We start from the raw sequence: 46,507 nt of genomic DNA, 5'->3' as shown, positions 1-46,507 counted from the left end.
AACATTACCCCGGCTACCGCCGCCGACACTGTTTATGGGTGCAGCTTCTCCTGGTGTCTGGAAGCGAACATTACCCCGGCTACCGCCGCCGACACTGTTTATGGGTGCAGCTTCTCCTGGTATCCGGAAGCGAACATTACCCCGGGTACCACCGCCGACACTGTTGATGGGTGCAGCATCCCCTGGAGTGGCGAATTTCACCGTACCACGAGTACCGCCGCCTACAGAATTAATCGGTGCTGGATCTCCTGGCGCTTTAAATTGCAAGCTGATGAGGAAATTATTTGGCAAATCTGCCATCGGTTTTGGATTTGCTTGTACTTGCTGAGATAAGCTAGTTCCGACAAGGATTACTCCGCCTAGGGTTGCGGATAAAATGGTTGGAAATATTTCGGGATTTAATTTGTTCATAGTTAGTACCGGGTTAGGAGAAAATGCTATTTTTTTTTGATGACACCCCGATATCTTGATTCCAGCTAATCTGTCTTTTATCGGTAAGAAATGGGAAATTAAGCAAAGAATATGAGGATTGTGTATGGAAAAACTCAATCTCTCACCTACAGCCAGTTTCCTATTAATATAAACGATGCCCAAAAATAGGGATGATTATATTTAGGATTTTTCAACATAGTCAGTTGAGCTTGGCGGAGGGATTCGGCTTTGGTAATCGGACTTTTGGACTGAGTGAGCTGTCGGTAAAAGTCACTCATCAGAACAGATGTAGATTGGTCATTCACGGACCAGAGACTAGCCAGGGTACTGTAAGCACCTGAACGAAGAGCCAATCCTGCTAATCCTAATGTAGCTCGCTTATCTCCAGATGCCGTCTGACAGGCACTGAGTACTAGCAATTCAATTGGTTTGAGCAGTCCTACTCTCCTCTTTTGAAATAATACATCGAAATCTTGAATATTTAGCTGACCATCCCATGTAAGGAGAAAAGTTTCTTCTGGGTTAGAGCTGAATTGGCCGTGAGTAGCCAGGTGAACGACTCGAAATGATTCGCTATTAACCTCTGTTTGGAAAGCTTCGCGAGTAAATTTCCGATCCAATAATACTTCTGAATTCAAGTCCGCAGCAATTTGCTTCACTTCTGCCTCCACCCCCGGTAGAGCAGAAAATCCTGGACGTGCTTCTGTTAAACCTACCGCTAAAACGTTGAGTTGTTGTCGCTCCAAAGCCTGGGGAAATAATTGCAATCCAGAGCTAAGGGCAATACTATATTTTTCAATCAGATAATTCTCACCATCGTAGAGAGCCGCCATTGGTAAACTGCGCAGAAATCCATCGGGGACAAATACTACCGTGCTGATATTGTTCTTTTGCAGATCCGCTTGGGCTGGTCGGATTAACCAGTCATAAACTTCCTGAGAAAGTTTCAGGCGCTCTTCATTAGAATAACCTGGATAGAGAGAGGAATATAGTTTTTGCAGAATTTTTTCAACTTTCTGGGCTGAGAGTTGGGTACTGTAGTGGCGTAGGGGTTGTTTAGGTAAGGAGAACACAACTTCTAATCGATCGCTTAAAATAATTGGATAAATCACTGCTGCTTTAACATCAATATCATCAATTTGTACTGGTTTAGTATCTAAGCAAGCATCTTTAAAGAAATTATCTAATTCTGCTAGTTGTAAGGCTTCAATGGTTTGCCGCGCTTTGTTGAGGGCATCTTGATTCGCATCAGGTTGCAAGAGCAGACTTACAAATTCCCGATAAATTGGTTCCACGTTCTCTTTAAAGTTAAACTGAATTTCCGGATTAATGGCGACTAAATCGCTTCGGAGAGATTGCAAGTTATTAATAGAATTTCCATAAGCTGCAATCGCGCCGTTTATATCCCCCTGCTCTTTGAGAATGCGACCCAATTGCCAAGCTGCTCTTGCGGATATATCAGCCGCATTAAGTTGTTGAGCAATTTCTAGTGCTTCCTCGGTCAAATCTTTCGCATTATCCCATTGTTTAGTTTGTTTGTAAAGCTTCCCTAGTTGATTGAGGGAGTAAGCTTCAGCGCGTTTATCGTTGAGTTGTCTCGCCTGTTGCACTGCTGTTGCTAGTAACTCTGCTACTTTTTGGGGATTAATAATTGATAAATCTTCTTGCCCATTCCCCATCCTTATATCCCCTGTGCCATTACCCATTTTCATCATACTTTCTGCGAGATTCACTCTGGCGTAAATAGCGGATCTACTAGGGGATAAACTCGATAAAGCTGACTCAATATCGGGAACTAAATCCAGAGCTGCTTCCTCCTGGTTTGTTGCCGCCAACAGACTTAGTTGATTGAGATTTATTTGTATTTTTAATATGCCATCTTCAGCTCTTTTTGCTGCTTCTTGATAGTAAGCAAATGCCACATCATATTTCTGTAAGTCTCTGGCAATGTTACCAATGCTGAAAATAGTTGCACTGGTGTCAGTATTGGCATTTAATTCCTGGCTAATTGCCCAGCTTTGCTCTAAAATTTCTTTAGATTGATCTAAGTCACCAATTGTTTGGAGTGCCACACCTAAACTCCGCAATCCATCAACTTTAAGTAGAGAATCTGGTTGAGATTGCAGTTCACCTACAAGTTGTTCTAAGATAGTTTTTGATCGTCGGTACTGTCCCAAAGCTTGGAAGGCTTGAGCTTGATTAATTTTACTGCCCAGCTTTCCGATTTCATTCCCAGCGCGATTGTAAGTGGCTTCTGCTTGTTTCCAGGTTTCTAAGGCAGTTTCTGTTTCTCCCCTGGCAATTTCTAGGCTCCCTTTTGTATTCAAAGCTTGAGCTAATATTGCCATACCTCTGACTTCTAGTTTATCGAAACTTTGCAATAGTTTTAGGCTGGTTTCGATAGTCGTTTTTGCCTCCGACCACTGTCCTAATTCTTGATAAGCTAATGATAGATAGTTGAGCGCTTGGGCTTGATTGAGAATAGCTCCTTCTTCTCCATAAGATTGAGCTGCTTGTTGCCATAAATTTGCTGCGGCAAAAAATTGTCCTGTTTTGTATAACTCTTTTCCTTGTTGTAAAAGCTGTTCAGGAGCTGATGGCGGTTGAACTATTTCTTCTTGCTTTGGCTCTTGGTTTGGGGTGGGTGCAGGTGTTTGTTGATAGGCAATGGCTGGGACAACTTTTGTCACAAGTACCAGAGAGAGCATAAAGGAAATAGGTAACACTAACCATGAAGTAAGCAAACTTCTGTTTCTACTGCCTTTCCATCTTGTCCTTTTCACGACTACTAACCTTGCTTACTGCTCAATATACCCATTGTAGCAATAACTTATTGATTATGGAATATCTCTCAAGAAATCTTTATTCTAATCGCAATTAAAATTCACAAAAAATTCACCTAAATTAGGTATGCGGGAATCAATTCTGTCTGTTCCCCCTTCCCCATTCCCTGTGTCCTTTTCAAAGGCAATTAGGCGGTTTAGTTAGGTTTCCTGAAGTGCTTCCATTTGGCACAGGAGCAACCAGCGTTACTTTCCCCTCTTCATCAGTTACCCAGCCCGTTGCTTCTATTATGGAAGAAGTGCGATGCCTTTGGCGGGCGATGCGATCGCCCTCACTCAATCTGTTGTCCCCCTCCATATTACTCATCACTGTTTGGGGATTTTCAACAGTAGTATTCCTCCCTTTAATGGGTAATGAAAAATCTTGCAAATCTCGCCAAATAGTTTGTCCGCGAATTATTCCTGTGGGATCTTCTGGTAAGCCACCGCGCCCTGCAATTGTAAAAGAATTTCCTTTGGCTGCGGCACAACTGACAACCACCTGATTGCTAGCATCACTCAACTCTTCTGGTAATTTTACTAATCCCGAACTAGGATCTACTTCCGGGTTATTGATAGTTACAGTTCCCTGAATCCCGGTTTCGGAACTAGCGTTAATTTCACTAATCGAGTCATTGAGAGGACCCCTCGTTGGGACTAGTCCATAAATTCCGGTCGCAGTAATATTAATGTTGCCTCCTTTTCCGGCAAAGGCATTGGCGATAATGTCGCTATTTTCGTTTTCTAGGGCAATGATAAATGGTGGGTCAATGGTAATATTTCCCCCGTTACCCGTACCTTCAGCTTTGGCCGTGATTTGACTACCATTTCTTAGTAGTAGATAGTCTCGCACGTTGATAGAAATGTTGCCTCCTTCTCCAGAGTTTGTGGTCGCATTCATCCTCGCCCTATCTGACAATCGCACAGTGTTAGCCACTACTTCCAAGTCTCCTGCATTACCTGTCTTAGTACTGTTGACAGCAAGTTCACCTCCATTGCTAACAACTAATCGACCTGTATTCACCCTCACGTTACCCGCATTGCCTGCCCCAAAGGTGCTAGCACTTAAATTGCTGGGAAATTGACCATCACTGGTTGTGCCACCCACTTCCACGGACTCGGAGGCATTAATGAATATATTCCCTGCCTGACCATTGCTAAACGCAATCACTTGTACATTCGCACCATCTTGGACAATTAACCGTTTTGTATTCAAGGTTACATCTTTAGCGTCTCCATTGCCCGTAGAACTAGAAAATATACTGCTTTTCACTATCCCAGTTTCTGAAGTACCCAAAACTTCCACAGAGTCGATCGCATCGACGGTCAAAGTTCCCCCGTCTCCTCCAAAAAAAGGATTAGTAGCGACAATGCCACCCTCGCCCAGACTCAACCGTCTAGTTTCAATTCTCAGATTGCCAGCTAGCCCATCACCCACACTCGCAGAAGAGATAGAGCTGACAAATGCTATCCCTCTCCAGAAAGAAGCATCGAATCCGGGAACATCGAAGCCAAAGGGAAAGAACAATTCCGGCTTATAACCGATTAAGGTAGCCTCGCCTAATACTTGCACCGAATCGGAAGCCCTAATTAATATATCTCCTCCTCGACCTTTACCAAAGCTAAAAGCGACAATTTCTGCTCCATTGCTGACAAGCAACCTTTTCGTGTCAATTATCACGTTGCCTGCCGCACCTGCGGCATATGATGTTGTAGATAAATTTGTTTTTTGGGGGATAAAAATTCCTACTGCTGCCAAACGAGCTTCCACAGGCCCATTGGTAAGTGTATTTCCCAACATTTCCAAGGAGTCGGTTGCCTTCACCGCTAAACTTCCGCCGGGGTTTGCTCCCAAGGTATTAGAGTGAATTTGAGAGCCTTCGGTAAGGCTCACTCGTTTTCCGTCCACTTGGATATCGCCACCCCCGTCCCCACTGGCATCAATAACTGCTAGCTTAGACATTTGGATATCTTGGAAGTTGTCTACGCCTTCATAGTTCAAAACCAGAATGCTGGGATTATTCGCTTGTTGTTTAATTTGAACTCGACTATTGGCTCCCACTGCTCCCACTTCAATTCGTCCGCCAGAGGTTGGTTGTCCCTGAATGGGTTGACCATCACTGCCTATCAGTGTTGCTCCTACTTTTGATAGATCGATCGTACCGCCTGCGGAGGTGAGATAGCCACCTTCTAAACTAACATTGCCACCAATCAGTGCTAAAGTTCTTCCAGGTTGCACCTGAAGCCCTACAGTTACTTGAGTTCCATCATTATTCACTTGGGTTGCCTGGGAGCGATTGATGATAGTTCCTGGATTAGCGCCAAATTGCAAACCTACTGGTACATTAACTGTGAGTAGAGGTAGTCCACCCGGATTTGTCGCACTAAACTCGCTCCCATCTGCCCACTTGAGACTGGTAGCCGTAGTGGAGAGAAAGGAACCGCCGATATTGAGTTGGGCATGGGGACCAAAAATTATCCCATTAGGATTAAGCAGAAATAGATTGGCAGTACCATTGGCTTTAAGTAACCCATCAATACTAGAAACTGAACTGCCAGTAACACGAGTGATGATGTTTTGAATCTCTGGGGCATTCTTAAAGAAGGCAGTTGTCTCAGTCGGAACAGAGAACTCTTGAAAACTGTGGAATAAGTTGCTCCCTGCTTGAGTTCCTCCTTCAATGAGGTTGGTGTTGCCTTGTGGTGTAACCAGGGAATTAACGGGAAGCGTAGTGTCTGGAATAATTTGGGCTGAAACTGAGAGGGAACTAGCGATCCATCCTAAAGCCAGACTGGTGATGAGTTGAAAGGTTACTAAAAATGGTTTCATTAGATAGTTTTAGAAATCAGACTAAACAGATACTAGAGATTACATCTATTAACCAAAGCTGCTATTTATCTCGTTATGGCTACTAATTGGCTAATGGATATTAGCCATAGTTTCCATTTGGATATGAGTGTAATCATTATGTTCTCCTAGTTTTCAAAGTGAGGGTAAATATCATCATTGAATAATATCGCGATCGCTTCTGAACCTGTTTTCTTCACCAAGTCTTCATAATCTTTCCGCACACTGTAGTCTGTTCTGGGTGGGGGTGTTTCCAGTTTACTTAACCAGGTTGTATGGATAGTTACGCCCATATCTAATCTAGGATGGCTGAGGCGATAGCGAGGCCCATCACTCAAGTTTTGACCATCAAAAATCCACAGTTCACACTTTTTCTCAACCAGAGGATTATAGGGGGCATTTCCATCAGACGGAGCCTTGATATCGTAGAGAACCATGCACACAATATAACCATTGGTAGGATCATCAGTATTGGGGCGAGGGATAAACTGAGGAGAATTACCAAAATAACCTTGGGGAAAATGGTAATAATCTTCAATGGTTAGTTTTGGGGGCGTTGAGGTGCGATCCGCGTGGAGTCGTAGGAGATTAGCAGACTTACCCTCTTGAATGTTTTTGAGTATCTCTTTGACAGAGATTTTTCGATATTTGTAGTCTTTGTACATCTCAAAGATAAATTTACTCAAGAGTTCCGGCCAAGTTCCCCAGCAATTCCAGTATATATCAGTAAACTGATTAGGCTGGAATCCTGCCCAGGCATAGAGTGAAAGAGAAAAAAGGTATTCTTTTTCTTTTGATTCTTTAGATTTAAAATGGTCAATCATAAAGTGCTGACAAGCTTGGTTCTGTATAGTTTTCTGTTATCCCCATTTGATGCAAACTTTGCAAAATTCTTAACGGCTGATTGTTCTCATCTAGAACTTGCCATTGCTTAACATCAGTACCAGAACCATTCCAGCGAGTAAGACAGAGAAAATCTTCACCTTGAATTCCGAATAAAAATCGCACCAGGTAAAGTAAAATCTCAAGGATAATGCTTAAGCCCCAGGTAATAAAAAAGGCTACGATATTTTTAATAATCGGAATTTTCACGAAGCGATCGGTAAATTCCTTAGCATCAAACCTTGCTAAACGCAATATCCCCAAAATAGTGCCTAATGATTTACTACCATTGACTGTAAACATTTCATTTTTATCTCTATCAAATACAGGATGCGCTGCACTCAAAAGGGGGGTAAATACCCAATTTAATAGATCTTGTTTAATCAGGGGCTGCCATTGTTTATTCCATCCTATCGGTGCCACAAGTCCTAGAGTACAAGGATCGATTTCGTAAGGACGACCAACATCCCAAGTTACTAACAAACGTTCGCTACCATTAGAAAATTTCATAGGTAGAAATGCTGTATTCAGGTAATTACGAGCGCCTAGTAGTAAAGATACACGGGTTAAACCAAAATTCCTGAACTTGAGAAACCAATCTTCATAAGAGGAAAACTTTTCTTTATAAATGGGATTGGTTTCAAGTTTGGTCTCAAGTGCTGTGTCTGCATAGTAGTCTGGCGTTTTGACGATCCGAGTTGCCATCCATGCTTTGCCAGGTTCTTTTTTTAGTTCACCAGTACTAGCATTTTGAGTGGTTTGATGAAAGTCCAAGCGGTAAATCATACCCTCGCCATTAATCAGGGAAGTCCAACCTTCTCCATCGTTAGCAGGTTCAACAACAAAGGGGTAATTTTTTGGATCTGGTTTGTAAGAATTGATATAACCCACTGCACCGACAATAAATACATGACCCTGTAGATCATCTGGTAGTTGACACTGATTTTCTGTCAGTCCTTCTTTAATAATCAATTCTAAAGGGTTGTGTTCCAGATCTTGTCCATAAAATTCTTCTCGACTCGTGGATAAAACAGCTTTTGGGGAATGGGGCGGATTTTGGCGATCGCTATTCCCAGCGTGAGGTACTTCAGTATTAGCATTGGAGATGGCTGGTGTTTGATGGGGAGTAGGTTGATTCATGGCAGTGCTACCTTAGATGATGGATGCGAATCATTAAAAGATACTTTAGTCCATCTTGGCAAAAGTTGATCGCTACTGTCAAGGAAATAGGGTGGGAAAAGATCTCCTCTTACCCTAGAAAACGGCTGTACCTCAAGTTGGATAAAAAGTAAAAAATTGTTAAGCTGTGCCCATAATAAATCAGGAAAGTACTCTGACACGCCCAGTAATTGTAAAAGAATTACCCTGTGCTGCGGCACAACCAACTACAATTTGGTTGGTGGAATCACTCACCTCTTCTGGTAATTTCACTAAGCCAGAAGTGGGATCTAATTCCGGATTATTAATGGTGACAATTCCCTGAATTCCGGTTTGGGAACTAGCGTTAATTTCGCTGAGGGAATTCTTGAGAGTACCTTGAGTTGGTACTAACCCAAAAATCCCGGGCGAATCAGTAGATGACAGTTGGTGGCAATTGGGTAAACTGGCTTGGTAACCTGAAGGACTGCCATTAGTATCAGGAGCGACTAGGCGGATATTTCCTTGTTCATCTTTATCAAAACCTGTTGCTTCTACTATACCAGCTTTTGCATTTCCCTGCGCATCAAGAATCGAGGTTTGAGGATTTTGAGAATTGGTAATGGGAGACTGATTTCTGACAACTGAGGTATTTTCTCCTTCATTCGCTAAGGAAAAATCTTGCAAATCTCGCCAAATAGTTTGTCCGCGAATTATTCCTGTGGGATCTTCTGGTAAGCCACCTCGCCCTGCAATTGTAAAGGAATTTCCTTTGGCTGCGGCACAACCTGCAACCACTTGATCGCTGGGATCTGTTAATGTTTCTGGTAGTTGAACTAATCCATTATTGGGGTTAACATTGAGAGTGTTAATTTCGACAACGCCATCAACTCCTAATTCGGAACTAGCAGTAATGTCACTGAAAGGCGTTAGTTTATCTCTAGACTCTAATCCAATAATCGAGTTCGCGGTTATTTTTATGTTACCTCCATTTCCTTCAAAAGCATTGGCGGTTATATCGCTATTTTCACTAGGAATTGCCACAATAAATGGGGCATTAATCTCAATATTACCCCCATCTCCTCCTGCACCTATACCCGTTCCCGCTGTCGCTGTAATTTGGCTATTGCGACGTAGCAGTAACAAGTCATTTAGTTTGAGGTTAATATCCCCACCTTGCCCTGAAGCTGTAGCCGCTGTAATCGCAGATTGATTATCTAAAATTAAATCATCGGCTTTAATGCCAATATTGCCACCTCTACCTATTCCTTGAGAAGTTACGGCAGTAGAAATCTGGCTATTATTCAGGTAAACTAAATCATTCCCTTGGATCAAGATTTGACCTGCATCTCCTTTTCCGGCAGTGCTAGCAGTTACTTTAGATCCATTAGTTAAAGAAATATTGCTAGCATTAAAATTCAAAATTCCACCATTACCAATCGCTCCATTCTCAACGCTATTAGCGATTGTACTGCGATCGATAAAAATGTCTTTCGCATTAATAGCCGTGCTGCCCGCATTGCCAATTCCTTCTGTGCGGCTGAAGACTTGGGCACTGTTAGTCATCGAGAATATATTAGTGGTAATATTGATATCGCCAGCATCACCCCTACCCGTACCTCTGACTCGATTAAATAAACCAGATCCTCTGCCACTATTAGCCCTTCCATTTAATAAAACACTGTCTCTAGCATTAATTGTAATATCGCCCGCATTGCCTTTGCCGTAAGTTGTGGAATTGATTGAAGCACCATTGTTTAGGGACAATAAACCCGTATTAATTTCAATGCCTCCCGCATTTCCCACCGCTGATGGACTAGCAACAATATTAAAAATATTGGATGTACTTCCGTTGAATTCTCCATCTAATAAAACACTCTCTCTAGCATTAATAATAATCTTACCTGTGTCTCCATGAATATAAGTGTTGTTATCAAGTTGCGCACCTTGAAGAAGCCTTACGTTAGCAGCATTAAGTCTAATATCACCTGTATTTCCTTGTCCAAAACTGTTGATTTTTATGACAGTGGAATTGTTTAAATTCACATCTTCTGCATTAATTAAGATATTTCCGGTGTCACCACTACCACGAGTAGTATTAGAAATTATCCCATTATTAATATCGATATTCCTGGCATTAACTGTAATATCTGCTACTTTTCCTGTACCAGAAACAGTTGCCGCAATCTCTGAAGTAGATCCCATAGTTAATTGCGGAGTATTAATTGTTATTTTACCTGTATTGCCAGAATTAGTACTTCGAGATACTAAACCGCTACTTGTGCCATAATTGGGGTTAAAGTCATGGGAATTCGAGGGTAGTATAGTAGGTGGTATTTGTGTTATACCACCATGATTTTGTAAGGAAACATGTAAGGTATAGGTATCTCCTCGATCGATGCGATTGCCTTCTAGCAAGTTTAAACTAGAAGAAATTGCATTAAATTCACTTACGCCAATTACATAAGTTCCGGCTGATAATAGAGTAGAAATGTAAGAGTCTTGACTAACAAGACTTCCACTTCCTCCCGATGCGACACGGGAATCGTCACTAAAACCAATAACTTCGCCTGTAGTTGGCTTGAATAGAAAAAGCATGGTATCTAGACTTCCGGGCAGATTGCTATAACCATTTCCTCCATCAATATCGAAAATTGCTCTACTATTGGGCGCGTTGACTGTAAATGAGTAATAATCAAATCCATCTGTAGCTGTCCCTAAAACAGTTTTTCCGCTCGCAATTTGATCTGGGGTACGTTGCACGGAAACGTAAGGAATTCCTCCGGAACCAGATTTTTCAATATCTGGATTAAAATCAGTACGAAATGATAAATTATCGAGAGGCAAAACAGTAATATCATCGTTAACACTAAAAGGAGAAGAAATAAAGTCTTGACTGCTTCCATTAATATTAACAGTGCCTGTTCCATTAATTAAAATATCACCCGCACTGCCAGTATTCGTAGCCGAAGTGAGGATTTGTCCACCACTTTCTAAAATTATGTCTTTGCCATTTACCTCAATTGAACCACCATTACTACTACTATCAGTAGCAGTGGCAATAAATCCGCGATTAGCTAACCGAATAGTTCCCTGGGGATTATTATTTTGATTAATAAGAATATTGCCAGTTGCACCACTGTTAACTGTTTCAGAGTAACTGAGAATACCACTAAAGAGTCCATCAGATGTGAAACCAGAAATATCGAGATTATTAGTATTAATTTCAATATTTCCCGCCTTTCCTGTGGCTTGAGTAATCGTCTCAATTCTCCCTCCCGATGTTAAAGCAAGGGAATTAGCAGTAATCTGAATATTACCGCCATTTCCCAATGCGCTAGATGACACCGTATTGGCAATTAAACTCTTGTCACTTATGCTAATGTCTCCAGTCGCATTAATTAAAATATCTCCAGCAATAGCGCCTGATAAACCACTATTAGAAGCAATTCCGGCTAGGAGTTTAGAATCGCCAGCAATATTGAGGTTATCGCTGTAAACTGTAATATTACCGCCGCTAGTGGTTGTGGTGACATTTGCGATCGCACTATTCGTAAAAGTCACATTTCCTCGCTGGACAGATGCCGGAAAAGAAGGGATAATATTTTGGAGGCTAATCGTCCCTTCTCCCACTAAACCACCTAGGGAAATTTGACCCCCTGGTGCAAGTAATTTCCCCCCATTAATAGTAACGTTTCCACCTAATAAAGCTAATGTTTGATTAGGTGAAACAGCAAGATTAGATTGCTGGACTTCTATACCAGCAACATTACTCCCATACTGCAAACCAATGGGAACATTGATACTTAGTAATGGTGGGGTTTGGGTATCTTTAGCACTGAATAAATTGCCATCAGCAAACTCAATAGTATCGGCAGTACTGGCAATAAATGAACCACCGATATTTAGAGAAGCATTTGGACCAAAAACAATACCATTAGGATTGATTAAAAATAAGTTGGCACTACCGTTAGCATGGATAATTCCATTGATATCCGATATTTTATTACCAGTTACACGACTGATAATATGAGAAATATCTGTCACATTATAGTCAAAAAAAGCTTTGTTCCCACTGGCTATAGAAAACTCGGAAAAACTGTGAAATAAGTTCCCCCCTACAGATGTACCTCCGGTAATATTGAAAACATTTCCGGATTGGTTAACATTAGTATTTAGAGTATTATCGGGGATGATTTGAGCAAAAGCATTAACATGCAATTCTCCAATAATTAGGGCAATCCAGGTATTTACTAATCCCAATTTTAATAAGAAAGGAATTCGGTTAAAATTCATGTTAATTGGCCTCCAGATCAAAGGGATTAAAAAAGGTTGAAATTGTAGAAGGATAAGCTATCGTAGTTGACAGTTAAATACCTATTTCCTGTCAGCTATTCACTATCCAGTGTAAAAAGTTGAAAATTGACATTTATATAAGATCTGCATATCAAATATTAATTATCGATAATCCAATCTTATATATGTGTAGATGTAAACCGTTAGTTAACCCTGATTGAAACTTCTCTATTCTCTATTGCCTATTCACTGTTATTGCGGGACTCCAAAGGATGATAGTTGGTGGCAATTAGGTAAACTGGCTTGGTAACCTGAAGGATTGCCATTGGTATCAGGAGCAACTAGGCGGACATTTCCTTGTTCATCTCGATCAAAACCTGTTGCTTCTACTATACCAGCTTTTACACCTCCATGAGAATCGCCAATCGAGGTTTGAGGATTTTGAGAATTGGTAATGGGAGACTGATTTCTGACAACTGAGGTATTTTCCCCTTCATTCGCTAAGGAAAAATCTCGCAAATCTCGCCAAACCGTTTGCCCGCGAATTGTCGCTGTCGGATCTTCTGGTAATCCACCACGCCCAGTAATTGTAAAGGAATTACCTCGCGCCGCTGCACAGCCGACAATTACTTGGTCGTTTGTATCTGTTAATGTTCCTGGTAATTGCACTAATCCCGTACTAGGATTAACATTAAGGGTGTTAATTTCTACAACTCCAGCAACTCCTAATTCAGAACTAGCAGTAATATCGCTTAATTCTGTTAGTTTGTCTCTAAACTCTAATCCAAAAATCGAGTTTGCTGTTATTTGTATTTTCCCGCCATTCCCTTCAAAAGCATTGGCAGTAATATCACTATTTTCACCCGGAATTGCCACAATAAATGGGGCATTAATCTCAATATTCCCCCCATTTCCTCCTGCACCTGTAGTTCCAGCCGTAGCTGTAATTTGACTATTGTGTCGCAGTAATAATAAGTCATTTAGGTGCAAGCGAATATCACCCCCTTCTCCGGAGGCGGTGGCGGCGGTGAGAGAAGAGCGATTATCTAAAATCAGAGAAGGTGTTTTAATTTCAATATCTCCTCCTTTGCCAGTACCTTGATTATTTACGCCTGTAGAAATTTCGCTGTTATTAAGAGTAATAGATTGAGTTGCTTCCAGGAAAATTTGACCTGCATCTCCTATACCAGAAGTACTAGCATTAACTTTAGATCCGTTGGTGAGAGAAATTGTTCTAGCATTCAAGTTAAGTTGTCTTCCATTACCAATTGCCGTTGATTCTACACTACTGTAAATTGTACTATTATTGAGAATAATTTCATCAGCATTAATATTTAGATTACCTGGATCTCCTATCCCTTCGGTGCGGTTGATTAATTGAGCGCCATTTGACATAGAAAATAAGCGAGTGGTGACATTGATATCTCCAGCATTACCCCTACCTCTCGCTCTAACTCTATTCAATAAACTAGAAGTAAATCCATTATTCGAGCTGCCATCTAGAATAACGCGATCGCTAGCATTAATCGTAATATCACCACCATTCCCCTCTCCATAGGTATTACTAATGACTGCCCCACTATTTATCACTAAAAATGAGCGAGTATTTATTTCAATTCCCCCAGCATTTCCTACGGCTGAATCTCCAGCAACGATGTTGGCGATACCACCACGACTTCCATTAACTTGTCCATCTAAAGCAACCGTTTCACTAGCATTAATAATCACCCGCCCTGTATTTCCCTGCCCATAAGTATTATTCTGGATTATCGCACCAGTAGCTAAATTTACATTAATACTATTAACTCTAATATCACCTGTATTCCCCTTGCCAAAATTACTAATATTAAGCAAACCGAAATGGTTCATATTTAGATTATCTGTATTAATAATAATGCTGCCTGCATCACCCTTATCACGAGTTGTATTAAAGACAGACGAGTTATCGATATTTACAGTAGCTGCATTAACTGTAATACCACCCACGCTTCCTGCACCGGAACTTGTTGCTGTAATATTTGACCCAGATTCCATCACTAACTGTCCGGCATTAATAGTTAAACTACCAGTATTACCAGAGGTTTGAGTCACAGAAGCAAAACCACTTTTATTACCATAATTTGGGTTAAAATTGTTGGGATTAAAAGGATTGGGGGAAATCGGATTCGCATTGCCAGGGTTGGGCAAGGAAACCTGAAGGGTATAGGTATCTCCCCTATCTATACGATCTCCTTCTAACAGGTGTACGCTAGAAGGAACCACATCGAATTCACCTACACCAATAACATAATTCCCCGGTGACAAAGTGGTAGAAATATAAGAATCTTGATTAGTTATACTTCCCCCGCCACCTAATCTTGTATTATTATCATCATTATTGGCGACTGTTTCTCCTGTATCTTTATTGAATAAAACGATTTCTGTATCTAAACTTCCTGGTATATTCAAATAGCCATTACCGCCATCAATATCAATGATTACCCGACTATTCGGTTGATTAATTGTAAATGAATAATAGTCAAATCCCTGATTGGCTGTAGCTAATACAGTTTTACCGCTAATAATTTGATCCGGTGTCCGTTGTAAAGAAATGTGGGGAATCGTCTCTGACGATTCCACCTCTGAGTTAAACTGAGTAGTGAATGGTAAATTATCCAGATTAAATACAGTTAGTCCTGTAAAGGGAGAAGTGATAAAATCATTGCTACTCCCCATCATCTTGACACTGCCAGTTGCATTAATTATAATATCTCCCGCACTGCCACTATTAGTAGCAGAAGTAAGAATTTGTCCCCCACTTTCTAAAATTATGTCTTTCCCATTTACCTCAATTAAACCACCATTACTACTGCTATCTGTAGCTGTGGCAATAAATCCCCGATTTGCTAACCGAATAGTTCCCTGGGGATTATTATTTTGATTAATAATAATATTGCCAGTTGCACCACTGCTCATCGGTTGAGAATGACTGAGAATACCACTAAATAATCCATCAGATGTAAAGCCAGAAATATCGAGATTATTAGTATCGATTTCAATATTTCCCGCCTTTCCTGCGGCTTGAGTCACCGTCGCAATTCTTGCCCCTGATGTTAAAGTAAGAGAATTAGCAGTAATATTAATATTGCCCCCATTTCCCAATGTACCAGATGACACCGTATTATCAATTAAACTTCTATCACTTAGGCTAATGTCTCCCGTCGCATTAATTAAAATATCTCCAGCAGTAGCACCTGCTATACCACTATTAGTAGTAATTCCGGCTAGGAGTTGAGAACCACTAGAAATATTGAGATTATTGCTGTTAACTGCGATATTACCGCCGTTAGTGGCTGTGGTGACATTTGCCATTGCACCATTGCTAAGAGTCACATTTCCCTGCTGGACAGATGCCGGGAAGGAAGGGATAATATTTTGGATACCAATCGTTCCTTCTCCCACTAATCCACCTAGAGAAATTTGACCCCCTGGTGCAAGTAATTTACCCCCATTAATAGTAACATTACCGCCGAACAAGCCTAATGTTTGATTAGGTGAAACTGCTAGATTAGATTGCTGTACTTCCACAGCAGCCACATTACTCCCATACTGCAAACCGATGGGAACATTAATACTTAGGAATGGTGGGTTTTGGGTATTTTTTGCACTGAATGAAGTGCCATCAGCAAACTCAATACTATCGGCAGTGCTGGCAATAAACGAACCACCGATATTGAGAGCAGCATCAGGACCGAAAACGATGCCATTAGGATTAATTAGAAATAGGTTTGCCGTACCATTTGCGTGGATAAGCCCATTAATATTAGATATTTTATTACCAGTGACACGACTGATAATATTGGAAATATCCGTCACATTATAGTCAAAAAATGCCTCAGTACCACTGAGAGGGGAAAACTCCTCAAAACTGTGGAATAGGTTACCTCCTACAGGTGTACCTCCGGTAATAGTGAAAATATTTCCAGATTGGTTAACATTAGTATTTACGGTAGAATCAGGAATAATTTGAGCCAAGGCATTACGGTTAGATGCCCCGAAAATTATTGCAATCCAGGCATTTGCTAACCCTAATTTTAATAACCAACGAATCCGGTTTCGACTCATAGCGATAAATTCCTACATTGAGGGGGTTGAAACTGCGACGGGATAAGCTAACACAGATTTAACTTCCATAGAATTTTTGAGTTTTCAGTTAAAACTCAAAACTTTCCTTCCCTATTCCCCATTCCCCACACCTCCTTCAACCCTGTATAACGAATTAGGGCACAGGCTAGCCCGTGCCCCATCTATTTACTTTAACTATAACCGAGATTAATCACCTGCGATCGATATCTGTCGCGGTTGATAATCAGTCCCCAGCTTATTAGCACAAAATCCTAAATCCCGAGTTTGTTTGGGTTGAATAACTCGTCCCCAATCCATTGGCGTTACCACATATTCAGATCCTTCATGTTGGAAATTGCCATTCCAACTATTATTAATCGCTGCATCCTTCATCTGGAATTTTAATTGCCAATCACTAATCTTACTATTGCCAGGATTGGTTACTTGCAAATTCATGCAAAATCCATCTTGCCAATCAGATTGCATTGTTGCCGAAGCTTTTAGCTGAGATTTAGGATTAGTCGAAACAATTGAATTTGGTTGAGATTTAGAGTTTAACCCAATAACTTGAGGTGATATTTGTTGAGGTTGGTAGTCTCCTCCTTGCTTATTAGCACAAAATCCAAACTCGCGAGTTTGGCCAGGTTCAATCATTCGCGCCCAATCCAAGGGAGTGACGACATATTGGGAACCTTGACGAGTGAAATTACCACTCCAAATCTGATTAATTGCCGCCTGATTCATTTTAAACGAGACTTGCCAGTCACGCACAGCACTATTGCTTTCATTAATAACTTGAATGCTCGTACAAAATCCTTCTTGCCAATCAGAGGGAGTGTAAGAGATTACATTCAGTAGTTGGTTGGACAGAGGTAGTCTTGGAATTGGATTAATAACTATAGGATTCGGTGTTGGTGTTGGATTAATAACTATGGGAGAAGGATTCGGTATTGGTGTTGGATTAATAACTACTGGGGAAGGATTGGGAATTGCTGCGACGCTATGAGAAAAGTTAGTGGCGATTAAGACTCCCTGAAGCAGTTGTTGCTTAGATTGATCGACTGTTAACCAATCATCCAATAGAATACCGCCCGTATCGTCACTGTTAGGATTCCAACTCCAATATGTAAAGCTTAAACCTTTTTTTTGCACGAAATATACCAGGTTTTGCTGCCATTTACCCTCTTTCGAGTCCCCGTCTACTTGCCTTCCCCCAAACTCGCCAATATAGATAGGAGCAATTCCTTTCGTGGCAATATAATTCCAGGCAATTTCCCAGCGACTGTAGAGATTAGCAGGAAATTTTGGATCGGAAAACCAAGGTTGATTAAAAACTCCTGGTCCATATTCATGGGGAGAGTAAACTAACTTATTCGGACGAGACAAGCGTACCGGAAAACGAGCCACACCCTCAAGATTTCCACCCATCCAATGAATAGGTAATTTTTGACCAGGGACGTTTTTTTCCACCCCTTCAACGACAATTAACCAATTTGGATCGATCGCCTGAATCGCATTGCCAGCACGTTCTGCGGCGAGTCGCCAGTCGGTAGCACGGTCATTAGTTCCCCAGCTAGCCTTGCCATGAGGTTCATTTTTTAAGTCTGCACCAATCACATTAAGCTGGTTTTTGTAGCGTTGAGCTAACATTATCCATGTATCAATCCAGTCTTTTTCAGTAAAGCCATCTCCGTACCATAATTCAGGAATAGTCTTGTCGTTTAGTCGGTGAGAATCCAAGAGAATCATTAATCCTTGACGTTCAGCTTCTTGAATTAATAAATCCATCACTTCCAGAGGCGATTTTCCCTGAAAATCTGCGTTAGCACCAATGCTGTAGTCAATGCCACCTATTACCGAAGATCTGAGAGAGGCTACAGAATAAGGAAGCCGAATTGTATTGTATCCCAAAGTTTTGATCTGAGCCAGCATCTCTTTGTAATCCCGTTTCCACAACCCATGAGGCGCGTGCATTTCTGTCTCGATACCAAACCAGTTTGTTCCTCTAAGGAGTATGGTTTTACCCGCAGCATCCACAATTTTTGCACCGCGAGTAGATAGGGGTAGCTGAATGGTTATCGGTGAGTTAGTCGCATCCACGCGACTTAGATAAGGCAAAACAAATCCAATTAGGCAGGAGAATAAGAGCGCTAACCCGAACCAGATAATTCTGGAGTATAGTTTGAAATTAGTCCGTTTCAACCTAGGAGTAACTTTGTTCAAATTACCCCCAATCTTCGGTATAATTGCCGATATAAGGTCACTTAGCCAGAATATTGGGTACATAAAAAATCTAGACATAGCTTTGTGAAAATAATGAAGCGGTTAAGTTGCCCAGACGATAGAGGTGCAGTTCCCTGGATTTATGACTTGCTAACACTGGTGAGTATTTCCTGTCTGTCAACCGGGCTATCTTGACAATATCTATCCCAATTCGGTTCCCCACCGCGCCTAGTGTGGCTCTAGCCCCAAAGCAGAGTAACTCCTTTCTTCCTAGTTTATCGTTGGGGAACTTTGGTTACATTCCCACGTCCCTGCCATATAAAGCTGCTAACCCTGAGAATGAAAATGTTACCGATAACACCGTTGATAGATTCCATTATTATAGCGATCTAGATCGTCCTTTCATGAGATCGCGATCGCATTATGTAATTGAGATCCGCTCTATATTAAAGTTTCCATTAGTAAACTATCGGGTATTTTAGTTCTATCGCAGTCGATCGAGTCGGTTCAGACATCCTCAAACGTCAGAACTAAGTCACAGGAGGCATTTCAATGGGTGAATGGGTGACTTTTGCTATATATTCCTTTGTCCCTCTTTCCTCTCACCCCTTCCCTCTCACCTCTCACCTCTTACCTCTCACCTATTTCGAGCGAAGGACTATCAGTACCAGCCAACTTCATGGAATCTTCATAAAACTAAATTACATTTGGGTCGAAAATATATTAATTTAGAGAAAGGAAACCCAAAACCAAACAGCTTAATTTCTCTGACTAAAGATTAATCTCAAACAGGAGTTATCGACAGAATTAATTGTTGCCATTTTTACCGAATCTTCATAGTCTACCAATATCGGAAATTGTCAATAGGACCTACTCATTATGACCGCATCTCCACTTAGACGATTCGTCATTACACCTTTAGTCATCTCGGCAACAGTCTTTGGTGTCCTCAGTTTACCCATGATGATTTTTGGCAGACAGCCAATAGACATCAAATCTCAGGAAGAATCAGTATTTTCCGGTGAACTAAGAGATATCGCACTCCCTTATCTGGGATTGGCAAGTCTCGTCAGTTTAGCAGCAGGGACTGCGAGTGTAGCACTATCAGGATGGCGAGCATCTTCTGACAAATCGGCTGAGACTAAGAAGAAATTATCCACTTTGGAGCAAGATCTCAAAGAAAAGGAAAAACTATTAGAGAATCTCAAAGTCTCAGAATCCCACTTGACAGCATCTGGACTAGCCCCATTTTTGGATGAGGAAATCAAACTGGAATTAGAAGAGTTGTTAAAAGAGGAAACCAACCCACAAGTATTTCCCGTGGTGACTGAAGAGGTGAAACCAAAACCTTCCCAGGTGGTGAAGCCGGAAGTAAAACCAGAACCACAACAGACCAATTTTATCACCTCTGAGGAGTCTACGACGGTTAAACCGCTGATTATTATGACCTCACATCTCGATCATCAACCAATGAAATCCCAACAGGGGAATGTCCAAACAGCCGCATCTAAGTTTACTTCAGCCCAAAGTTACATGGGTTATGCCAAGAAACAGACATTCACTCCTCCTAAAGAGGAAATTAAATTAGATTCTGCCGCTATTGCTCAACTTCAAAGTCAACTTCAGCAAATGCAGGCTCAGATGAAAGTTCTGAACGAAACGGTGAATCAACAAACGCCTACGAGAGTGCAGCCAGAAGTAATCTCTTGATCAGAATATCATTCTAAGTACCAGACAAAAGCTTGAACGGAAAAAAAATTGAGTTTTGTTAGCACAGTGGGACGGAGTCCGTTTTGAATTAAGACTTGTGACTGAAAACTCAAAACTATTCTTTCTAATTACTCATATTCTGAGTTCAGAATCTAGTTCATTCATTTACCTGAATTGGAGTGGAAAGTATTTCGATAATCCTTTCTACCTTCTTCCGGTTTCGCTCTCCAATCCAAAGGGGAAGTACCTCATTAGACGCAAATTCAACAATTAACGAGGCAATTTCGGTATCAGCAGCTTCTCCATAGATTAACAGGACTAACATCGCATTGAGATCGTTTGCCATTGCGATCGCATCAGGTAAAGCCTCTCGCACCAAATCCCACTGGATAGGGAACATCAAGTGAAGTGGCTTCTCTTCACCCATGTTAACCAGTGTTGGCTCATCAAGAGTACAAGTGCCATCTGGTCCCTCATACCAAGGAAGCTGATTGTCTGCGGATATTGTATCTGAAGTCATTTTGGTAACACTTAGACCGAAAATTATTAACGGAATTGTTTAATCCTAACATCAGAGGGTAAAATACTCTGCCTACTTCACATTAACCATCAGAATATTCCTAGGGCGTGTCTTGAGTTCTGACAAGGAACATGAGACGCTTGAACTTGGTCTAACTGAGATCTTGCACGTCTTTCAATAACTGTAGGGTGGGCACTCCCCCCTCACGTAATTTTGGGCTTTTCGAGTTATCTTAGGGAGTGCCCACCCTACAAAAAACAGTTTGTTGAGAATGGCGCAGGATCTAAGTCTAACGTTTACAGGTAAGTGATGGGATTGAAATTGCCGAAAGTGCAAGCGCTAAGGTTAGCAACCGCTCGGATGTTAGCGCAGCCGCACGTAATAGCATGTCTAGTCTTTTTTGGATTAACCCTGAGTTTAACCCTCCATCGACACTATACCTTTTATTCCACCTACGACCAAGGAATTTTTAATCAAGTCTTCTGGAATGGTATTCATGGTCACTTTTTCCAGAGTTCCCTTTCCTCGCAGCTTTCTACGAATGTCGTCCATCAGGGGGAAGTTCCAGAAGTATACTATCACCGTTTAGGGCAACATTTTACACCAGCCCTATTGCTTTGGTTGCCCTTATATGCTCTATTTCCTTCTCCGGCCACCCTCACAGTTTTACAAGCAACTTTAGTTAGTGCTGCGGGTTTAGTTTTGTACGTTCTTGCTAGACAATATCTAGAACCTCGTTTATCTACAATAATTACTATTAGCTTTTACTGCGCTAATGCTGTCATTGGTCCTACTTTATCCAACTTCCACGATATCTGCCAGATTCCTCTATTTATGTTCGGATTGCTGCTAGCAATGGAGAAACGCTGGTGGTGGTTATTTTGGGTGTTATTTCTGTTAATTTTAGCAGTCCGAGAAGATGCGAGTATTGGGTTATTTGGTGTGGGAGTTTACATGGTTCTCAGCAAACGTTATCCCCGTACTGGATTAGCGGTTTGTACCATTAGCTTTGGTTACACTATCCTCCTCACCAATTTAATTATGCCGCTATTTTCTGCTGATATTTCTCAGCGGTTTATGATGGAACGCTTTGGTCAATATGCAGAAGGAGATGAAGCATCTACCCTAGAAATTATCTGGGGAATGGTGAGCAATCCTTGGCGTTTATTAGTGGAAATTGTCTCACCTCCAGGTCGCACAATTAATTATTTATTAGGTCAATGGTTGCCTTTGGCTTTTATTCCTGCACTTGCGCCAGAATCTTGGATTGTTGCCGGATTTCCTTTACTAAAACTATTCTTAGGCAAGGGGCAATCAGTACTATCGATTAATATTCGCTATGCGATGACAGTAGTGCCAGGAATATTTTATGGAGCGATTATTTGGTGGTCAACTCACCAATACTTATTTAAGAAATCATTATTTAGACGCTTTTGGGTGTTCTGTATAAGCCTCACCTTATTTTTCTCATTCACTTCTAGCACTTCAGCACTGAATCGAGCCTTTTATTTTGTATTGCCTGATTCTTTCGATCCTTTAGTTTACATTTCCTTACCTAAACAATGGCATCATGTTGCTCAATTCCGACCATTATTGGCACAAATCCCAGCCGAGGCTAGTGTTTCTGCCACAACTTATATTATTCCCCATCTATCCAGCAGAAGAGAAATTATCCGATTACCTGGATTAGAGTTACGGAATGATGGAGAGGAAGTTATCAAAGTAGACTATGCCATTGCGGATCTTTGGCAATTGCAGCAGTATCAAGTAGCATTTGATGGGGAACGGAATGAGTTAAAAGTAATTGTGGCACTGATCGATCGAGTTATTGGGGATAAGGAGTATGGAATCATTGGGTTTGAAGATGGAGTTATTTTACTGAAAAAAAGGGTAGGATCTAATTCAGAAGCGATGACGGGATGGTTAGATTTTAGGAAAGAGATTCTATCCCATTCTGAATTGGACAGTTAATAACCACGTTGCGTTGAAATAGTCAGGACTTACGCAGCGACGCTACTTATAGTGTGGATGGTGCGTTAGCAAAGGATAACGCACCTACAGATAGAGGCTTTGCGTAAGTCCTGTTTTTATTGACAAACAGCCTCTTATGCGGCTTAAGCCAAACTGCCGATATCCACAGAGTTTTCCACCTCAACCACTACAGTTAAGCGATCGCGGATATCATTTTCTTTGCGAGTAATAGAAACAGTTTTACCAGGATAAAGTTCCGCAGCAACAGCTTCCAAATCTGGTTTAATCGCAGTGAAAGCTTCCTCAGTATTGGGAACTTTTAAACGATCGTTAGACATATAGTAAAACTTACCACCTTCCAAACTCAAGTTCCCTGCCACTCGGCTATCGGATTCCAGCAAAGCGCCAAAAGTTGCTGTCGCCTTTGCCAATCCTAAAATACGATCTTTGTGAGTTTCTCCTTCACCCAACTTCCGTTGAGCGTACAAACCAAACTCACCATTTGCCCAATCCATGGCATAGTTAACGTCATGAGTAATCAACATAATCCCCGGACCATTGGGTACATGGCGATAATCTGCGACATCAATTAAAGTACCTTCAAGCTTGTGCAAGCGAATCCATTCATGAAAAATCTCAATGAACTTCGCCTCATCAATATTGGTTTCTGGTCTAGCTAAGAATTTTACACAAAAACGTTCTATATCTGTTGTCATCTTGAGTATCCTGAGAAAAAACGAGGCAGGCTGGGCTACCAATTGCCACAATCTACATCTGGACTGTTGATTGTCTCATGAATTCCTGTATATTCCGAGCGAGATTTAGTATTTTTTTACAATGTTAGGTTTAAGCAAGCGGCGGCAGATAACTTATCGGGAGTCGGCTGTAGCGACTTGTTGGGCTGCTGGCAGCAATTACACGATATCAGATGTGGTATAAAATTAGGCATGAGCGATAATTACAAACCTTTAATTTGGTTGCGCGGTGAGGTTAAAACTCCACCCTTTAGCCAAGAAGCGCGTATTGAGTACAGATACACAAGATTAATTATGGATAGACTAAAAAAAGAACGGTTAGAAGCGAGGGGTTGGAAGGTTGGTACAGCTTCAGAATTTTTGGAGCTAACGCCGGAAGAAAACGCCCTGATTGAAATCAAATTAGCGCTCAGTCGGAATTTGAAAGCACGACGACAAAAGGTAATGACACAAGTTGAATTAGCCCAGAAAATTCATTCAAGTCAACCACGTATCGCTAAAGCGGAGAATGGCGATGCTTCAGTTTCGATTGAACTGCTAATACGTGCGATGCTAGCAACAGGTGCAACTCCTCAAGAAATTGGAAAGGTTATTGCTGAAGCAGTATGAACCTGTAGGTGTCGAATGTAACTCATAACTTGCACCTGGCGAAGGGGGCTGGGGGATTAGGTTTTTCGACTTGTTGATAAGAATATATGTCATTTGATACTAGGATCTAAGCCAGGAAAGGGTTACAGCAGCTAAATTATTCAATTTAGCTGCTAATCAGCTTAATGGTGCAAGTTATGAGTTATAATTAATACAAGCTAAGTTTAAAACAAAACTCAATTAAGGTCTGAGCTTTCCGCTGCAAAATTAACATGACTTAGGCTTTTAAAAAATCAACTAAATTATGTAGTTTTTACTGCATGGGTTTTCTTGAGCTTTTTTTCTAAAATAGCAACCGCCACAAGAGTTAGGAAATTATAAGCTAGCAAATTTCAACAAGGGGCTGCCATCCCCTTTTCCTAACATGGGTGACTGATATAAAAAGAAATTACAAGACTCAACGAGGTATATGCGAACTCTTCGCATAGAGATAAGGCATGGAATTTTCGAGAAGTTTAGCAACTTCAAAAAACTTCTTGAATGTTTGACAATAAATAGAGGGAAATTAATTTAATGGCAACCGTGAAAAAGACGGCCTTGATTTACTGCGAAAATCAATTTGGCTTAATGGACGGAAAAACCGCCGCAGGTTTGGTTCGACACTCTGAGACTTATACCATTGTTGGGGTGATTGATAGTTCCTTGGCTGGTAAGGATGCGGGTGAAGAATTAGACGATAAAAGGAATTATATTCCCATTTTTGCTAACTTAGATGAAGCTTTGGAGCAGCTCCCAAAAATTCCAAGTTGCTATATCTATGGCAAAGCTCCCTTAGATGCTCGTATATCCATTCCAGAAAGGCTTCTCATCTTAGAAGCTATGGAAAAAGGAATGGATATAATTAACGGATTACATGAATTCTTTTCTGAAGATCGAGAATTCATAGAGATGGCTGCCCAGTGCGGAATCCAAATAAAAGACATCAGAAAACCGCCAAATTTAAAAGATTTACATGTCTTCACTGGACAAATATCAAAAGTAAACGTTCCTGTAATTGCCATATTAGGAACAGATTGCGCCTGTGGGAAAATGACTACCGCAGTGGAATTAAACCAAACCCTCAACAACCTAGGGATAAAATCGATCATGGTTGCCACAGGGCAAACCAGTTTAATGCAAGGATCGATGTATGGAGTAGCCATGGATGCTCTTATTTCCCAGTTTGTAATTGGTGAAATAGAAAACTCTGTTATTCAATCATTTGAAAATGAAAGTCCCGACATCATTTTAGTTGAGGGGCAGAGTGCAGTTAGTCATCCGGCTTTTATGAGTTCCATTGGTATCTTAAAAGGAAGTATGCCTGATGGTATTATCCTTCAACATCCACCTGGGAGGAAGTTCCGGTGCGATTTTCCTCATTTGGCAATGCCCAATGTTGAGAGCGAAATTAAACTTATCGAAGCGATTTCTCAATCTACAGTGATGGCGATTACATTAAGCCATGAAAACCTAACAGACGAAGAAATTTTGAAAGTTATCAAGGATTATGAGACGCGGCTTAAATTGCCAACAACGGATGTATTAACCCATGGATGCCAAAAACTTGTTCAAATATTGGGTAAGCATTTTCCCAAATTGGCTCAAAAAATCAAGCTGGGGAATTTAGAAAAAATTCCTGTATTGGCAACGAGGTAGACGTACTCGTCTGGAAAGAATAGATGAAATCATTCATGCCGAGAATAGAAATTGTCCTATCCCAAATACGGGATAATGCCAGGATGCTATCCGAACTTTATGGGCAAAAAGGTATTTCCTTGATGGGTGTTTCTAAAGCAGTGCTAGGAGAACCTTCTATTATCGAGGCAATGATTCAAGGCGGAGTCAGATTTATTGCTGACTCTCGCATTGAAAACATTCAAAAAATGAAAAATGCTGGGATATCAACTCAGTTTGTTCTGCTAAGAACTCCTTTAAGTCAGGCTGAATCTGTTGTCAAAATTGTAGATATTAGTCTCAATACTGAGATTGAGACTCTTAAGAAGCTTTCCTATTATGCAAAAGTACATAATAAAAATCATCAGGTGATTATTATGGTGGAGTTAGGCGATCTGCGTGAAGGGATACTTCCTTGCGATCTTGTTCAATTTATTAGGGAAACTCTCACTCTATCCCATATCAAAATAGTTGGAATTGGCTGCAATTTAGCTTGTTATGGTGGAGTAAAACCAGACAGTAAAAATATGGAGGAATTATCTCAACTGGTTGAGAGGATTGAAAAAGAGTTTCAGATTAGTCTAGAGATAATTTCCGGCGGAAATTCGGCAAATTATGAGTGGTATAAGTCCACCGAAGATGTCGGTAAAATCAACAACATTCGCTTGGGTGAATCAATTCTTTTAGGTTGTGAAACTGTTAGTAGAAAAGCGATTCCAGGTTTGCATACCCGTGCATTTCAACTTGTTGCTGAAGTGATCGAGTCCAAGAAAAAGCCATCTCTTCCATTTGGAGAGATTTGTCAAGATGCTTTTGGCAATGTTCCTAGTTTCCAAGATCGAGGAATTCGCCAAAGAGCGATTATTGCTTTGGGAAGGCAGGATATTCTGGTATCTGGCTTGAAATGCGATCGCAAATTAGAAATATTAGGATCTAGCAGCGATCATATTATTCTCGATAGCAATAACCAGAATTTACAGGTGGGAGATGAAGTCAATTTTAACTTGGATTATGGTAGTCTTCTGGCAGCGATGACTTCTCCTTTTATTAGAAAGCAATTTATACAGAAGATTAGTGATAAAATAAAGTAGGATTCAAGATTAGTACAAGTCATTTATCTCAAAAAATATATGCCTCAAGAAACAGCTATTACTAAAACGATTACCAAATTAAGCGATCTGCGGCTTAAGTTCAATTTGTATCGGAGTAATGAACCTCTATTTTTTACTGAATGGCTGACAGATTTGCCGGAACTGACTGAGAGTGAAAAAGCAGGATTACAGAGATTAAAGAATCGCTATCTTTCTTATATGGAAGAGGATGAAATTTCTGAAGGTACGGTTAACATTATTATAGTACATCCGCTTCTGGATCTGATGGGGTTGTGCGATTTGCCGTTGAGGATTCGAGGTGAGAATTTTCTGAAAGTTGAGATTATTAGTCAAGATAGAGATGAGGTTTTACAAGGAAGAATTGATGCCTTAGTTGTGCAAGAGCAATTCTGGGTTGTGGTGATTGAGAGTAAGGAATATGGTTTTAGTGTGGCGCGGGCTGTGCCGCAGACTCTAGCATACATGATGGGGAATCCTCATCCGGAAAACCAGACTTTTGGTATGATAACAAATGGGGAAGAGTATATCTTCATTAAGCTGAATCGTGGTGAGATTAATCAGTATGGACTGTCAGATTTGTTTAGTTTATCTAATAGTCGGAATAATGGACTGAATGAGGCGATGCAGGTGCTGAAACGACTTACTAAGTGGAATTAATAGAGAAGAATTCATAAATTACTGGAATCTTCAAGCAATTTACTCATTAAGACGATGAATGTAAAAGTTTTGTCTATTAAACCTACAAATGAACCTAGATTGCACGAAGTATTGTTATCTATAGGGGCAGATATGCACAAATTTTTGTTTACAACTGAAGTAAATCAACTGGGAGATAAATCGCTTCAAACTACTGATGGCAATCGCGAATTTTCAGAAGTATTTAGATTTAATCAGCGGGTGGCGATGAATGTGAGTAAGCTGGTGGTTAAGTTTTACAATAAAGAAGTGGTTGAATTTCCAGCAGATGTAGGTAATTTTGTTACACCTGAAGAAGCAGTATCGAAGCTGAAATCATTTCAAAATGACAGGGTACTGGAAAGTTATGAAGGAAATAGAGATGGCATGACTAAAGAGCAGTCAACAGAAGAAATAGGTAGCGAAGTTCGTCATAGAGCCACAGCACTTTTAGAGAAACTACCAGATGCGATGCTGGGTGAAGTCGTTCAGTTTCTGGAATCTTTGTCTGTTAAGGCTAATAATGCAGGGTAGCGATCGCATTTATACTCCCATACAAAAGGAGCGATCGATCTTATCAGATTCCTCGTTTATTTGTTAGTAGCAATTCCATCACGGAGGTGGCGATCGTTTTTTTTCACTTGGTTCACCTATTTTTCAACTAGCTAATGATGAAGCTTGCATTCGAGTGTAATCAATAAGCATGTGTGCTGGAGAAAAAGCTTCTAAATCCATCATCTCTTTAACTTTCTCAAATATTAAAACTTCTTCTTCCTCTTGATCCGTTAGTTTATCATAAAAATAAGGGTCGGAGAACCACTGATCGAATGCAACTTCTAACAAACCATTGAGGGAAATCTTTAACCTCCAATAGGCGGACATTCTGTTATCAACTACCTCAAATAATGGTGCGGGACTCCTCATTGGATAATACATGTAGTTATCCTCGCAGACATAGTACCAAATCTGTTCCTGTTTTGTAGAGAATGCGTAAACTATATAGTCTTTGCCAATGGTTAGGGGAAATTCTAATTCTTTTGTGTAACCTAATCTGGGATTGAGGTAACTATCAGGAAGAGATCTTCCGGTATTGGCGATACAACGAATTTTCATGATTTTACTTTTTAGAGGTTTTTCGGTGCTGCTTTGGGATATTGGCGTTTGAACTTAAATTCAAAGTCTTCCAAAGTTTGACTGTTGCGAAACCAATGAACTTGTACGGATACTCCATTAATTTCAAAGGCTTGATTACTTGTCATTTTATGCCAATCTTCAGGAGTACCGCCATAAATAGCTACCAGTCGTGGTGCATCCCTCAGTAGTTTATCTGTACCGACTTGAATGGATCTACAATTTCCCGCTTTAGCATCTTCGAGGAGGAGTTGCTCTTGTAAATTGCGTGGACTTTCATCGGGAATTGCTCCTGTTGTCACGATAGGTTTAGTTTAGGAAAAGGCAGTCAATATTAATGATAAGGGCTTGGCGATCGCATTTATACTATCATCCAAAAGGAGCGATCGCTTCATCAGATTAGTCAAAAGACTATATTTCTCTTAGGATTTACCTCTTTTATCAATTTCAACAATGGGTAATAACAAGGTGTCCTCAATTTCTTGTCGCACTGCGGGAGTAACATTAGCAGCGCTATTGAGGCAATCTACTAGTAACTTATTGGCATCATAATACTGTTTTAGTAATTGTTTTTGTTCATCGCTGAACTGCTAATTGCGCCCAATCTTGCGATACTCAATAAGTCGAAATTAGCAATATATCTGGTATCCTCCGCAAAGATTTTTATAGGAATAAAAACTGGGATCTGGTTAGATTGAAACTCGCCTTTATTACACTGAATAGCAATATGTTTTAAAATCGATATATGGTGTTAGAAAGAGCAACTCTAACTCCCGCAGAAGCATTATAAAGCTGTTCGGCAATCTCCTCTGGATTATAGCCACAAAGCAATCCTCGTAAATGCAGCTTTTCCACCGGAGTCAGTCCACGTTGTTTGTGAGGTGCAAATTGTCGCTTGGCATCTGCCAGATTTTGGTAGAGCCTTTCTAAATCCCACTCATCCGCTGCTTGTAAAAACTGAGTCATTCTTTAGATTACTGAGGATAGCTGTAAAGTACCTAACCAACATCCTAACCTATTTCCTAAGTGTCGATCGGGTAACTACTCGGTATGCTCTTGATTTAGCCTATTTTCACCATCCTAACCTATTTCCTAACTGTTGATTAGGTAACTACTGAGTATTTTCTGGGTTAGTCTATTTTTAGGATGAATAGAGAAGCAGCGATTAAGGGGTGATGGGTTGCAAGTTGAGATAGCAACGAAATGCGCAACTAATCAAAACTAAACACCACTGCTATCGCGGATTGTACCTCAAGAGTCATTTACCTATCAGGAGAAGCATGAATATCTTTAAATGCCAAGAATCCAGGGAACAACAACTACAGGAAAAAATACTTGAAACTAAGGAGGAAATCGCTGTCACTGAGCAACTCTGTAAAGAGAAATGTCAGGAAATCAAAAATAAATATGGTTCAACAGTCTTGACAGTTATCTTGGTGAATCAATTGTTACATCTATCCAATCGATAATACTACCCAATTCAAGTAGCAGTCAATTTTTGAGAATACCCATGAAACCAATTCGACAAGGTGACGTAATTTTGCTACCAATTCAGCAGATTCAGGGACAAATATTACCCCACCTGATTCTCGCAGAAGGTGAAGTAACGGGACACAAACACCATATCACTGCCGGAGATGCAGAGTTGTACGAAAAAAACGGCATTCTTTATCTGCGAGTCATTTCCCAGACAGCTTTTCTCACCCATGACGAACATCATGAAATTGCAATTCCCCAAGGTAATTGGATAGTACAGATTCAAAGAGAATATTCACCAGAAGGATGGAAATATGTCGCAGACTAAGATTAAAGAAGTGACTCCAGAACAAGAGCAATGGTTGCATCACTACTACGAAAAGTGGAAAAAAATTCTCTTATCTAACGAGCCACTTGACCGGAAACAAGTATCTGACAACATCAATAAAGCCTATCAATTAGTTGGAAAAAATGCACCAAACATCCTGTTTTTTGATAGTCCAGATGCTGTTTTTCGTTTCTCGATTGACCAAATTAGAGGCTCCTTATTCACTCACTTTGAAAATCCGCTATCCTGTGAATTGAGGAGTCAATTACAAGAGCAATTGGATCAACAAATTGGGAACCAATTGGAAGAAGATTTGATGAATCAATTACTCGGAAAACTAGTGTGCAATCTCAGGAGTCGCTTCGAGGCTAGATTACGGGGCGAAATCAATAGTGAATTACGCAAAGGCAAAGCAAGTCAACTATATAGCCAACTTGGAGGGGATTTATATAGCCTTATCAAAACTGGCGGATGTCTCTGTGTTTTGCCTAAATTAGATTTTTACATTTCTGTACTGAATTTACCTCATAATCCGCAACAATGGGAAGCGTATCAGTTATTAGTAAATCATGGGAGCTATATTTTAGCATTTGATGAAGTTTGTCTGGTAAGCGAGCGCCCAACCCATCTATCATTTGATAGTGACGATAATTTTCACGCCGAAGCTCAACCTGCGATTCAGTTTGCTGATGGCTTCTTTCGCGAGTACATCTTTCACGGTGTAACCTTGCCGGAAAAATATGGGATGCTTCATTCTCATCAATGGGAAGCAAAATGGATTTTGGAGGAGAAGAATGCGGAAGTGAGGCGATTGTTAATTGAAACTATCGGTTATGGACGAATTTGTCAGGAGTTGCAAGCACAACAATTAGATGTATATGAGGAATATACTCTCTTAAAAATCGATAATGTTGATGTTGAGCCAATGTATCTGTTAAAAATGATTTGTCCGAGTACTAGACATATTCATGCTTTGCGCGTACCACCGAATATGAATTCTGCCCGTGAAGCAATTTGTTGGGTAAATTGGGGTACTCATCCGGAGGAATTTGCGATACAAACATAAAAAATGGGGAGTGGGGAAAAGAGTTTTAAATTTTGAGTTTTGAGTTTTGAGTTTTGAGTTTTGAGTTTTGAGTTTTGAGTTTTGAGTTTTAATTCAAAACTGAGAACTATTCTGGGGAGTGGGGAAGAATATTTTCAAATAATTATCGTCTATTTCCATGGCAATTTTTAATTTATACTACCCCACTCTCTACTCCCCACTCTCACCTTTTATCCCCCGCACTGTTGCCAAAAATTGCCCCAAAAACGGCAAACCACCAATCGCAGGTAATAAGTAACGAGACGTACAAAGCACCCCCAAAGCCGCAGCAGTTGCCCCATCAAAATAGGGTTGATAAAACAAAACCAATGCCGCATCGCGAGTACCAACTCCGGCAAACGTCAATGGCAATAATCCTGCTAAAATCGCTAATGGAGAAAGGGCGAGATTAGCTAAAAAAGGAGTCCAAGCTTTCAGCGCTAGGATAAAAAACCAAATTTGCAATAAGTGTAAAAACCAAATAAAAATTGAAGTTCCAGTAATTTTGATAAGTTGAACTCTATCTCGCCAGAAATAATCGTGCATTTCTCCCCAAGAGGCTTGCATAGTTTCCAGCTTTAACCGCAGTTTCTTCGGTGCAATCTTCCTCGCCACTAAGAAAAAGAAATAGGCAAATTTCTTAGAAGCTAACAACAAGACTCCCATCACCAAACCCACCCCTACTGCCACAGTCATCACCCAAAATAACCAAGTCTTCTGGGGATAAACTAATAACCCAAAGACACACCATAACAGGAGTGACAACATATCGCAAGCTTTCTCAAAAATTACTAGCGATAAGGATAATGTACCTCCCAAATGACCCCGTTGTTTCATAAAATAGGCTTTGGCAATATCCCCCATCTTGGATGGCAAAACCATATTTAATACACTAGCTGCCAAAATTAATCGATTTGCCTCTAAAAATCCGAGACGAGAGCCACTTGGCATGAGTTGTTGCAGTCGCCAGGAGGTAAATAAGGTGAGGGGCACTACCATTCCCAGACTAATCGCCATCCAACTGCGATCGCAATTTTGGAATACGGCAATCAGTCGGGTAAAGTCTATCTTAGTGTAGATGACTACTAAAATTATTAGGCTAACCAGGATAGAAATAACTCGTTTCATGAATTGGTTGTTTGTTATTTGTTATTTGTTTTTTGTTATTTGTTTAATATTGGTTATTAATTGTTTATTATAGATTTATGGACAAGAAACTAGTAACTAATAACCAACAACCAACAACCAACAACCAACAACCAACAACCAATAACCAATAACCAACAACCAATAACCAATAACCAACAACCAATAACCAACAACCAATTTAAAAATTCCTATCTATCTTCAGAGTATCATCTTTATTCAGCTTCTTAACTTCATCAGTTAAATCGAGCCAAGGCTGTAATTGCCCTTGTTGAAATGTGCGACTCATTACTACATAAATTGAAGTTTGATCCCCACCAATTCCTACAGCAACAACTCCTTGCCAAGACTTGGCTTTTAACTCATCGCGAACACACCATTGTCCCTGATGCCATTCCAAACGACGACTGAAATGAAAAGGGGCTTTTTTCTTGCCTGTAATTAATACTTTTTGTAATAGTTTGCGGATTAAGTTAGGAAAGAATCGCCCTACGGTAAACATTACTACCCGCAGAATCATTAAATTAATGGTAGTCATTTGTTTTTGTTTAGCCCATCCCAAATTTCCCTCAATACTAATGTCATCTTCACTAACTTTAACTTGATAAGAATCGACCAAATGCCCCACAGCATTTTGAACTTTTTTCCCTGATTTTATTTGTAGAGAAAATTGGGTGTCGGAAGCAATTAAATTATTCCCTCTAAATAGCTTAAATACCCCACCTTTATTTAAAGATAAATACAGTTCAGTATCCTGACGGCGCTCGATTAAAATTTTGGCTTCTTTCAGCCAAATCCTACCTTGGGTACGAGGAGTTATTTGGGGTCTATTTTCAACAAAATCTCGCCAAGTTAGTAAATAGTTCCAAGTATGATGCCCGATAATATGGTCATCAGCATAGCAGGAACCCAATCCATTCTCTAATCCTACGAGAATGCGATCGTTAATTCGCAGGGCATCGGGGAACCATTTCCCTACTAATTCAAATCCATGTGGGAAGAAATTATAGGTATTGCGACTAGTATATTCTCCTCCATAAGATCCATCTGGATGTACGAATTCTGCGGCTAATTGAACGGCTTTAATTAGTGCTTCCTTCAGGCGAGGATCTGGACGAAGTTGATAAATTCTTGCTAAACAAGAAATTGTTAATGTATGATATCCAGGATCGCACCCTTCATATTCAATAAACCAACCTTCGCGATTTTGCCAAGATAAAACTCGCTCTAAACGTTGTACTCTTGCTTTATCCCACTTATTGGTTTGTAAGAGATTTGTGAGTAATTCCAGACATAATACAATTAAAGCTTGATGATTTGTCAGTCGTCCACTTTCATTATGGTGAGCTAACCAATCGGCGCGGGTTTCAAAAAATTTCAGTGCCGTAAAATTATTTAATCCCAATTCTTGATAACTTTCTATACAAGCCAGTAGGGAAAATGCCGCCGCACCTCCAGCCCTTTCAAAGGGAAAATAATCATCGCAAGAGCCATCTGGATGGGCGCTGGATGCTGCGTAGAGAATTCCGGCTTCCACCCAATCGCGAATAGCTGGTTTTTGATAGAAAGGGTTGTCTGGTAAGGGAGTATTGTAAACTAAGGCTAAAGGTAAAACAAATTCCTGTGCCATCCCGCTGGGAAAGTCGATAATTTTATATTGCCAGAAATTGCGATCGAAGCAACCGTAAGTTGGGCTATGAGGATTTCTGTCTAGTAGTGTTAAAATTTTGGGGATTTGGGCTAATGCTTCGCGGGCAAAAATGTTTTTAGTCATTGGTTGTTGGTTGTTGGTTGTTAGTTGTTAGTTGTTTGTTGTTTGTTGTTGTTTGTTATTTGTTATTCATTTATACTTATTTTGATAAGAATCAATTTCTCCTCGTCTTTGTCGTAATTGGATATCCTCTAATATTTTACGATTTACTGCCATTAAATCGGCAACTAAACCAAATATCCATAATTGAACGCCAATCAGAATGAGAATAGCTGATAAAACCAAGCTGGGAACGTGACTTCTTGGCGTTCCACTAAAGAATAGCACTAACCAACGCACTCCTAAAATAAACCCTAAGCTAAAAGGAACCGTCCCCAGAATTGTGAAAAACTGGAGTGGTCGATATGTCATGAAAATCCGAATAATTGTGAGAATCGAGCGCTGAATATAAGAGGGAATACTCTTAACCAAACGGGAGGGGCGGAGATACCCATTTGTTCTAATTGGTACAGATACGATTACCATTCCTTTTTGTCCAGCTTGAATGATCGTTTCTAAAGTATAAGTATAAGGATTAAATACATTAAGCTGCATCGCGGCATTTCTGCTGATCGCACGGAAGCCACTAGGGGCATCAGAAATTTTTGTATTACTGGCAATTCTTACTACCCAACTGCCTAGTTTTTGGAGAAACTTTTTGGTTGGTGAAAAATGTTTGATGTCCTGAATTGGTCTCGATCCTACTACAATATCTGCCTCTCCTTGTAAGATTGGTGCGATTAGATTGGGAATATCTGCGGCACAATACTGATTGTCAGCATCTGTATTAACAATAATATCAGCTCCTGCTTTTAAACATGCCTCAATACCAGCCATAAAAGCCTTTGCTAAACCTTGATTGTGGTCAAAACTGACAATGAAATCCACTCCACAAGCTTTCGCTACCTCCACAGTTTGGTCGATACTCCCATCATTAATTACTAACCACTCTACAGTATCAACTCCTGGTATTTCACGGGGAAGTTCTGACAGGGTTAATCCTAGGGTTGCTTCTTCGTTGTAGCAAGGAATTTGGATGATGAGTTTGGTCATACTATACATCACTTTAGGTTGTTTTGATAGTTTAGCCCCTTTCCAATCTGGTTTTTTGATTTTATTATACGACACTCAATTTTACATTTTTACCGAGGAGATTGCCTTTGATTCTCCCCCTTCCCTGCCAGGGAAGGGGGCTGGGGGGTTAGGTTTTTTGAATTCTCTAATAAGATCCTATTAGTTTAAATCACCAGGAAGCATAACCTCTCTTTCTACTACTAAACCTGCTAAAAATTCTCGATCTCCACTAATATGAGGAAACTTCAACTGAGAATCTGGAACCCCTTTTGCCAACTGACGCTGACGGACTATAGCAAAACTACCTGCTGCTAAAATGCGCAAACGTGGTGGGGAGATAAAATTATTCGGTCGCTTCACCGAATATGACATATTTGCTTCCTTTAATTTTACCTCAAAACTGGCAATGAATGATTGTGGGTTGTCTATCTTTTCGCCTGGACGCAATTCAATATTAACTAGATAGTATGGCTCGACAATATTTTCAGAGAGAGTAATACAAAAATCCTCTAAAAATACACCAAATTCTTTTTGCAAATCCTCCATTACCTGAGTGACATGATACTCCGTTGTCTTTTCTGTTGTTGCTGATAGTATCCCACCACGCCGATAGCGAAAGACAATTAGGGGTGCAGTATTGTAAAATCCCACCACCTCCACCACATCGCCAATATCGTAACGATAAAAACCACTATAATTTGTCACCAGTAAGCGGTAATATTCCCCAACCTTTACTTCCGTTGGTAACAGGGTTTGGGGATTTTCTGCTTCCCACTGATCTTCAGGAATAAACTCAAAAAAGCCGCTTTCAATTGCCAAAATACTACCATCGGCATCTAAATCTGGGTAAATACTAAAAGTTGCTTCAGCGGAGGAATAAACAGCACCAAATACAGGAGTATCCCCAAAATAACTAGGAAAACGCTCGAAATAAAAATCAGAAGTTCCTCCTCGTGCTGTAGCCACAAAGGATAAATTAGGCCAAATAAATTTCGGTGTCAAGCGTCCTTCGCTATTTAGAATATGTCTTAATTCCTTAGCACGAAGTGGATTGGCAATTAATTTAGATTGTAATCTTGAAATCAGTTCCGGCTCCAGATCTAACCAATTAGCAATAGTTCCTTTTTCTAAATCTATAATTAGTTCTTCTCCATACCGTTCTAAATAATCACAGATCCGCAAAACTAACATGGGAAAATTAGCAATTACTCCCCGTAAATTGCGATTGCATAATGCAAAAAGTAAACAAATATAGTGGCGAACCAAGCTATCATTAGGTAGAAGTGTCTCAAAAGGATTAGTAAAGATTTGTTCGTAGAGAAACTTCCCCATCCGCAGCACCCCTACACTGGCTGCTCCGTATTCAATTCCCCCAGGTGTCCGTCCCAAAAGTTCGACTGAATTCGTGAGGAGTAATTTGCCAAACTTGCGTTTTTTATTACTTAAAGCATCGGCTAAAAATCCCATACTTGCCAGATTTGCCTGTTTCAATGAATTCTGAAATCGCTTAGTGACAGGAATCAGTTTTTTTGCCCCCGTGGAACCACTAGTAAGATTAATATAAACTACAGGATCTGGAGTGAGAATATTGGGTTCACCTTGAAAAATGCGATTGGTATAAGGTTCGTAGCTACTGTAGGGTAAAATAGGGACGCGATCGCAAAATTGATTGATAGTTTTGATATCCCTCAACCCATATAGACGACCAAGTTCGGTATCCTGATGATTCTGCAAAAGCTTCAGGAGAAAATGTTCCTGTGCCGCCTCAGTGTGGTAGGTTTTTTGAACAAACCTTGCTTTTGCATATCTAGCTACAGTTGTCAATAGTGGAAACAAATAATTTGTCATTTACCCCTCACAGCCATGACCAAAACTTAAGTAAACGATGATTAAAGCAGATTTTAGGCGCGTCGGGCTAGACGGCTTCGAGTCTCATGAGGCTATTTGGGCAATTCCCCTTTGCCCATTACTAATTCCCCGTTACCAATTTCCGATTCCTTCGCCCCTATTTCCGTGACACAATTGCTATATCTCGTGTCAAAATAGTCAGGATAGTTCCTAGAAAAATTGTCAGGTAGAGTTAGTCATGACACCATTAGAAAGCACAGCTATCGGAATCGGCTGTTTCGTTTTAGCTTTTATTCTAGCCAGTTTAGTCGAATACTGGCTCCATCGCCTAATGCACGTCAATGCTAAAATTGGTGAGCGTCACCGTGACCATCACCGCCGCAATGAAGGACAAGGGGTACTGTGGGAGTTCAGGGATTACGTGCGGGGTAGTGTAATTGTTATGTGTTTGCTATTTTTTGTATCTTTGACTGCTGGCATTGGTTGGTTTCTGGGTGGATTAGTTTATGCCGCATTTTCTGCCTACGCCCATCAGCTTCAACATGAAAATCCTACCAAATGTTTTTGGATGAAAATGCCTGTACATTACGTCCACCACAAATATGGCATGTGGCATCATAATTTTGGTTTGGCTCTAGACTGGTGGGATCGAGTTTTTGGTACTTACAAACCAGTGGAATGGCTGACTGAAGAGGAAACCACTCAACCGGAACGAGGTTATTTACAACTAAAGTGGTGGTAGATTATCCTATCTTACAAAACACTCAAAGCTAGTTGATTCCATCAGTTTCTTGGTGTTATCCCTTCCCTACCTACCTATTTGGAGGTAGGATTTATGGTATGATCGATCGCGTAAAGAAGAGTTTCCACTATGTCTACTCTTGACTCTAGTTCAGATAATTTACTAAATACCTATAAGGTATTTTCGCAAAATGTTGGCAAATGGGAGGGAAATGTTAGATTTCTGGATGCGGATCTTCAGGAATTAAAGCATTACAAAATTGCTCAAACCTTTGAAGAAGTTGTGGATAAGTGGGTTCTCACTAACACTTATATTTATCCTGATGGCACAACTGCTAGTCAGAGCTTTGATATTATCCCCATCGGCGGAGGAAAAGTAAAGTTAGAGGTTGTCGGGGAAGATGCCAGGTTCAAAGATTACGACTTAACTGCTTTAGAACAAGAGGATAACGTAATTACATTTAAAGTTATCAATAAAGCCACAGGCACACCTAGAGAAATTGAAACCATAACTTTTGCGGGCAAAGATCATCGGGTTCGCACCGCGACAGTTTTTGCAGAAGACTCGACATTAAAAGGATTTCTCATCATCAAAGAAGAAAGAATTTAGCAAATAAAATGATGAATCTACAAGAACAACACTGGGAAAAATTATTTGGCCACCTGACAACAGAAGCCAATCCTTGGCACGGTATATGGACTGTCTACTCTCCAGATCGAGAAATTATTAAATCCTCTCAAGGGATCAGAATTTTGCAGGCAAACGAAGATAAGACTGTAATTACTCACACCTGAAGATGAGCAAGAGTTTAACTGGAGGCAATCTTGGTATCCTGTATGTTTTGTACAAGATTTTCCCAAAAATAAACCTTATAGTTTTTCCTTGTACGATGAACCATTAGTTTTATTCAGAAATCAAGAAGAAAAGCTTATTTGCTTAACGGCTCAAAGATTGTAATTTAGCTGACAGTCTCCACTGCCCCATCTACCCTGCCAAAGCCAACCCATCCCCACGAGATTCAGAAGCAGCCACCAAAACACCATCTTGCCGCAAAATCATCTGCCCCTTCCCAAAATCTCCCCTATCTGAAATAACCCGAATATCATGCCCCCTTTCTAGCAATTTCAAAGCTATATCACTCGATACATTATCCTCTAAAAGCACCTGTTTCCCATCTACAAATTGCCATCTGGGAGCATCAAGTGCCGCCTGGGGATTCATATTATAATCTGCCATATTCACAATAACTTGTAGATGTCCTTGGGGCTGCATTGGTCCTCCCATTACCCCAAATGGTCCTAATGGTTCACCATCTTGAGTAATAAAACCAGGAATAATAGTATGGAAGGAACGTTTACCTGGTGCAAATTGATTCGGATGATTTGCTTCTAAAGTAAAACCTAATCCTCTATTTTGCAGTGCTATTCCCGTACCAGGAACCAAAATTCCACTACCAAAACCTGCATAATTTGATTGAATAAACGATACCATTAATTCCCCATCAGCAGCAGCTAAATAAACTGTTCCTCCTTGAGGCAAACCTGGTTCCGCTAAAGAAATGGCATCTTCTCCAATTAGTTGCTGACGTTTTTTAGCGTATCCTTTATCTAATAGTTGTTCTATCCTTACCTCCATAAACCGAGAGTCAGTAACATGACGATGAACATCAGCAAATGCTAATTTCATTGCCTCAATTTGCAGGTGATAACTTTCGACTGACTCGCGAGGATATTTAGTAATATCAAAACATTCTAAAATATTTAATGCTATTAAAGCAGCAATTCCTTGAGTATTAGGGGGAATTTCCCAAACGGTAAGGTGACGATAATTAGTAGATATTGGTTCAACCCAATCTGCTTGATGAGTTGCTAAATCGTCTTTTGTTAAAAAGCCACCCGTATCAGAAGCGAAATTAGCAATAGTTTTAGCAATTTCTCCCTGATAAAAACTTTCTCCCCCACTGGCTGCGATCGCTCTCAGTGTTTTTCCATGAACTTTACTACCCCAAACTTCACCAGCTTTAGGTGCGCGATTTTTAGGAAAAAATACCGATTTAAAATGCTCAAATTCACCACCTTTTAATGGCAAGAAAATATTCTCAGCCCCTTGCCACGCCGCTGCCGTTACAGGTGATACAGGAAAACCCTCTTCAGCATACCTAATTGCAGGTGCAAATAACTGTTCAAAAGGTAATTTTCCCCAACTTTCCCATAACTTACGCCATCCAGATACTGCACCTGGTACAGTGACAGGTAACCAACCTGTAACGGGAATTTTATTCATCCCGGCGAAGTTGGCTAGGGTTAGGTTTTGGGGACTTTTTCCAGAAGCATTTAACCCGTGAAGTTTGCCATCCCAAACTAAGGCGAAAGCATCGGCACCAATACCATTAGAAGTGGGTTCGACTACCGTAAGTGCGATCGCAGTTGCTATGGCTGCATCTACTGCGTTTCCCCCTGCCCAAAACATTTGCATTCCTGCTAGGGTGCCTAGGGGTTGGCTGGTGGCTACGGCGTGGTTTTTCCCCATAATTACTCGTCGGGTTGAGGGGTAGGGGTAGTGGGTTAGGTTTTCTTTATTTATCATGAAATAGTAGTTGAAATAGTAGTTGAAATAGTAGTTATCGAAGCCCTATTCCCTCTTTTGAAACTGATGAAAAATTTTTGCCGCAATGGACTAGCAATTAACTTCGGGCTAGAGAGATAATTTGTCCGATAACGATCAAATTATTAATGCCCATACATCCAACTAATAATATCGTCCCTGCTATAAAATAACGTTTTTTCATTATTGACGGGTTAAGGGCAAGCAGTACAACTGGGAAACTAAAGTAAGGAGTGAAAATAAACATTTCCCGTACATCAAAAATGGAGTAGAACATTAAATTAGAGATTGTTACTAAAATAAGAGCAATGAAAAAATATCGGTTGTTGGGTTTTGCCATAGATGAGATATTTTTATATAGACCAACAGCCAGGAATAATAACCAGAGAATTACAGAGATTAAACCGATTGTATTATAAATCATCGGTCGGTTGAATAAGTCTAAAATTATTTTAGTCCCTGGGATAATTTCATCAGGAAACGGTGATGGGGCAATGAAGTTGACCAGGAAGAAATGTCTAATTAACTCTTGCGAAACCACCAATGGCTGATTGAATATAGTTATATTCACCCACTCTAATTCTTTAGAAACTGTACCTGGGATAAAAAAGTATTTGCCATTGAAAAGCTGTTTTTGGATAAGACTGAGAACAAAAGCTATTATAAAAATACCACCTACATACTCCATAACCCTCACAATTCTATTTCTCAGGTTTAGCCCAAGCACTAGTACGGTAAAACAGATGAGAGTATGTGAGAAGTTTGTTATGGTTACCCCAAATGATAATAATCCAGCTAAAATCCAATAGCCTAAGTAAAGCTTCTGCTGTTTCAAGCAAATGATAAATAGTACATAGGTAGCGATTATACTGGCAGTGCCCAGGACACGAGACTCAATCAATGTACTAAAAAACATCTGAGTCATGCTAAGTCCAAAAAGTCCAGTCCAGAGGAGTGTGGGAATATGCTTTTGGGTTATATTCCAGAAACAAAGGGATGCTAAAAAAATTCCTACTGCGCCAAAGAAAGAATTGAGGATGATGGCAAGTACGATTTTGGGAACCGGAGGAGATAAAAGTTTTAGCAAGCCAAATGGTGCTAAAATGAGCAACCTGAGAGGATGAGAACCCTTATGATATCTACTCCAATCAAGTTCGCCCCAATCTCCTTGATCTGCAAAGTAAAAGGTGAACTTATTGTAGCCGTAGCCGGGTATGATTAAGAGACCCAGGAGAAGGTATAAACAATAAAAGCCAACAGTCAATGAACACAGAAGAATAATTGTTTTTTTGTTTTCAGCAATCAATTGCCTAAACTTAATAACTTCTCTCTTTAAAATGGCACTTAAATTTATTCTCTCAATCGCAAATACTCTGATAAAAAAAGATATGCCTGATATGGATAAAGCCAGATAAGCATTGGCAAGGACAAAGAATTTATCCGCACGATTCAGATAAAACTCTAGAGAGTTTACCGACTTGCCCTTTAAAGTAGGAAAGCCTGGTATACTGCCATTATAAATGGCTTCAACAATGCCATGGGCACAGATAAAATATAAGATTATTTCTGCCAGTACAAATAGGCAAAATCCGGCAATTATCTTATTCTCTTTGCCCCAACTTTTGATAAATTCTATAGAGTTACTCATAGGGATTATTCCATCTAAAGCACAAAAATAAACCTCGATTAAATCATTCCGACAGGAAACAAGCCAAACTAAATCAGGACTAGAGGATTAGAGGATTAAAGAGTTATACCAAATCCGATAAGTCCATTAATTTTTAACAAAAACTAACTTTTCATGACCATAGACGTATCTGGAATAATAGGATTCATTGACCAATTTAAGCCCAGATTGAGATCCCCATTCCTTGATAGTTTCAATCGGTACATAGTTAATCCATTCCCTGGCTAGTAACAAATCATGGAGACGATTTGCCGTAGCTTTCCACCAAGGTTTTAGGCACATATCCTTATAAATTAAACGACCACCTGGCGCAATTCTTTCGATTGCCGCTGCAAAGACAGTATATTGTGCCTGGGGAGGAATATGGTGCATCACATCAATCATGCTGACAACTGAAAAGGAGGTATTTGGCCATTCTTTACAGTCTCCTGTTTGCTGAAAATCAACCATTACCTCTGGCTGTTTTTCAGTTAGTCTTTTTGTGGCTAACTTGGCACTATTCAGGGCTTTAATATTAAGATCAGTGCCAATCCCACTCCTAACTTGGCTATTTGCGACTAAAAGTGATAAAAATAATCCACTACCGCAACCAATGTCGAAAATAGTAGAATTATCAGGAACTTCAACTAGCAGTGGTAGCATCGGACAAATATATGTCCGTGCTGATGCTAGCAAACGAATCGACATGGGCGCATCACAATAGACTTGCCACGCTAATTTAGAAATCTCTTGATCTTTAGATAAATTTGGCATTGTTCTGATATTGAGAAATGTCAAACTGTACCAGCCTCTCTTCCTCTTCAGAGAGGTAAGGGATTTGCACCCAACGACCCATAATTCTCTCCCACCAACGTGGTGGATGAGGCAAACTAGTAACCTGAATACTTGAAAATCCTACCAACCACGATCCTAGTATATCTGTATGAAAACTATCTCCGATCGCGACAATCTCCTTAGATTTTAGCCCCATTGCCGCCTGGGCTTTGCGAAAGCTAAAGGGCAGTGGTTTATAGGCGGGGCTGATAGCTGGGATACCGAGGCGACTAGACCAATAGTCTACACGATATCGGCGTTTACCGTTGGAGAGAATAAAGAATTTAATTCCCTCTGATTCAGCTTGCTTAATCCACTCTTCTCCATCAGGGGAGATGTAATTGTCATCTTCAGAGATCAGGGTATTATCCAGATCTAAAATGATGCCGCAAATGCCATCACTTTTCAGTTGAGTGATATTGATCGCTGCCAGGTTAAGTACTTGTTGTTTCTGTCTAAAAATAACCATGAATTTATATCCAAAACCCGTCAATATACCTATTATTCTTGCTTCACTGAATCACACCCTCATGTTTGAGAAATAAAATGATAAAAACTGTGAGAATCCAACCTAATACAGTTAATAGTGTGGGGATATCTCGGAGTAAAACTTCTTCGGGTCTTTCTGAATGGACACCATCATCAGGATTGCATTTCTTCCTGCGGGCTATCTCCTTTGGATCGCTCAAAAGTTGGTAGCGAAAAACACCGTAAACTACAAAGGGAAGTGATAGTATCATCCATGGTGTTGATGCACCTTTCAATTGTGGACCAGAACTCCATAGGGCATAAGTCATAATTGTGTTGGCAGTAATGACACTCTCCATGCGACTTAAGAGATTTAAAGAATAGCGTTTCAGGACTGAACGACTTTTACCAACATCAAGTCTTATCGCCCTCAGTTCCGCTTTACGTTTTTCAATGGCCAGAAATAATGCTAACATGGCTGTGCAAAGTAGAAACCAAGGAGAAATGTAAATTCCAGTTGCTGCTCCCCCAGCGGTAGCCCGCAAGACAAACCCAGTCGCGATCGCAATTACATCCAGAATTACTCGACGCTTAAGGGTTATATTGTAGGCAGTTTGCAAAATTACATAGGCTAAAATAGTTAATCCTAATGAACCAGACCATAACCAGCTAATAATCAGAGCGCCACTTAATAAAATGAAAGCCATGCCTGTCGCTATCGGAATTTTGACTAGTCCGGCGGCAATTGGACGTTTGCATTTAACCGGATGCTGACGATCGGATTTAACGTCAGCAATATCGTTAATCAGGTAGAAGCTACTTGAGGCAGCACAAAACAGCACAAAAGCTAAAAAACTCCCGGCAAGGGAATTTATATTTATACTAAAAGCAAATAATGGAGCTGCAAAAACAACCAGATTTTTAGTCCACTGACGGGGGCGCAGTGCCATCAGATAAGAAAGTAGACCGGATGACCCAACAGGGTATGGAGTATTTGCCTTTATACTTTCTTCATATTTCATATTCCTGTTTTTTTGCTGTAAAATAATTATACTCAGTACATACTAGGTTCTTTTTACTGGAACGACAACTGTTTTTGCCTTAATTTTAAAAATCTTTACCAATTCCTACATCGCCACCAAGCCATAGCCCCGATCTAATGGTACTGATCGTTAATCATAATCCAGGGATAGGGATACAGAGGGACGCGGTGAGTTTTTTCTGATTAACTTAACCGCGTTCTAAAAAGTAGGGTGTGTTAGGCTACGAAGATCGCACCCTACCCGTTCGCTAGTATTCACCTGGTAATAAGAATACCCACACCAGCGGATTTTGTTTATGTGCTTCCTGTCGCTGTGCGGTTAGAATCGCCTGATTGAACAGGGTACTTTATCGCGATTGCCAGTGCTGTCGCCGGATTGAGGCACGGCTCACATTTGTGCCACGAGATTCATTTGCATTCTCTCCATTATCTTCCACAGTAAATGCACTCAGATGAACCACTCTTTCCATCGCGATTAATCCACCACCTGTCAATTTTGCCCCTATGAATCGCACATCATCGCCGATACCAGTTGCTGGAAAAGTTTTAGCTTCCACTTGACTAACTGTTTGCAATAATTCCTCAACTGTTTCTGTTGAAAGAGAAGGAGAATTATCCCCTTGCTTATCTAAAGCATCTAAGGCATAACTCCGCACTAGTTTAGGCAATAATTTCTCCAACGTGGCAGTATAATCAAATAAATCGAAACCAATGATTTTCCCGTTAATCGCAAATAATGCTCCCACCTGTCCTGCCATAGCCGCAAAAGCTTTAACATAATCTTCTATATTGGTAGAATGTTGCTCGTACATAGCAGCCATAGCGTGGGTTGGCGAAGCTGAACGCATCCGACCACTTTTTTCTGCAATATCCTGCCAAACTTCACCTTGATTAGAGTGGCGGGTTCCAGTAGTTTCAAGAGATTGGGTTACCTGACTCATTTTCATCGCCCTTCCCCCTGCATAATGAGTACGAGCCGCAGATGTAAATTCCGCTGAAGCATAGGACCAACGCCCTTGTTCTACACAGGATACTGGAATTAAGAGAGTTTCCTTGGCTGGTGCTAAAATTGAGAGGTTAAGAATACGATTTTGCTTCGCTCCAACTAGTTCTTCCCCATCTAATAAAAATACAGCGCGATCGCTATCATTGACTAATTTTAGTTCCGGAACACTACCCCCTTGTGAAACTTCGGTTATTTTTGCCACTCCCTGAGCTAAAGCTTCATCCAGTGTCAGGTAATCTGGTTGTTCTATCCCTCCATTAAGTAGAGGGAATAAGGTTAAGTTACGGAAAGTAGTTTCCTGTCCTATTTTGATTTGCTCTAATTTGTTTTTGATGATTTCCATGGCACATCTATCCTTGTTATTTTTGTCTCTCGCAGAAAATTTTCAACCTAAACTAAAGTAGCTCATAATAACGCATAAAACTTCCAAAAGGTTATTAGCCCCCCTTCGGATTATTAGACCATGATAGCTGAAACGACGCAATTTCGTCAAGTATTGAGAATTAATCTTAATAAATTT

Annotated in this window: 35 protein-coding genes and 3 pseudogenes; 14 read left to right on the top strand and 24 right to left on the bottom strand. The window is 40.4% G+C overall.

The window, feature by feature from the left end:
- From NJ959_RS00395 to NJ959_RS00360, 8 genes and pseudogenes are all read right to left on the bottom strand, one after another.
- Positions 1-411: pseudogene (locus NJ959_RS00395) on the bottom strand (DUF928 domain-containing protein); the annotation flags it as partial.
- Between the two features lie 146 nt (positions 412-557).
- Positions 558-3,122: a CHAT domain-containing protein gene (locus NJ959_RS00390; protein WP_254009758.1), complete on the bottom strand. Its 2,565-nt coding sequence runs from the start codon at positions 3,120-3,122 to the stop codon at positions 558-560.
- Between the two features lie 271 nt (positions 3,123-3,393).
- The gene (locus NJ959_RS00385) at positions 3,394-6,084 is read right to left on the bottom strand and encodes a two-partner secretion domain-containing protein (RefSeq protein WP_254009757.1); all 2,691 of its coding nucleotides are present in this window, start codon (positions 6,082-6,084) and stop codon (positions 3,394-3,396) included.
- 146 nt (positions 6,085-6,230) lie between these two features.
- On the bottom strand, positions 6,231-6,926 hold the full coding sequence (locus NJ959_RS00380; RefSeq protein ID WP_254009756.1) for a carotenoid oxygenase family protein: 696 nt from the start codon (positions 6,924-6,926) through the stop codon (positions 6,231-6,233).
- Positions 6,919-8,124: a carotenoid oxygenase family protein gene (locus NJ959_RS00375; protein WP_254009755.1), complete on the bottom strand. Its 1,206-nt coding sequence runs from the start codon at positions 8,122-8,124 to the stop codon at positions 6,919-6,921. The genes NJ959_RS00380 and NJ959_RS00375 overlap by 8 nt, the downstream gene beginning before the upstream one ends.
- A 180-nt stretch (positions 8,125-8,304) precedes the next feature.
- A complete protein-coding gene (locus tag NJ959_RS00370; protein ID WP_254009754.1) occupies positions 8,305-12,417 on the bottom strand; it encodes a DVUA0089 family protein in 4,113 nt (1,370 codons plus the stop codon).
- Between the two features lie 252 nt (positions 12,418-12,669).
- The gene (locus tag NJ959_RS00365) at positions 12,670-16,521 is read right to left on the bottom strand and encodes a two-partner secretion domain-containing protein (protein ID WP_254009753.1); all 3,852 of its coding nucleotides are present in this window, start codon (positions 16,519-16,521) and stop codon (positions 12,670-12,672) included.
- Positions 16,522-16,728: 207 nt separating this feature from the next.
- Positions 16,729-18,639 (bottom strand): cellulase family glycosylhydrolase, encoded by a 1,911-nt coding sequence (locus NJ959_RS00360; RefSeq protein ID WP_254009752.1) that lies wholly within the window; start codon positions 18,637-18,639, stop codon positions 16,729-16,731.
- 984 nt (positions 18,640-19,623) lie between these two features.
- Here NJ959_RS00360 and NJ959_RS00355 point away from each other — a divergent pair.
- Positions 19,624-20,454: a hypothetical protein gene (locus NJ959_RS00355; protein WP_254009751.1), complete on the top strand. Its 831-nt coding sequence runs from the start codon at positions 19,624-19,626 to the stop codon at positions 20,452-20,454.
- A gap of 157 nt (positions 20,455-20,611) precedes the next feature.
- Here NJ959_RS00355 and NJ959_RS00350 read toward each other — a convergent pair whose 3' ends face one another.
- Positions 20,612-20,974, bottom strand: a complete 363-nt coding sequence (locus NJ959_RS00350; protein ID WP_254009750.1) for a hypothetical protein — start codon at positions 20,972-20,974, stop codon at positions 20,612-20,614.
- A gap of 360 nt (positions 20,975-21,334) precedes the next feature.
- On the opposite strand from NJ959_RS00350, the gene NJ959_RS00345 reads away from it, so the two are divergent.
- Positions 21,335-22,945, top strand: a complete 1,611-nt coding sequence (locus tag NJ959_RS00345) for a DUF2079 domain-containing protein (protein ID WP_254009749.1) — start codon at positions 21,335-21,337, stop codon at positions 22,943-22,945.
- A 143-nt stretch (positions 22,946-23,088) separates the two neighbouring features.
- Here the strand turns inward: NJ959_RS00345 and NJ959_RS00340 are convergent, their stop codons facing one another.
- Positions 23,089-23,661, bottom strand: a complete 573-nt coding sequence (locus tag NJ959_RS00340) for a hypothetical protein (RefSeq protein WP_254009748.1) — start codon at positions 23,659-23,661, stop codon at positions 23,089-23,091.
- A gap of 333 nt (positions 23,662-23,994) precedes the next feature.
- Between NJ959_RS00340 and NJ959_RS00335 the strand changes: the two genes are divergently transcribed.
- From NJ959_RS00335 to NJ959_RS00315, 5 genes are all read left to right on the top strand, one after another.
- Positions 23,995-24,309, top strand: a complete 315-nt coding sequence (locus NJ959_RS00335) for a helix-turn-helix domain-containing protein (RefSeq protein ID WP_373693573.1) — start codon at positions 23,995-23,997, stop codon at positions 24,307-24,309.
- Between the two features lie 552 nt (positions 24,310-24,861).
- Positions 24,862-25,983: an N-acetyltransferase DgcN family protein gene (locus NJ959_RS00330; RefSeq protein WP_254009746.1), complete on the top strand. Its 1,122-nt coding sequence runs from the start codon at positions 24,862-24,864 to the stop codon at positions 25,981-25,983.
- Positions 25,984-26,006: 23 nt separating this feature from the next.
- The gene (locus NJ959_RS00325) at positions 26,007-27,092 is read left to right on the top strand and encodes an alanine/ornithine racemase family PLP-dependent enzyme (protein ID WP_373693571.1); all 1,086 of its coding nucleotides are present in this window, start codon (positions 26,007-26,009) and stop codon (positions 27,090-27,092) included.
- A gap of 39 nt (positions 27,093-27,131) precedes the next feature.
- Positions 27,132-27,770 carry a type I restriction endonuclease subunit R gene (locus NJ959_RS00320; RefSeq protein ID WP_254009744.1) on the top strand — a complete coding sequence of 213 codons (639 nt, stop codon included), beginning with the start codon at positions 27,132-27,134 and terminating at the stop codon, positions 27,768-27,770.
- Positions 27,771-27,902: 132 nt separating this feature from the next.
- Positions 27,903-28,322: a hypothetical protein gene (locus NJ959_RS00315; RefSeq protein WP_254009743.1), complete on the top strand. Its 420-nt coding sequence runs from the start codon at positions 27,903-27,905 to the stop codon at positions 28,320-28,322.
- Positions 28,323-28,445: 123 nt separating this feature from the next.
- Here NJ959_RS00315 and NJ959_RS00310 read toward each other — a convergent pair whose 3' ends face one another.
- The 4 genes and pseudogenes from NJ959_RS00310 to NJ959_RS00300 all read right to left on the bottom strand — a co-directional run bounded on the left by NJ959_RS00310 (position 28,446) and on the right by NJ959_RS00300 (position 29,885).
- On the bottom strand, positions 28,446-28,901 hold the full coding sequence (locus NJ959_RS00310; protein ID WP_254009742.1) for a hypothetical protein: 456 nt from the start codon (positions 28,899-28,901) through the stop codon (positions 28,446-28,448).
- An 11-nt stretch (positions 28,902-28,912) separates the two neighbouring features.
- Positions 28,913-29,221: a hypothetical protein gene (locus tag NJ959_RS00305; protein WP_254009741.1), complete on the bottom strand. Its 309-nt coding sequence runs from the start codon at positions 29,219-29,221 to the stop codon at positions 28,913-28,915.
- 120 nt (positions 29,222-29,341) lie between these two features.
- Positions 29,342-29,509, bottom strand: a pseudogene (locus NJ959_RS30520) (NACHT C-terminal helical domain 2-containing protein); the annotation flags it as partial.
- A 142-nt stretch (positions 29,510-29,651) separates the two neighbouring features.
- Entirely contained in the window at positions 29,652-29,885 is a 234-nt protein-coding gene (locus NJ959_RS00300) for a hypothetical protein (RefSeq protein ID WP_254009740.1), read from the bottom strand.
- A gap of 314 nt (positions 29,886-30,199) precedes the next feature.
- Between NJ959_RS00300 and NJ959_RS00295 the strand changes: the two genes are divergently transcribed.
- The 3 genes from NJ959_RS00295 to NJ959_RS00285 are packed head-to-tail and all read left to right on the top strand — an operon-like array spanning position 30,200 to position 31,789.
- On the top strand, positions 30,200-30,388 hold the full coding sequence (locus NJ959_RS00295; protein ID WP_254009739.1) for a hypothetical protein: 189 nt from the start codon (positions 30,200-30,202) through the stop codon (positions 30,386-30,388).
- A 41-nt stretch (positions 30,389-30,429) separates the two neighbouring features.
- Positions 30,430-30,723 (top strand): DUF8820 family protein, encoded by a 294-nt coding sequence (locus NJ959_RS00290; protein ID WP_254009738.1) that lies wholly within the window; start codon positions 30,430-30,432, stop codon positions 30,721-30,723.
- Positions 30,710-31,789, top strand: coding sequence for a DUF6745 domain-containing protein (locus NJ959_RS00285; RefSeq protein ID WP_254009737.1), 1,080 nt, complete (start codon positions 30,710-30,712; stop codon positions 31,787-31,789). The genes NJ959_RS00290 and NJ959_RS00285 overlap by 14 nt, the downstream gene beginning before the upstream one ends.
- Positions 31,790-31,978: 189 nt before the next feature.
- Here the strand turns inward: NJ959_RS00285 and NJ959_RS00280 are convergent, their stop codons facing one another.
- The 4 genes from NJ959_RS00280 to NJ959_RS00265 all read right to left on the bottom strand — a co-directional run bounded on the left by NJ959_RS00280 (position 31,979) and on the right by NJ959_RS00265 (position 37,625).
- Positions 31,979-32,935 carry a lysylphosphatidylglycerol synthase transmembrane domain-containing protein gene (locus NJ959_RS00280; protein WP_254009736.1) on the bottom strand — a complete coding sequence of 319 codons (957 nt, stop codon included), beginning with the start codon at positions 32,933-32,935 and terminating at the stop codon, positions 31,979-31,981.
- A gap of 199 nt (positions 32,936-33,134) precedes the next feature.
- The gene (locus NJ959_RS00275) at positions 33,135-34,727 is read right to left on the bottom strand and encodes a hypothetical protein (protein ID WP_254009735.1); all 1,593 of its coding nucleotides are present in this window, start codon (positions 34,725-34,727) and stop codon (positions 33,135-33,137) included.
- A 66-nt stretch (positions 34,728-34,793) separates the two neighbouring features.
- Complete coding sequence (locus NJ959_RS00270) at positions 34,794-35,756, bottom strand: glycosyltransferase family 2 protein (protein WP_254009734.1); 963 nt, start codon at positions 35,754-35,756, stop codon at positions 34,794-34,796.
- Between the two features lie 180 nt (positions 35,757-35,936).
- Positions 35,937-37,625: a GH3 auxin-responsive promoter family protein gene (locus NJ959_RS00265; protein ID WP_254009733.1), complete on the bottom strand. Its 1,689-nt coding sequence runs from the start codon at positions 37,623-37,625 to the stop codon at positions 35,937-35,939.
- A 238-nt stretch (positions 37,626-37,863) separates the two neighbouring features.
- On the opposite strand from NJ959_RS00265, the gene NJ959_RS00260 reads away from it, so the two are divergent.
- From NJ959_RS00260 to NJ959_RS30025, 4 genes and pseudogenes are all read left to right on the top strand, one after another.
- A complete protein-coding gene (locus NJ959_RS00260) occupies positions 37,864-38,367 on the top strand; it encodes a sterol desaturase family protein (RefSeq protein ID WP_254009732.1) in 504 nt (167 codons plus the stop codon).
- A 129-nt stretch (positions 38,368-38,496) separates the two neighbouring features.
- The gene (locus NJ959_RS00255; RefSeq protein WP_254009731.1) at positions 38,497-38,976 is read left to right on the top strand and encodes a DUF3598 family protein; all 480 of its coding nucleotides are present in this window, start codon (positions 38,497-38,499) and stop codon (positions 38,974-38,976) included.
- Between the two features lie 8 nt (positions 38,977-38,984).
- The gene (locus NJ959_RS00250) at positions 38,985-39,161 is read left to right on the top strand and encodes a DUF3598 family protein (protein ID WP_254009730.1); all 177 of its coding nucleotides are present in this window, start codon (positions 38,985-38,987) and stop codon (positions 39,159-39,161) included.
- Positions 39,160-39,309: pseudogene (locus tag NJ959_RS30025) on the top strand (Rieske 2Fe-2S domain-containing protein); the annotation flags it as partial. The gene NJ959_RS00250 and the pseudogene NJ959_RS30025, both read left to right, overlap by 2 nt.
- 42 nt (positions 39,310-39,351) lie before the next feature.
- On the opposite strand, the gene NJ959_RS00240 reads toward NJ959_RS30025, so the two are convergent.
- From NJ959_RS00240 to NJ959_RS00215, 6 genes are all read right to left on the bottom strand, one after another.
- Positions 39,352-40,953, bottom strand: a complete 1,602-nt coding sequence (locus NJ959_RS00240) for a gamma-glutamyltransferase family protein (protein ID WP_254009729.1) — start codon at positions 40,951-40,953, stop codon at positions 39,352-39,354.
- A gap of 97 nt (positions 40,954-41,050) precedes the next feature.
- A complete protein-coding gene (locus NJ959_RS00235) occupies positions 41,051-42,619 on the bottom strand; it encodes a hypothetical protein (RefSeq protein ID WP_254009728.1) in 1,569 nt (522 codons plus the stop codon).
- A gap of 126 nt (positions 42,620-42,745) precedes the next feature.
- On the bottom strand, positions 42,746-43,411 hold the full coding sequence (locus NJ959_RS00230; protein ID WP_254009727.1) for a class I SAM-dependent methyltransferase: 666 nt from the start codon (positions 43,409-43,411) through the stop codon (positions 42,746-42,748).
- Positions 43,395-43,940 carry a YqeG family HAD IIIA-type phosphatase gene (locus NJ959_RS00225; RefSeq protein ID WP_254009726.1) on the bottom strand — a complete coding sequence of 182 codons (546 nt, stop codon included), beginning with the start codon at positions 43,938-43,940 and terminating at the stop codon, positions 43,395-43,397. The genes NJ959_RS00230 and NJ959_RS00225 overlap by 17 nt, the downstream gene beginning before the upstream one ends.
- Before the next feature lie 43 nt (positions 43,941-43,983).
- Positions 43,984-44,991 (bottom strand): decaprenyl-phosphate phosphoribosyltransferase, encoded by a 1,008-nt coding sequence (locus tag NJ959_RS00220; RefSeq protein ID WP_373693572.1) that lies wholly within the window; start codon positions 44,989-44,991, stop codon positions 43,984-43,986.
- Positions 44,992-45,328: 337 nt separating this feature from the next.
- The gene (locus NJ959_RS00215) at positions 45,329-46,330 is read right to left on the bottom strand and encodes an ARPP-1 family domain-containing protein (protein ID WP_254009724.1); all 1,002 of its coding nucleotides are present in this window, start codon (positions 46,328-46,330) and stop codon (positions 45,329-45,331) included.
- Positions 46,331-46,507 lie beyond the last annotated feature (177 nt).

Source organism: Limnofasciculus baicalensis BBK-W-15 (assembly GCF_024178385.1).
Lineage (GTDB): Bacteria > Cyanobacteriota > Cyanobacteriia > Cyanobacteriales > Coleofasciculaceae > Limnofasciculus > Limnofasciculus baicalensis.
Note: the sequence above shows the minus strand (reverse complement) of the source record. Positions and strands in the feature narration are given on the sequence as shown.

What these genes read in the sequence shown, in the direction of transcription:
- NJ959_RS00385 (WP_254009757.1), bottom strand. Translation starts at nt 6,084, where the DNA reads ATGAAACCATTTTTAGTAACCTTTCAACTCATCACCAGTCTGGCTTTA.
- NJ959_RS00380 (WP_254009756.1), bottom strand. Translation starts at nt 6,926, where the DNA reads ATGATTGACCATTTTAAATCTAAAGAATCAAAAGAAAAAGAATACCTT.
- NJ959_RS00375 (WP_254009755.1), bottom strand. Translation starts at nt 8,124, where the DNA reads ATGAATCAACCTACTCCCCATCAAACACCAGCCATCTCCAATGCTAAT.
- NJ959_RS00370 (WP_254009754.1), bottom strand. Translation starts at nt 12,417, where the DNA reads ATGAATTTTAACCGAATTCCTTTCTTATTAAAATTGGGATTAGTAAAT.
- NJ959_RS00365 (WP_254009753.1), bottom strand. Translation starts at nt 16,521, where the DNA reads ATGAGTCGAAACCGGATTCGTTGGTTATTAAAATTAGGGTTAGCAAAT.
- NJ959_RS00355 (WP_254009751.1), top strand. Translation starts at nt 19,624, where the DNA reads ATGACCGCATCTCCACTTAGACGATTCGTCATTACACCTTTAGTCATC.
- NJ959_RS00350 (WP_254009750.1), bottom strand. Translation starts at nt 20,974, where the DNA reads ATGACTTCAGATACAATATCCGCAGACAATCAGCTTCCTTGGTATGAG.
- NJ959_RS00345 (WP_254009749.1), top strand. Translation starts at nt 21,335, where the DNA reads ATGTTAGCGCAGCCGCACGTAATAGCATGTCTAGTCTTTTTTGGATTA.
- NJ959_RS00340 (WP_254009748.1), bottom strand. Translation starts at nt 23,661, where the DNA reads ATGACAACAGATATAGAACGTTTTTGTGTAAAATTCTTAGCTAGACCA.
- NJ959_RS00335 (WP_373693573.1), top strand. Translation starts at nt 23,995, where the DNA reads ATGGATAGACTAAAAAAAGAACGGTTAGAAGCGAGGGGTTGGAAGGTT.
- NJ959_RS00330 (WP_254009746.1), top strand. Translation starts at nt 24,862, where the DNA reads ATGGCAACCGTGAAAAAGACGGCCTTGATTTACTGCGAAAATCAATTT.
- NJ959_RS00325 (WP_373693571.1), top strand. Translation starts at nt 26,007, where the DNA reads ATGAAATCATTCATGCCGAGAATAGAAATTGTCCTATCCCAAATACGG.
- NJ959_RS00320 (WP_254009744.1), top strand. Translation starts at nt 27,132, where the DNA reads ATGCCTCAAGAAACAGCTATTACTAAAACGATTACCAAATTAAGCGAT.
- NJ959_RS00315 (WP_254009743.1), top strand. Translation starts at nt 27,903, where the DNA reads ATGCACAAATTTTTGTTTACAACTGAAGTAAATCAACTGGGAGATAAA.
- NJ959_RS00310 (WP_254009742.1), bottom strand. Translation starts at nt 28,901, where the DNA reads ATGAAAATTCGTTGTATCGCCAATACCGGAAGATCTCTTCCTGATAGT.
- NJ959_RS00300 (WP_254009740.1), bottom strand. Translation starts at nt 29,885, where the DNA reads ATGACTCAGTTTTTACAAGCAGCGGATGAGTGGGATTTAGAAAGGCTC.
- NJ959_RS00295 (WP_254009739.1), top strand. Translation starts at nt 30,200, where the DNA reads ATGAATATCTTTAAATGCCAAGAATCCAGGGAACAACAACTACAGGAA.
- NJ959_RS00290 (WP_254009738.1), top strand. Translation starts at nt 30,430, where the DNA reads ATGAAACCAATTCGACAAGGTGACGTAATTTTGCTACCAATTCAGCAG.
- NJ959_RS00285 (WP_254009737.1), top strand. Translation starts at nt 30,710, where the DNA reads ATGTCGCAGACTAAGATTAAAGAAGTGACTCCAGAACAAGAGCAATGG.
- NJ959_RS00280 (WP_254009736.1), bottom strand. Translation starts at nt 32,935, where the DNA reads ATGAAACGAGTTATTTCTATCCTGGTTAGCCTAATAATTTTAGTAGTC.
- NJ959_RS00275 (WP_254009735.1), bottom strand. Translation starts at nt 34,727, where the DNA reads ATGACTAAAAACATTTTTGCCCGCGAAGCATTAGCCCAAATCCCCAAA.
- NJ959_RS00270 (WP_254009734.1), bottom strand. Translation starts at nt 35,756, where the DNA reads ATGACCAAACTCATCATCCAAATTCCTTGCTACAACGAAGAAGCAACC.
- NJ959_RS00265 (WP_254009733.1), bottom strand. Translation starts at nt 37,625, where the DNA reads ATGACAAATTATTTGTTTCCACTATTGACAACTGTAGCTAGATATGCA.
- NJ959_RS00260 (WP_254009732.1), top strand. Translation starts at nt 37,864, where the DNA reads ATGACACCATTAGAAAGCACAGCTATCGGAATCGGCTGTTTCGTTTTA.
- NJ959_RS00255 (WP_254009731.1), top strand. Translation starts at nt 38,497, where the DNA reads ATGTCTACTCTTGACTCTAGTTCAGATAATTTACTAAATACCTATAAG.
- NJ959_RS00250 (WP_254009730.1), top strand. Translation starts at nt 38,985, where the DNA reads ATGATGAATCTACAAGAACAACACTGGGAAAAATTATTTGGCCACCTG.
- NJ959_RS00240 (WP_254009729.1), bottom strand. Translation starts at nt 40,953, where the DNA reads ATGATAAATAAAGAAAACCTAACCCACTACCCCTACCCCTCAACCCGA.
- NJ959_RS00235 (WP_254009728.1), bottom strand. Translation starts at nt 42,619, where the DNA reads ATGAGTAACTCTATAGAATTTATCAAAAGTTGGGGCAAAGAGAATAAG.
- NJ959_RS00230 (WP_254009727.1), bottom strand. Translation starts at nt 43,411, where the DNA reads ATGCCAAATTTATCTAAAGATCAAGAGATTTCTAAATTAGCGTGGCAA.
- NJ959_RS00225 (WP_254009726.1), bottom strand. Translation starts at nt 43,940, where the DNA reads ATGGTTATTTTTAGACAGAAACAACAAGTACTTAACCTGGCAGCGATC.
- NJ959_RS00215 (WP_254009724.1), bottom strand. Translation starts at nt 46,330, where the DNA reads ATGGAAATCATCAAAAACAAATTAGAGCAAATCAAAATAGGACAGGAA.